The organism is Streptomyces sp. NPDC055966 (assembly GCF_042269865.1).
GTDB lineage: Bacteria > Actinomycetota > Actinomycetes > Streptomycetales > Streptomycetaceae > Streptomyces.
Window position 1 is genome coordinate 54762 of the sequence record NZ_JBHJYK010000019.1, and the last position, 53901, is coordinate 108662.

The following is a 53901-nucleotide window of genomic DNA, read 5'->3' on the forward strand; positions in this document are numbered from 1 at the left end:
CTGCGGAAGGCGGCCGCGCAGTGCCGGGGCTGTCCGCTGTACCAGGACGCGACCCAGACCGTGTTCGGCGAGGGCGACACGACGGCACGGGTCCTGCTCATCGGCGAGCAGCCCGGGGACCAGGAGGACCGTCAGGGCCGACCGTTCGTCGGCCCCGCGGGCAAGGTGCTGAGACGTGCCCTCGCGGACGCGGGCATCGATCCGGAGCGGGTGTACGTCACCAACGCGGTCAAACACTTCAAGTTCACGCGCTCCGAGGGCCGCAAACGCAGGATCCACAAGGCCCCGACACTCCGCGAGATGACCGCCTGCCGGCCCTGGCTCAGGGCCGAGCTGAGAGTCGTGGCACCGGAGGTGGTCGTCGCGCTCGGCGGCACGGCGGGCAAAGCCCTGCTCGGCTCGGGATTCCGGGTGACCGAGCAACGCGGCGCCCTGCTGCCCTGGCCCGGCCTCGCCGGGAGCGACGGCGAAGGCGATGGTACGGGCGACGCCGAGCAGGGGATCAGCGGGCTGGTGGCGACGATCCATCCGTCCGCCGTGCTGCGCGCCGACGACGTCGACCGCACGCGGATCTACGACGGCCTCGTCGACGATCTGCGCATCGTGGCCCGCCTCATGGCCGACGGCGACGAACCCGACCGGCGAGCCCAGGGCCGTACCAGGAGTTAGCCATGCCGGAGTTGCCCGACGTCGAGGGTTTCCGCCACGTGCTGGACGGCTGTGGCATTGGCCGGTGCGTCCGGTGTGTCGACGTGCGCGACACAGGTGTACTGCGCGGGGTCGGTGTGCGACGCCTGCGGCGGGAGGCGGAGGGGCGGCGGCTCGGCCGGCCGTGGCGGCACGGGAAGTTGCTGATCGTCCCGGTCGGGGACGGCCCGGCCCTCGTCTGGCACTTCGGCATGACCGGTGAACTGGTGTGCGCCCGTGCCGACGATCCGCCTGCCGCCCATGACCGGGTCGTCCTGGCCCTGGACGACGACCGGCAGGTCCGCTACCGCGACCAGCGCAAGCTCCAGGGCATTCGGCTCGCCCCGAACCAGCGGGCGCTGCGGCGGATGCTGGAACTCCTCGGCCCCGATGCCCTTGAGATGACCCGCGCCGACTTCCTGGACCTGCTCGCCGCGCGGCGGGGCGCCGTCAAAGGCGTGCTCATGGACCAGTCCCTCATCGCGGGGCTCGGCAACCTGCTCAGCGACGAGATCCTGTGGCGCGCCCGCGTGGCACCCCGGCGCCCTGCACGAGCGCTCGACTCCGCCGAGGCGCGCCGTGTGTTCACGGCGATGCGCGGCGTACTCGCCACCGCCACACGGGCCGGCCGCGTACCACGGCGTCGAACCTGGCTCACCGGCCACCGCGACGACGGCGAGCCGGAGTGCCCCCGCTGCGGACGACGGCTGCGCTCACACCGTGTCGCCGGCCGACGCAGCGTCTGGTGCGCACACTGCCAGCACTGATCGGGCCGTCGCACCAGCCGGAGGGCTCCTCGGGCACGGGACGGTCCGGATGGACCCCGGTGTGCCGTGGGTCGAGGCCGAGCCGCACGCGTCTCTCTCCCTTTTCGGCCGTCACCCGGCGGCTCACCCGGATCAGGGGTGCCGTCCTCGTAGTACCCGCCCCACACACGCCACCGGTCGGCCGGGTTCGACGCCGAAGTATCCGCCATCTCCGATCAGGATCCACTACGGCGCCGCGTTCGCCGTCGGCGAGGACCGCGTACTCCCGCAGCACCCATACGGCCGTAGGCCGACGGAAGGGCACGGTGTACCGACGGACGGGGCCGGGCGCTCGGCGTGTTCCCCCGTCCTCCGTGGATGGGACGGCCGCGCCGGGGAACTCGTCCTCCAGTGCGGACTCCGGCACGAAGTGAAGAGGCCGTCACGGAAGGCGGAGGAGAGGCGTCATGCCATCCGGATCGAGTGCCAAGAGGGAACGGCAGTACGAGCACATCAAGAAGAGCGCCGAGGACCGTGGTGAGTCGACGCGGCGGGCCAAGGAGATCGCCGCGCGTACGGTCAACAAGGAGCGGGCGAGGTCGGGCGAGTCGAAGACCGCGAGCAAGGTCTCGACCCGTGACCCGAAATCGGCGTCCCAGCGCGGCGGGCAGCGCTCGCACAGCGGTGCGGAAGGTCCCACGAAGGACCAGCTCTACGAGGAGGCGAGGAAGCGCCACATCCACGGTCGCTCCTCGATGACCAAGAGGCAGTTGGAGAACGCCCTCGGCCGTTGACGACTGATGTACGAGGAACGGCGAGATGCCCAGGTCCGTCCGACCGGGCTCCGTGACGGGGAGGTGGGAGCATGCCGTCCGGTTCCGTCGCGAGCCCCTCGGGCGGCGGCGATCCTTCGGGTCTGGAGGAATGGCTGCGTGGCATCGAGGTGCTCGCCAGCGCGGCCAAAGGCGTCGACACCCAGCAGGTCCCGGAGGTTCTGTGCCGGGCCTGTGTCCGTCTGCTGCCGGTCAGCGGTGCCTCGGTGTCGATCTCCGGTGGCCCCACGGCACGAGCCATGTGGTGTGCCAGCGACCGTGTGGCGGCCCGGCTGGCGGAGGCGCAGTACACCCTGGGTGAGGGGCCATGTCAGACTGCGCTCGGTGCGGTCGGCCCGGTGCTGGCCGTGGACCTCGCCGAAGAGCCGGGCAGCGGGCGGTGGCCCGTCTTCGCCCACGAGGCCGTCGGGCTGGGGGTCCGCGCGGTGTTCTCCCTGCCGCTGGGCACGGACGAGGCGGCGATCGGGACCCTCGACATGTACCGTGACCAGCCCGGAGGACTGTCGGCGAGCGAACTGGCCATCGCGCTGTGGGCGCGGGACGCGATCACGCTCGCCCTCATGAAGCTGCTTCCCCACCCCGGCTCCGAACAGGTGCCGGGAGACGAGGGAGCGCCATGGATGAGGGCTTCGCAGGCCGAGCACAGCGAGGTGTATCAGGCCATGGGCATCGTGATGGTGCAACTCGGTGCGGATCCCGAGGAGGCTCTCGACCGGATGCGGGCGCGCGCCTTCGCCCAGGGGCGTACGGTCACGGAGGTGGCTCGCGACGTGGTCGCCCGGAGGTCCGGCTTCCGGCCGGAGTGAAGGCCTGAACGTCGCCGGGCGAGGGTGCGTCGGAGACCGCCGCGCCGTGTCCGTGACACCGGGTGGAGCGTCTGACGTGCATCGTGCTCACGAAGGTCCGGATCCTTGGGACACGGGGCGTCGAGCCCGGCCCCTGCGGGTGCGGTGCCGTGACGGGCTGTCGGTGGTACGTGTCCGTGCCACGGCTGCCGTGAGTTGCCGTTGGACCTGGTCCGGCAGGGGTGCTCCCTGCACGGTGGTGACGACGTCCCTGGCCAGGCGGTGCAGCTTGATGTTGGTGTTCTGGGATGCCGCGACCAGTACGTCCCATGCCGCGTCGGGGTCCAGGCCGAAGGATGCCATGAGGATGCCGCGGGCCAGGTCGATCTCGGGGCGGGTGCGCATGGCGCGCCGGAGCTGGATGACCTCGGTCTGCAGGAGACCTTCGTCGGTGTCCTCGCAGGGCGCCCCGGGGTTCCGGGCGGGGGAGAAGAGGCCGTGGGTGTCGGTGTAGGAGAGCAGACGTTGAACGGCGGGACTGGCAGCGGTCACGGTGACCGTCTTGCCCGCCGCGATCGCGTCGCGGCGTACGGCCAGGAGCACGTTGAGTGCGGAGCAGTCCGCGAGGTCCAGTTCTTCGAGGTCCAGGTCCACGCCCTCTTCGGAACGTGCGAGGGCATCGTCCAGGGCGCGGCGGAGGCTCTGGCTGTTGTCGAGGCAGAACTCTCCGGTGACGGTGACGGTCACACGGATGTCGCTCGGCCCCGCGTGCGCCAGCAGGCTTCTGATCGTCGGCGGCCTGCGGCCGGCATCATCGTCGGCAGCTGTCGTGTCCCAGGCCGGTAGCGGCATGCTCGCCTCCTCCGGTTTGCCGGATGTCTCTCTTCAGGCTCACTCGGCCCCCGTGACCCGTCAAGCCCTGCACGAATCAAAGTTCGTGTTTTGGATAGCGCGAACAAGCGGTCGTAGCATGGTGACCATGACGGAAGTCCACGGAGTGCCCGAGCCGCACAACGGGTGGACGTTCCTGACCAACCATGCGCGCGTGCTGGCCAGCATCGCCGACAACCGCAACGCGCGCGTCCGCGACATCGCCGCGCGTTGCCGGCTCACGGAACGCGCCGTGCAGAAGATCATCGCGGACCTGGAGCAGGCCGGGTACCTCTCCCACACCCGCAACGGCCGGACCAATCAGTACAGCATCGACCCGGGCAAGGTCCTGCGCCATCCGGCCGAGGCCGGCCTGACGGTGGCATCCCTGCTGTCGATACTGCTCAGGGACGAGGCCGACCGCCAAGGCAGCGACGACAACATCAACGTCCGGCACGGGTCGTGAGCGGCCCGCCCCCGTTGCTCGTGATCCATTCGACAACGGCGTGATCCTTGAATCCGCTACTGCGATAGCACCGACTCCTGCGTTGACACATCGACACATCGACATGGGTGCCGGATCGAGCGGGATCCAGGAGTCGTTGCCGTGGCCGCCCCGGATCATGTGCTTGACCAGCGGAAGAGCCCGCCCGTAGACGCTTGTTGTACCCCGATCGATGGGGCGGGCGGGGGAACGGGTCGCTCAGCCGCTTGCGGGCGAAGCGCAGCCGTCGGGCCACGGAATGGTGGCCGAGCACGGCCTGGGGCGGTCTTTCCAGCCATCGCGTTCCTCCGCTCTCGTCGTCGATCTTCACGTGGAGTGCGGTCAGGAGGGTCTTCAAGTCGGGCGCCGCAAACGGATCTTGGGGACCCTCGCCGCGTCCACACACCCGAACTACCGGCCCATCGCTCGTAAGAGCTCAGCCGCGCATTGACCGAACGGAGCCAGACCGCCATGCCGGACACAACCTCCGCCAGTCCCGGTCCTCGTGAGATCTTGGCGCGCTACCAGCGGGCGATGCTGGACAAGTCCGCGGATGACCTGGCTGATCTGTATGCGGTCGACGCCGTCCACGAATTCCCGTTTTTCTTTCCCGGCATGCCGCCGCGTCACGAGGGACGCGAAGAGGTCCGCGCGGGCTACCGAGCGGCCTGGAGCGCAAGCCCGGCGCAACCGCAAGAGCTCCGCGATGTCGTCGTGCATGACAGCACTGACCCCGAGGTGATCACCGTCGAGCGAGTCGTCACCGGGACCGTGACCACAATTGGCCAGCCCTTCAGCCTCCCCGGCCTCCTCGCGATCCGAGTCCGCGATGGCCAGATCGTGCACGTCCGCGACTACATGGACGGGCTCGGCGTGGCCCACGCCATGAACCGACTGGCCGCCGTGGTTGCCAGCCTCAGTGACCGCCACTGAAGCCCTGGCTTCGGACTCATTCGTAGCAGGAAAAGCAGGCGAGTTGGGCGTATGCGCTGAGATGCCCGCTCGCGTACGCGAGGGAGAAAAACCCGCCTGGGCGGGGCACTGCGGCACTGCTTGCGTCGGCATGGCCATGGTCGGGGTCGTGGATAGGGAGCCACGCGGGTGCGGAAGGGCTGTGGTGGAGCAGGTCGGCCAGCGGCGCCGCGAGGACGGGGACGTCCCGCAGGAAGGTGTCAGTGGCCTGGCAGCCGCGCGCAGGGCGCTGATCCGGTTTTCGGCGATGGCAGGTCCGGTGCCGTCTACGGACACCAGCGTGTCCATGGTCGCGGCGCCGTGCCGGGCGTTCGCCCAGGTGGTCCGGTGGAAGGGGAGGGCGCCCCAGACCACGACCGGTGCGGCCAGGCTCAGCGACAGCCACTGCCAGTTGTCGAACTGCAGACCCGGCACCATCGCCATCAGGACCACGGGCACGGTGAGCACCAGCGACACGAACAGCCGCTGCCGCAGTGACAGCAGTTCGCCGTCGACCGGGGGAGCGACCTCGCCCGTGCCCTCGTCGGCCGCGACGGGTGCGGGCGGCTCCTCCGCAGTGGAGCCGGTCTTCTCCACCGTGGCGATCAGATCGGCGACGTCGACGCCTTCTCCGTAAGCGACCTTGGCCTTCTCGGTGGCGAAGTGGACGGTCGCGGTGACGCCGTCCATGCGGTGGAGCTTCTTCTCGATGCGGGCCGCGCAGGAGGCGCAGGTCCTGCCGCCGATCGAGAGCTCGACCTCGGAGGCGGGGGCAGGTGTCGTACTGGGGACTGGTCTTCCCGGGAGCCATGCTGGTCATAGGCGTATCTCGTGGAGGATGCCGGAGCGTGCGGCGTCTGTATCGGCGGAGCGGCACGTACCGGCGCGGGAGGGATTCGGGTATCGGGGCTCTGGTGGCCCCAGGGGGAGTGCCAGACGCGGCCGACGGACTCGTATCCGGCCTCGTCGACGGCGGCACGGACAGCCTCCTCGTCCAGGGGCGCTGCGCTTCTTCCTCCCGGGTGTGGATGCGCGCGACCTGGCTCGACGGGTGGCAGCAGGGCAGGTGCCGCGTGACACGCCAGGGGCGGCGGCGCAGGTCACCCTCCTCGAAGGTGTGCACCTGTGTTTTGGCTGCCCAGAACGCCGAAGCGGTGTGGGCGGCGGGTCCGGTGATGGTGTGAGGCGTTGCACACGTCTGCAGGTCGACGAGCGGTGCGTACCCCCTGGGGGTAATATTCGGACCTGGTGATCGATCCGCACGGCACAGGTGGAGTTCATGGTGGTACGGGCGGTACGCGGCGGCAGCGGTGCCGTCCGCTGGGCGTACGGGGTGTTGCTCACCCTGTGCGTCGCGCTGGCCGTGCTGGTGCACCACGACACGTCTGTGATGAGCGCCTCGCCGTCCATGCCCGGCTCCGTGCATGCCGCACACGCCATGTCTGACGATGCGGCACCGTCCGCCTCGGGCACCTCCCCGCACAACGCCGACGACAACGGCTGCGCCATGCCCGGGATGCAGCACTGCGGTGCAGCGGGCATCGGCTCGGTACACCTCGTGCTGCCCGGCCGGAGCACGACCGACGTGATCACGCCATCAGGCCCCGCCGGCGAAGGGCGCGCACCGGCCGCTGCGGTCGGCCGGGCCCCACCCGATCTGTCCGTCCTCTCGCAACTGCGCATCTAGGCCGCGCCGGACGGCGCGCGATGTGCCGTCCCTCCGCGACCACATCGGCAGTTACGACACAGAGGACGACAACCCATGAACAGCATCAACCGCCGCTCCGTTCTGCTCGCCGGACTGGGAGTCGCCGGCGTCGGCGCGCTGGCCGCATGCAGCGGCAGCGCCAGCGGCAGCTCCGGCTCCGCAGGTGGCAACGCCCTGGTGAGCCCGACCGCCTCGGCCGTCGCCGCCGCCGAGAAGCAGCGCAGGGGCACCGGACGGCAGCGGAAGCTCACCCTGACTGCGGCTCCCGCCATGATCGACCTGGGCGGCGGCGTCATGCCCAGGACCTGGGCCTTCGACGGCCGCACCCCGGGCAAGGAGGTCCGGCTCTCGGTCGGCGACACCCTGGTGGCAGAGCTGTCCAACCAACTCCCGAACAAGACCACCACCTCCATCCACTGGCACGGCATCGCCCTGCGCAACGACATGGACGGCGTGCCCCCGGCCACCCAGACGGCCGTCCGGGCGGGCTCCACCTTCACCTACAGGTTCATCACCGACGCCCCCGGCACGTACTTCTTCCACCCGCACGTGGGTGTCCAGCTCGACCGCGGCCTGTACGCCCCGCTGATCGTCGAGGACCCCAAGGAGCCCCTCGCCTACGACGACGAGTGGGTCGTACTCCTCGACGACTGGGTCGACGGCGTCACCGGGACCCCCGACGAGGTCTTCGCCGACCTCAAGCGGGGCATGGGTGACATGGGCGGCATGGACATGAGCGGAATGGACATGGGCAGCAGCCCGAGCCCCAGCAGTTCGAGCGACAGCATGGGGAACATGGGGGACATGGGCGGGATGAGCATGGGTGATTCCGCCTCCCCGTCGGCTTCGGCCTCCTCCGGTGGCATGTCGCAGAGGTTCATGCTCATGGGCGCCACCAGCAAGCTGCTCGGCGGCGACGCGGGTGACGTGAAGTACCCGCACCACCTGGTCAACGGCCGGGTGGCGGCCGACCCGGACGTCTACACGGGCAAGCCCGGCAAGAGGGTCCGGCTGCGGATCATCAACGCGGGCTCGGACACCGCCTACCGGGTGGCTCTCGGCGGGCACAAGCTGACCATCACGCACACCGACGGCTTCCGCGTCGAGCACCAGGAGGTGGACGCCCTCCTGGTCGGCATGGGCGAGCGCTACGACGTGCTGGTCACCCTCGGCGACGGCGTCTTCCCGCTCGTCGCCCTGGCCGAGGGCAAGAACGCGAACGGCCTCGCACTGGTGCGCACGGGCTCGGGGAGCATCCCGAAGGCGACCGTCCGCCCGAAGGAACTCGACGGCATGATCATGACGGCCTCCCAGTTGCGGGCTGCCGACGGCGTGCGGCTGAAGTCGGCGAAGACCGACATCACGCACCAGATCAAGCTGACCGGCACCATGATGAAGTACAACTGGGCCATCAACGGCACGCCGTTCGACATGAACCGTCCCGAGGCGCACCCCATCGTCATCGAGGAGGGTCAGCGCGTGCGGCTCGACTTCGTCAACACCACGGACATGTGGCACCCGATGCACCTGCACGGCCACACCTACCAGATCGGTGACTCCGGGCCGCGCAAGGACACCGCGATCGTGCTGCCCAAGAAGACGGTGTCGGTCTTCCTCGACGCCGACAACCCGGGCCAGTGGATGCTGCACTGCCACAACGCATACCACGGCGAGGCCGGGATGATGGCGAACGTGGCCTATCGCGCCTGACGTTCTGTGCGGCGGGTTCCGGGGCGGGCTCGTGCGGCGGCCTTGAGCCCGCCCCGGACGGGTCGGCCCCGACCCCGATCAGCCCGGCGTCGCGCCGTCGGCATGGGCCGCCCGGTCCGAGGTCGCATCGAGGGCGGCACCGCGTCGAAGGCACCCGCGGGTGCCGCCCTCTCGATCACCCGGGGATCAGCTGACGTTGACCGCCGACCAGGTCGCGGCCACCGCGTTGTACTCCGTGCTGCCGGAGTCGTAGAGGTCGGCTGCTGCCGAGAGGGTGTCCGAGCGGGCGTCCGAAGAGGCGGTGGTCGAGGTGAAGTACTCGGTCAGCGCTACGTCGGCGAGTCGTAGCTGATCCCGTTGATCGTCTTGCTGCCGCTGCCCTCGGACGGCAGGTAGAAGAAATGGTTCGCCACACCGGACGAGTAGTGCACGCCCAGGTTGGCGGCGTCGGAGGACCAGGAGTCGGCGGAGTCGCCGTCCTTGCTGGGCTTGTCCATGTAGCGCAGCGGGGTGCCGCCGCCGTAGGTCATGCAGAAGCAACTGTCGTTCCAGAACGCGTTCGCGTAGTAGTTGTCGTAGGGGACGCGAGAGTAGGAGTCGACGCCGTCGTTCTTGATGCCGCTGCGGCCGAAGGTGTTCATGTAGAAGTTCCAGGTCTCCGGTGCGCCGTAGGCCGCGTCGTCGGCGGACTGGCGGTGGAGGAACTGGAGGCCGGCGTAGGTGCGCCCGTAGCGGGTGTGGACGGTGCCTCGGTGTCCTTGACGACGTCCTTGACGATCAGCTTCTCCTTGCCGGGGTCTGTGCCGAGGCAGTGATGGTCAGGCTGGTGGCGAGGAGGGCTCCTGCTGCGACCGCGGTGGCGATGGCCGGAGTGGTGCGCTGGTGGCGCACGTAACGGGGAGTCACACAAGCTCCCAGGGGGGCGTTGACTCGACAAATCAACTGGGCTTGACCGCCGTCCCCCATCCGGCGAGTTGGGGTGTGGCTGCGCTCTCGCACGTCTCGGCCCCGCACCACTTCGTGTGCGTCTCCTCGCCTCAAGTCGGCACCTGTGCCACGCAGGTGGAGGGTGGGACGGATTCCCCTGCCCGCCCCACGGAACGGCACTTCGCTGACCAGCCGTCGGCTGCCGCCGACGTGACCGTTGCTGCCGAACGACTCTGGCTCCGTTCCTGTCTCGCCAGGCGGTGCCTATGCGAGGAGCACAGCAGCCAGTTCACGCCAGGCGCTACGCGCGAACGTGCCCCGCGAGTCGGTGGCGATCTGCACGGCGATGTGGTCGGCGCCGGCCTTGCGTCGTTCTGCGAGGCCGGCCGCGATGTCCTCCGGCCTTCCCCAGAGAAAGAGGGCGTCGACGAGGCGGTCGCTTCCTCCGTCGGCCAGGTCCTCCTCTGTGAACCCGGACCGCAGCCACGCGGACCGATAGTTGGCCAAGGGCATGTACGGGGCGAGCGCGTCCCGCGCGCGGGCGCGTGCCGCTGCCGGGTCGTCGTGCGGGATGACGGTCTGCTCCAAGGCGAGCAGTGGCCCCTGCCCCAGCAGTTCCCTGGTCCGGACCACGTGCTCGGTGTCGACCAGGTACGGGTGGACGCCGAGGGACCGACGGGCCGCCAGTCGGGTCATCCGGGGCCCGTGTGCCCCGACCAGCCGTGCGGTGGCCGGCAGCGCCATGGCTGTCGAATCGAGTCCGTCCAGGTAGTCGGCCATCGCGGTGTAGGGCCGCCGGTATGTGTCGACTATTTCGCCGTGGCTGACGCCCAGACCGACCACCAACCGGTCTCGATCACCTGCTGGAAGTGCGTGGTAGGCACAGGCCAGACGACGCGCGGGCTGGGCCCAGATGGAAACACAGGCGGTGGCCACGGTGACGTGACGCGTCGCGTTCAGCACCCCGGCCGCGCGGAGCAGGTCACCCCGCGGATTGCCGCCGGGCTCACCGCCGAGCCACAGGGCCCCGTACCCGAGTTCCTCGGCCTCCGCCGCGGCGTCGGAGGCCTCGCCGCGGTCGCCGTGGGTGAACGCCAAGCTCCAGATCCCGAACGTCCCCAGTTCCATAGGCTTCCTCCTGATATCGGGTGCCGCCCTTCTTATCCGGGCGGCCACCTCCACCGCCAGAGCGCCAACGGGGGAGGCGCGCTCGGACTCGTTCAAATGAGCCACGCAAAAACGCGGCCAGTGAGGAAGCGGACTCCCCGGCCGTGGGGCTCACATCCGCCTGGTTCCGGACAGCCATCGCCAGGGGTCTTCGCTCCGGCCGGACTGAAGGGTGCGCGCCGGTCGGACGAGCCTCGCGCATGACCCGTCGGACACGGTCCAGGAGTCTCGCGTCATGAGAGATCGCTGCCGGCGAAGGAGAGGCTGAAGCTCTCATTCGGTAGCGGGAAGTCCGGCACGATCGTGTCAGCCGACGCGACCACGGCCGCGCGGTCGGCGGCCAGGTCGCGGACGACGGACAGACAGGACGCGGCCCGTACGTGAAGGCGAACGGTGCAGCGTGCGTCCCCCCACCCGCGGCGGCGCAGCACGTACTCGGCGCGCGCGGTCCGCAGCAGGACAGTCACGCCCTGAGTGGCCGCGCCCATCGCCAGGCCGACCGTGCAGGCAGGCCAGAAAGTCACTGTCGGCAACGAAGACTCCGCCGCGCACACCGTCACCGCGACGCAGGGCAACGCGTTCGATGCCGAACGGATCGCAGGCGGTAGGCCCGGCAGCTTCACGGCGCCGTCGTGGAAGGGCGCCTTCGGCCGGGATTCGAGCGTGCCGCTGGACATCCCGCGACGGCGGCCCTTGAGCACTGCGGCCCGGAGGATGGCGACGACGTCGGTCCAGGCCGCAATGTCGAATGTCGCCCGCGGAGCCGGTGTCGTCGGCCAGGGCCTGCCGGAGGGGCGTCCGCCGACCGCGCGACCTTTGAGCTCGTCCTGTCGTGATTGCTCATCATGCCGGGCATCGCGGAGGCGTGCCCCTCGGCCAGGTCGGCCATGGCGATGGCCTGGCGATGGTGGGGGACCGGGGATCGGGGATCATCCCCGCCGCAGGCGGCCGGCAGAAGCGGCGTCACCGCTGCGGCAGCGGTCACCGTGATGGGACGGAGCAGGGGCGTGACACGCTCATGGCTCGGGAACTCCTGGAGGTGCCGAAGGGGCCTTGGGTGTGCCGGTACGTCGCCGGTGAACAGTGCAGCGGCACGCCACGCCGCAGGGACAGTCTTCAGACCGCGGGCGCCGGAGGTTCCCGGCGGCTCCCACGGCGCGCCAGGGGCTTCATGTTCCTCAGTCGTGTGGGGTGTAGGTTCCGGCGCCCCGCCCGGCCGCTACGCGGCTGCCCGAATATGACCCAGGGTGCCTGGTCCATTACGCTATGCATGTGATCGGGCTGTGGATCAGGGTGAGGGCCGGCGGGCGTTCGGGCCATGTCGGTCTGCTGCTCGGTCTCGTCGTGATCATCGTCGTCCACCTCTCGGGCACGGTGCACGGTGCTTCCTTCGAGGGGCCGCACCTGGACGCCGTCGAGGCTGTGGGCGCGCACCACGGCGCATCAGACGCCCCGACCCCGGAGCACGACCACAAGGCCGGCGGGCACATTGATCACGCCGCGGACCGGCCGCGCTCCGTCTCCGCCGACGACATCGTCCTCGAACCCGGCGCTGGCGGGCTCGCCCTGATCCCGGTCGGCGCAACAGGCCCCTTCGGCACAGGCGCCACCGCTCCAGGCGATCCGCCAGGCGGCAAGGGCTGCCCCGACGGCCGGTACACCCTCGCGCTCCACTGCATCTGGCGGCAATAGGCACCGCCCGCACGCTCCGACCCCGGCTCACGCGCCGGCCCGAGGCGTGCCCGCGTGCCCACCGAACCGTCAATCACCGCCCCTGCCTTCGCGCAGGGCGCGAAGGAGCCGTACGCCCATGCATCTCTCCCTGCTCGAACAACTGGAACCGCCCGAACCCCTCGGCGCCCACGCGCCGCTGCCCCTGATCGCCCGCCGGCCGGCCCAACTCGTCGGCAACACCCCGGTCCTGTGGATCGACCAGCCCTTCGCCCCGCCCGGCCGAGGCTTCTACGCCAAGCTGGAGGGCACCAACCCCGGCGGCATCAAGGACCGCCCCGGACTGCACATGGTCCGCGAGGCCCGGCGGCGCGGCGACCTCACCCCCGGCGCGCCGATCGTCGAGTCCTCCAGCGGCACCCTCGGCCTGGGGCTGGCCCTGGCCGGACTGACCTACGGCCACCCCGTCACCGTCGTCACCGACCCCGGCATGGAACCCGCCATGGTCCGCCTGCTCACCGCCCTCGGCGCGCACGTCGACCGGGTCGCCGCCCCGCATCCGGAGGGCGGCTGGCAGGAGTCCCGCCGCGAGCGCGTCGCCGAGCTGCTCGCCCGCACGCCGGGTGCGTACTGCCCGGACCAGTACCACAACCCCGACAACGTCGCGGCCTACCGCCCGCTGGCCGCCGAGCTGATCGCCCAACTGGGACGCATCGACGTCCTGGTGGCCGCCGTCGGCACCGGAGGCCACTCCGCCGGCACCGCGTCCGTCCTGCGCGAATCCTTCCCCGGCCTGATCCTCATCGGGGTGGACTCGGTCGGCTCGACGATCTTCGGCCAGCCCGCCGCGCCGCGGCTGATGCGCGGCCTGGGCTCCAGCATCCACCCCGAGAACGTCGACTACGACGCCTTCGCCGAGGTCCACTGGGTCGCCCCGGCCGAAGCGGTCTGGGCCTGCCGCCAACTGGCCCGCCGCCACTACGCCTCCGGCGGCTGGAGCGTCGGCGCGGTCGCCCTGGTCGCCGGGTGGGCCGCGCGGACGTATCCGCCGGGCACCCGGATCGCCGCGATCTTCCCGGACGGTCCGTACCGCTACCTGGAGACCGTCTACAACGACGCCTGGTGCCGCGAGCACCGGCTCTTCAGCGAGGAACAGCCGTGGGAGCCCGACGAGATCGCCGCCCAGGACGCCTGCGTGGTGACCGGCTGGACCCGGTGCAGCCAGGTCCGCGACCCGCTGGGGCGCGAGCGGGTGAAGGCGGTGGTCGTCCGATGAAGGGGTTGCGGGCCCAGGTGGCCTCCTTCGACCGCCCGGCACAGCTGTTGATGGTGAACCAGTTCGCCATCAACCTGGGCTTCTACATGCTGATGCCCTACCTCGCCGACCACCTCGCCCACGGTCTCGGCCTCGCCGCCTGGACAGTGGGACTGGTGCTCGGCATCCGCAATCTCTCCCAGCAGGGCATGTTCCTCGTCGGCGGCACCCTCGCCGACCGCTACGGCTGTAAGCCGCTGATCCTCACCGGGTGCGTCCTGCGGACGGTGGCCTTCGGGCTGCTCGCGGTGGCGGGGACTCTGCCGGCGCTGATCGTCGCGTCGGCACTGACCGGCCTGGCGGGCGCGCTGTTCAACCCGGCGGTCCGCGCCTACCTGGCCGCCGACGTGGGACAGGAACGACGCGTCGAGGCCTTCGCCGCCTTCAACGTCTTCTACCAGGCGGGCGTCCTCATCGGCCCGCTCGCCGGACTCGCCCTGCTGACCTGGGACTTCGGGGCGGTGTGTGCTGTCGCCGCACTGATCTTCGGCGCCCTGGCCGTTCTCCAGACCCGCGCTCTTCCGCCTCGCCCGCCGCAGGGACGCGGCACTGAGCCGGCCTGGCGCGCGGTGGCCGCCGACTGGCGGACCATCGCCGCCAACCGGCCGTTCCTCCTCTTCGCCGCCGCGATGGCCGGCTCGTACGTCCTGGCCTTCCAGGTCTACCTCGCCCTCCCGCTGCGTGCCCGTGAACTCTTCGGTGACCGCACCGGGGTCGTGACAGGTGCCGTCTTCGCCGTCTCGGCGCTCGCCGCGCTGTCGGGACAGCTGAAACTGACGGCGTGGGCGAAGAAGACGCTGTCCGGTCCGCGGGCCATCGCCTACGGGCTGGTGGTGATGGGGGCGGCGTTCCTGCCGCTGCTGCCGGGACCGTACGGCGGAGTCCTCGGCACGGCGTGCGGCGTCGTCGGCCTCACCTTGTGCGCGGCTCTGCTCGCCTGGGGCGGGGCGCTTCTCTACCCGTTCGAGATGGACACCGTCGTCCGGCTCTCCGGGGACCGGCTCGTGGCGACGCACTACGGCGCCTACAACACTGCTTCCGGCATCGCGATCTCGCTTGGCAACCTGGCCGTCGGGGCGCTCTTCGACACCGGCGTGCGCTGGCTGCCGTGGACCGTGCTGGCGGCCACCGGGTTCGTGTGTGCGGGGCTGGTTGCGCGGCTGCACCGTGCCGGGTACCTCGCGGTGCCCAGCCCGGTTCCGGTGCCGGGGTGACGCGGTAGGCGGTCAGGGGTGGGCCGCGTGCAGCGGGTCGGGCCGGTAGTGGTGGCTGTGCCGCCAGCCGGTTCCGACCCGTGTGGCACCGGCGAGGTGTGGGTGGTCGCCGTCGAGGCCGGCGTGGTCGTGCTCGACGACGACCACCGTCTCCCGCTGCGACTGCGACTGCGACTGTGCCGACGGCGATCTCCACAGCCGCAGGGCCAGCAGGGAGGCGGCCAGCGCGATCACGCCCAGCGCGACTACGGCGGACTCCAGTCCGGCCTCCGCCCCCACCCACCCTGCCAGCGGGTACGTCAGCAGCCAGCAACTGTGCGACAGCGAGAACTGCGCGGCGAAGGCCGCCGTACGCTCCTCGGCCGGCGCCGCGTTGCGGATCAGCCGCCCGGTGGGGGTCAGCACCATCGAGCAGGCGGCACCGAAGGCCGCCCACACCACCAGCAGCGCGGGCCAGCGCCAACTCCCGCCGTGCGCGGCCGTGATCGCGCCGAGCCCGGCGAAGACCACGCCGAGCAGCAGGGCGCCGCGCAGCATCACCGTCCGGTCGGAAACCTTCTCCAGCACGCGCGGCAGGAGGAGGGCCACGATCATCGAGCCGCCGCCGTACGCGCCGAGCGCGAGGGCCACCATTCCCGCCGACAGGCCCAGGAAGTCGCGGACGTAGACGACGGAGTTGACGGTCACCATCGCACTCGCGGCGGCGACCGCGAGATTCAGGGCGAGCAGGGCGCGCAGTTGCGGGAGGGTGAAGAAGAGGCGGCTGCCCGCGGTGGCCTTCGCATACGCGCCGTCCGCGCGCGGCGCGGACGTGGCCGACGTGGTCGAGGGCTTGGGCAGGACCGCCGAGACCACGAGCGCGGCCGAGGCGAGGAAGCCCAGCATGGTGCCGGTGAACAGCCAGTTGTAGGTGATTACGGACAGCAGGGCCGCCGCCAGCGCGGGGGAGAACAGGCTCTCCAGGTCGTAGGCGAGCCGTGACATCGACAGGGCCTGCGTGTAGTCACGCTCGTCCGGCAGGACGTCCGGGATGACGGCCTGGAAGGTCGGGGTGAAGGCGGCCGAGGCGGACTGGAGCAGGAAGACGAGGACGTAGACCTGCCAGACCTGGCCCACGAACGGCAGGAAGAGCGCGACCGCGGCTCTGGTCAGGTCGGCGGTGACCATGACCGCCCGGCGCGGGATCCGGTCGGCGACCGCGCCGATCGCCGGGGCGATCAGGACGTAGGCCACCATTTTGATCGCGAGCGCGGTGCCCAGCACCGAACCGGCGTCGGCCCCCGCGATGTCGTACGCGAGCAGTCCGAGGGCCACCGTGGCCAGGCCGGTGCCGACGAGGGCGATGACCTGGGCGGCGAAGAGGTGGCGGTAGGTGCGGTTGCGCAGGACGGCGAGCATGGGGCGGCTCCCGGGCGTGACGGGTCGACAGCACAACGGCATGCCGATCGGCTCGGCATCGAGTGTAGCTGTCATGTGCGCATCTGCGCACATGACAGCTGGATGTCACCGTTCCCTGCCCGTATCCGCTCCGTCGCCGGGTGGCTCTAGGCTGGCCTCATGCCCCAACGCGACGCTGTCCCAACTGCACCCTCGACGCATCTGCGTGCTCCGGACAGCGCCCGGCTGGCCGAGGCGACCGAGGTCTTCGCCCTGCTCTCGGACTCGACCCGGCTGCATCTGCTGTGGCTGCTCGCACAGGAGGAGGCGGACGTCGGTTCGCTCGCCGAGCGGTGTGACGCGTCCCGGACGGCGGTCAGCCAGCACCTGGCGAAGCTCCGGCTGGCCGGACTGGTGGAGACGCGGCGCGAGGGCCGGCACATCCACTACAGCCTCCGCGACGGACATCTGCGGCGCCTGGTCATGGAGGCACTCAGCCACGCGGACCACCGGGTCAGCGGGACGGCCCCGCACGACTGACCGGGCAGCCGTCCTGCCGGATCCACCCTTCGGTGGTGAAGGTCTGCCAGGCCCCGTCGCCTTCGAGGGCCGGGGTGTTGATCTGGTTCACACGGCGGCAGTTGAAGGCGGCGGTGTTGTCGGCCGCGAGGCTCGCCGTGTTGCCCCCGCCGTACCCCTCCAGGCTTCATCCGCCGGATGAGCGCTCCCGGTCAACGTGCGACTTGCGGCGGCCCGTCGACCGAGCCGGTCAGAGGCTCGGCACGGCCGCTTCTTCCCGCCTCGGCTCGGTGACGGCGCCGGCGGCGTCGCTCATGCCCAGGCGGAGGTGCTCAATGTGGTAGACGGCCTGGTCGAGGAGTTCCGCGACGTGGTTGTCGTAGAGGGAGTAGACCACGGAGCGGCCCTTGCGGGTGCCGACCACCAGGCCGAGGTTGCGCAGCAGGCGCAGCTGGTGCGAGCAGGCGGACTGCTCCATGCCGACCTCGGCGGCCAGTTCGGTCGCGGGCAGGGGGCCCTCGCGCAGGCGGGCGAGGATGAGCAGCCGTGAGGGGGTCGCCAGCGCCTGGAGGGTGGTGGCGACCTTGGCGGCGCTGGCGGCGTCCAGGCGCTGGCGCGGAACGCCTTCTGCTGACGGTGCGGCTCCATGACCCATGGGCCCATGGTAGCGGCACCTTCCATGAACACATGAATGTCTCTTCATTTGTTCCTGCTACGGTGGTGGAATCGGACAGCGCTCCGCCCCGCTACTGATGAAGGACCCCACGTCGATGTCATCCACGCTCACCCGCCCGGCGCCGCCCGGCGTCGCCCGTGACGCGGTGGCGCCCCGCCGCCGCACCCGGATCCTCGCCCTGCCCGAGGCCCGCTGGGCCGCAGCCGCGCTGGTGCTGTTCCTGCTCGCGCTGCCGCTGTACCTGGCCGGGGCGCCGGCCTGGGCGTCGGGCCCGCTGTTCGCCGCCGTCTATGTGACTGGCGGCTGGGAGCCGGGCTGGGCCGGACTCCAGGCACTGCGCGAGAAGACCCTGGACGTGGATCTGCTCATGGTCGTCGCCGCGCTCGGGGCGGCGGCGATCGGACAGGTCCTGGACGGCGCGCTGCTGATCGTCATCTTCGCCACCTCCGGCGCGCTGGAAGCCGTCGCCACCGCCCGTACCGCCGACTCCGTGCGCGGTCTGCTCGACCTGGCCCCCGCGACGGCCACCCGACTGACGGACGACGGCGGGGAGGAGACGGTGCCCACCGAGCAGCTGCGCGTGGGGGACACGGTCCTGGTGCGGCCCGGCGAGCGGATCGGCGCCGACGGCCGCGTACTGGACGGGGCCGGCGAAGTCGATCAGGCGACCATCACCGGCGAGCCGCTGCCGGTGGCGAAGGAGGCCGGGGACGAGGTGTTCGCCGGCACTCTGAACGGCACCGGGGCACTGCGGGTGAAGGTCGAGCGCGACCCTGCCGATTCGGTGATCGCCCGCATCGTGGCGATGGTCGAGGAAGCCTCCGAGACCAAGGCCCCCACCCAGCTGTTCATCGAGGAGGTCGAGCAGCGGTACTCGATCGGGATGGTCGCCGCCACCGTCGCGCTGTTCGTCCTGCCCCTGCTCTTCGGCGCGGCGTTGCAGTCGACGCTGCTGCGGGCGATGACGTTCATGATCGTCGCCTCGCCGTGCGCGGTGGTGCTGGCCACCATGCCGCCGCTGCTGTCCGCGATCGCCAACGCGGGCCGCCACGGCGTGCTGGTGAAGTCGGCCGTGGTCATGGAACGTCTCGGTCAAGTGGACGCGGTCGCCCTGGACAAGACCGGCACGCTGACCGAGGGCACCCCGCGGGTCACCGACATCCGCCCGCTGACCGGCTCCGGTCCGAGCGAGGACGAGCTGCTGCGGCTGGCGGCGGCGGCCGAGCACCCCAGCGAGCACCCGCTGGCCCGCGCGATCGTGGACGCCGCCCGCAGCCGCGAGCTGGACATTCCCGTGGTGGAGGACTTCGCCTCCGCGCCCGGTACGGGCGTCACCGCGACCGTCGCGGGCCGGAAGATCGCGGTCGGCAGCCCGGCCCGGCTCCTGGACGGCGGCACGCACCCGGCCGTCGCGGTCGCCGCCGGCCTGGAGGAGGGGGGCCGCACCGCCGTGCTGGTCACGGCCGACGGCACCCCGGTGGGTGTGCTGGGCATCGCCGACCGGCTGCGCGAGGAGGCCGCGGGCACCGTCGCCGCGCTGGGCGAGCTGACCGGCACCGCCCCGGTGCTCGTCACTGGTGACAACCCGCGTGCGGCGGCCCGGCTCGCCGCCGAGGCCGGCATCACCGACGTCCGCGCGGGACTGCTTCCGCAGGACAAGGTCACCGCTGTGCAGGAGATGGAGCAGGCGGGCCGGAAGGTCATGGTGGTTGGTGACGGCGTCAACGACGCCCCCGCGCTCGCCGCCGCGCACACCGGCATCGCGATGGGCCGGGCCGGATCCGACCTCGCCCTGGAGACCGCCGACGCGGTCGTCGTCCGCGACGAGCTGGCGACCATCCCCACCGTGATCGCGCTCTCCCGCCGGGCCCGCCGCCTGGTGGTGCAGAACCTGGTGATCGCCGGTGTGTTCATCACCGGCCTGGCCGTCTGGGACCTGGCCGGCACCCTGCCGCTGCCGCTCGGTGTCGCCGGGCACGAGGGCTCCACCGTCATCGTCGGCCTGAACGGCCTGCGCCTGCTGGCCGACGGAGCCTGGCGCCGCGCCCGCAACGGGACCGGCCGGTGAGCCGCCGTACGACCGGCCCCACCACGGCGGGCGCGGCCCGCTGCACGGTCACCGTGTGCCGGGGCTGCTGCTGCGGCACCGCGAAGATCCCCGGCCTGGACCACGCCGGTCAGCTCGCCCAGTTGCGACAGGCGCTCCCCGACAGCGCCCAGGTGAGAGTGACCGGCTGTCTTGACGCCTGCGAACACGGCAACGTCATCGTCGTCCAGCCCTCCGCCACAGGCCGGGCCGCCGGCGGTCGGCCGGTGTGGCTGGGCCTCGTCAACGACACCGACGCCGCCGACGACATCGCCGCATGGATCGCCGCCGGCGGCCCCGGCCTTGCCGACCCGCCCGGCGTGCTCGACCTGTACGAGTTCACCCCCTCCCGCCGCATCCGCCGAGCCGTCGAGGGCTGACCCGACCCGCCAGCGGCCCAGGTGACAAGAAGACACGGACGGGTATCAGCAGCCCGGCCAACGGCAGGACGATGAAGACCACTTGGTGGACGTGGTCCTTGCCCGGCGGCAGTCCTCCCACCAAGTGCGCGATCCAGAAGGCCGGACAGAACCACGTTCAGCAACGGGTACCCGGGCAGCGGCCTGGTCCGGCTGGAGTTCGAGTTCGGTCCAGCCAGGTTGTGGAACACCGCCTACGGCATGAAGCCTGCCGGCACGCGACCCGGCAGCGCGGCAGCCACTCCGGACCAGTCGGTACGGATTGCCGACCGCTGGCTGAGCGGCCGCCGAAGCGGACTGCGCGCCGCCGAGCCCGAGCTCACGACGGTGTCACGAGGCGGTGAGTCCGCCCGTGCAGGCCGCGCCCGGCTCGGGGGTCTGCGGGCCTTGGACGTACTTGGTGAGGAACTGGTCGACCCTCGGGTCGGCGGCCGTGTTGACGCTGAGCTGGTGGCCCCAGGCCGACAGCGTGATCGTCCCGGACTGAGTGCTGTCCGGGCTCATGAGCGTGTACGGGGTTTTGGTGATCCGGTCGGCGAGGGTCTTGACGTCCGCCTGCGTGGCCTTGCCGTTGTACGTCACCCAGACCGCACCGTGTTCGAGGGAGTGGACGGCGTTCTCGTTCGGGACGGCCTTCGTGTAGACGTTGCCGTTGCAGGTCATCCACACCGGGTTGTGGTTACCGCCGACGGGCGGGTTCATGGGGTAGGCGACCTTGCCCTGGACGTGGTTGCGGCCCAGCTTGCCGGCGTCCCAGGTCTTCTCGCCGGATATCGGCTTCGTGGCTGTGGCGGCCTGCTGCTCCTTCTTCTGGTTGGCGTTGCTGATGGCGTACGTGCCCCAGCCGATCAGCCCGGCGACGATGACCGTGCTGATCGTGACGGTGATGATGCGATTGCGGCGCTCGCGGGACTTCTCGGCGCGGCGCATAGCCTCGACGCGGGCCTTGCGGTCGGCAGCCTGCTTCTTGCTGTTCTTGCTCATGACTGTGTGTTCCTCGTCCCCGCCGCGTGGTGTCGTCGGGCGGTGGTGGGTGCAGGAGGGAGATGGACGGACGCCGGCGGCCGCATGCGTCAGCGGCCGGCACGGTGGCGTCGTCTATGTCCGTTGCACCTGGAGGACGTGGAGATCCGGGGCGCCGCGCGTGGGCGTGAGGCCGAGGGCGCAGGCGAGGGTGGCCGGGCCGGGGAGACTCGGGTTGCGCGGCAGGACCGCCGGTACCGGCTGCGCTGTCGCGGGGAGCACCGCGCGGGCGGCTTGAGTGTCCTGAGCGCAGCACATGTCACCGGTCGGGCAGTGGCCCGGGTGCGTCACGCGCAGCGCGTGGTGCTCGGCCGGGCCCTCCGGCGACGTCCGGACGGCGGACATCGCGGTCATGTGTGCGGGGGCATGGTCGCCGGCAGAACGCGCCACTGAGCCCAGGCACATCACCAGCGCCATGAGCAGCACGGCCAGGGCAGGGCACAGCGCCGCAGCCGGCGTGCTCCGCCACGCGCTGCGGGGCCTGCACTGGGGGCGACCGCTCATCGTGACGATGCTAAGCGGTTCCGTGAACACCCTTCCGGGCGGGTTCCGGCATTGCGTGCTGATGCCCGAGGGGAACCGTTCGTGACCGGGCCGCCCGCCGCACTTCTTCTTCGGCGATCAGGTACCGGGCCCACTCCAGCAGCTCCGGATCCCCTCCGCCGGCACGGGAGTTGGCGCCTGGGCAGCCATAGCGGACTGTCCACCGCTGTGCTGTCGTACGACGGTGACGATCTGCACGACGCGGGTGGGTAGGGCCGGGGCCGCTGGCCTGCGAGGTGGTGGTGGCCGAGGCAGTGGGCTCGCCGACAACGGAGCTGGAGCTGGAGCGGGTGGCCGGGTCGTCGGCCCGCACGGCGGCTGCCGGAGCGCCGATCATCCACTGCAACCTCCACAGAGCCCCACTCGCTGTCACGCTTCGGTAACCGTTCGCGCGGGCGGTGGTGATGGGGCTGCCATGTGGTCTCTATGAACAAGCTATGTGATGGTCAAAAACGCGCCGTCAAATCGTGACACAGCAAGGCATTTAAGGGCGTGAGGGTGGCTGGATAGCTACTGGTCGGTGCTCGGTGCATGTGTTTTCAGGCAAGGCTTACCTAAGTACGGTGAGCCTTGCTTTGTTGATGGCGGGTGTGTGCCGTGGGGGCGGCGTCGGCGGCCCGTCCGTGTCTTGCTTCGGAGGTCCCATGTCTCGTGTCGTCCTGCGGTCCGCGTGCCGGTCCGCCGTGCTGGCGACGGCAGTGTCGCTGTCGGTCCTGGCGCTGGCGGGGTGCAGCGGTTCGAACGATTCGGGAAGCTCGGCCACGTCGTCGTCGGGTGGTTCGCTGAAGGGGCAGACGATCACCGTCTACAGCGGTCAGCACGAGCAGACGGTCAGTGCGCTGGTGAAGGACTTCCAGGCGCGGACCGGCATCAGGGCCAACGTCCGCTCCGGTGACGAGGCCGAGTTGGCCAACCAGATCCTCACCGAGGGACCGGCATCCCCGGCGGACGTGTTCTTCGCGGAGAACCCGCCCGCGCTCACCACCCTGGAGAACAAGGGCCTGCTGGCGAAGGCGGACGCCGCCGGCCTGGCGGCGGTGCCGTCGGCCGACAGCTCGGCCCAGGGCGACTGGGTGGGCGTCTCCGCCCGCGAGGCCGCGTTCGTCTACGACACCAGCAAGGTCAAGGCTGCCCAAGTGCCCGTCGGAGTCAAGGACTTGGCGGGCCCCGCCTGGAAGGGGAAGCTCGGCATCGCGCCGAGCGAGACGGACTTCACTCCTATCGTCACCAGGATGATCAGGACAGCGGGCGAGGCCGGCGCGAAGAGCTGGCTGGAGGGGCTGAAGGCCAACAGCAAGGTCTACGGCAGCAACGAGGACCTGGTCGCCGCCGTGAACCGCGGCGAGGTCGAGGGCGGCGTCATCGACCACTACTACTGGTACCGGCTGCGCGACGAACTCGGCGCCACCCACGTCCACAGCGCACTGGGCTACTTCAAGCAGGGCGACCCCGGCGCGCTGGTCGACGTCTCCGGCGCGGCCGTCCTCTCCCACGGCAAGCACCAGGCCGCCGCCCAGGCGTTCCTCGCCTACTTGACCAGCAAGCCCGCCCAGCAGATCATCGCCACCTCCGAGAGCTACGAGTACCCGCTCGCCGCAGGGGTGAAGAACACCAAGGTGAGCCGGGCGCTGACGGCCTCCGGACCGGTCACCCGGGCCGCTGACCTCGGCGACGGCAAGGACGCCCTGGAACTCCTGCAGTCCGTCGGCCTGCTGTGAGGGCCCTTCGTACGATGCCGGGTCCGCTGCCGCTGGTGGCGGGCCTGGTCGCGCTGCTGGTCGCCTCACCGCTGGTGTTCGTCGGGCTCCAGGCCGCGCAGGCCGGCGGGGACACCGCGCACCGCCTGCTGGTCCGGCCCGTGGTGGGCACGCTGCTGTGGCACACCGTCGCCCTCACGACGGTCGTCACCGCAGGCGCGCTCGTGCTCGGCTTCGCCGCCGCCTACCTGGTGGAACGCACCGACCTGCCCGGACGCCGGGCGTGGAGCGTGGCGCTGGCGATGCCACTCGCCGTGCCGGAGTTCGTCCACGGTTACTCGTGGGTCTCGCTGTTCCCGCAGGTGCAGGGGTACTGGGGTGCGGTGCTGGTGATGACGTCCTCGCTGTATCCGCTGGTGTTCCTGCCGGTGGCCGCCACGCTGCGGCACGCCGACGCCTCCGCCGAGGAGGTTGCGCGCAGCCTGGGGCGCGGCCGGCTCGCGACCCTGTGGCGGGTCACACTGCCGCTCACCCGCCCCGCCCTGGCGGGCGGTGCGCTGCTCGTCTCCCTCTATCTCCTGGGCGAGTACGGGGCGTTCGCGATGCTGCGCTACACCACGTTCGCCACCGCGATCTACAACGAGTACCAGACCAGCTTCGACATGGCCTCGGCCAGCCTGCTCACGCTCGCCCTGGTCGGCCTCGCCCTCCTCCTGGTCGCTCTCGACGCGCGCGCCGCGCGGCGCGGCCGGGTGGTGCGCGAGGGCGCCACCGGACGGGACTGCGCCCCCGTGCCCCTGGGCCGGTGGAAGCCGGTCGCCACAGGCGCGTTGGCCGCGGTGGTGGGGGTGACGCTCGGCGTGCCGGTCTTCGCGCTCGTCCACTGGCTGCTGCGCGGCAGTTCCACCACCCTGCCGTCCGCCTCCATCGTCACCGAGACCGTGACGACGCTGGGGTACTCCCTGACGGCGGCTGCTGTCGCCACGGCCGCAGCGGTGCCGGTGGCGCTCTACTCCTGGCGCCGCCCCACCCGCCTGGCCCGTACCGTGGAGCGCGCCGCCTATCTGACCAGGGCACTGCCCGGCATCGCCGTCGCCCTGTCGGTGGTGTACTTCGCGATCCGCTACGCCCAACCCCTCTACCAGCAGCCGTCGTTGCTGGTAGCCGGGTATGTGGTGCTGTTCTTCCCGCTCGCCCTGACCTCCGTGCGGGCCTCCCTGGCCCATGTGCCGCACGGAGTGGAGGACGTCGCCCGCTCACTGGGGGTCCGCAGGATCCTCGTCCTGGGCAGGATCACCCTCCCGCTGATCCTGCCCGGACTCGGCGCGGCCTTCGCGATGGTCACCCTCACCGCGAGCACCGAACTCACCGCCACACTGCTGCTGCGCCCCACCGGCACCGAGACCCTCGCCACCCAGTTCTGGATCTACACCACCGGCCTCTCCTACGGGGCGGCGGCGCCGTACGCCGCGGTGATGGTCGCGCTGTCCGTGCCCGCAGTCCTGATCCTGACCCGCCGCACCTTCCGCACGCCCTCAACCGCCCCTGAGGAGAACTGAGATGACCGGCCAGCCGGGCCTCTTGATCGAAAGCCTGGAGGCGGCACACAGCCGCAGCCCGGTGCTCACGGGACTCGACCTCACCGTCGAGGACGGAGCCCTCGCCTGTGTCCTCGGCCCCTCCGGCTGCGGCAAGAGCACCTTGCTCCGCATCGTCGCCGGCTTCCATCCCGCGACCCGGGGCACGGTCGCCCTGCATGGCCGCGTCCTGGACGACGGCCGCACCAGGGTCCCCGCCGAGCGCCGACGCATCGGGTACGTGCCGCAGGACGGGGCGCTCTTCCCGCACCTGACCGTCGCCGCCAACATCGGCTTCGGCCTTCCCCGCGCGGGCCGCCGCGAGCGGGTGGGGGACATGCTCGACCTCGTCGGGCTGGACGGCCTCGCCGACCGCCACCCGCACCAGCTCTCCGGCGGCCAGCAGCAACGCGTCGCCCTCGCCCGCGCGCTCGCCCCCGCGCCCCAACTACTCCTGCTCGACGAACCGTTCGCCGCGCTGGATGCCGCACTGCGTACCGAACTGCGCACGGAGGTCGCCGCCACCCTACGGCGCGCGGGCGCCACCGCGATCCTGGTCACCCACGACGTGGACGAGGCACTCGCCTTCGCCGACACCATCGCCGTGATGCGCGACGGCCGCATCGTGCAGGCCGACACCCCGCACACCCTCTACCACCACCCGGCCGACGCGGACATCGCCCGAGCCCTGGGCGAGGCCAACCTGCTGCCCGCCAAACCCGCTGACGGGTACGCCACCACCGAGTTCGGCCCGCTGTCCCTCACCATCGACACCGAGCGGGGAGACGGTGTCGTCATGCTCCGCCCCCACCAACTCCGGATGACTTCCGAACCCGGCCCGCACACCGTCCGGGCCCGAGTCGCCGCCTGCCTGTTCCGGGGCCACGACCACCGCGTCGAACTCGCCCCGAACTCCGGCCGGGACCTGCCCGAACGCCTCGTCCTCTACACGGACGCCCTGCCACCGGCAGTCGGCAGCCAGGTCCACGTCTGTGCGCAAGGCCCCGCCCACCCCCTCCGTGTCGAAGAGCGATTGGCGTAGACGGTGCCCACGGGCTCGTGCCGGAGGTACCGCCTGGTGGAGGCGCACGGCTGCGGTGGGGCGGGACGTCGTTGACGTCTTTGGTACGGCAGACGCTTGAAGCTGCCGAGCCATGGCTTGTCGCGCCGACGCCAGCGTACGCGACGCGGCTGTGCAGGCTTCGCCTCAGGCTGTCGGGTCCCAGAGCCCGGCGGCCTTGCCGCGGGCGAGATGCTCGGCGTAGACGTCGACTTTCCAGGCGATGACGGATCGGCACTCCTCCAGCGCCTGGATCTGTGCGTCGACGCGCTGTCGATGGGCGTCGAGCAGCCGCAAGCGTTCTGCCTCGTTGCCCGGACCTTCCCGTACCAGTTCGGCGAAGTGCTTGAGGTCGGCGAGGGGCATACCGGATTCGCGGAGCTTGACGCAGACCAGCAGCCAGTCGACATCGAAGGATGTGTAGCGCCGCCTGCCGCCCGACGTACGCCGGACCGGCCCGACCAGCAGACCCTCGCGCTCGTAGAAGCGCAGGGCGTGCACGCTCAGTCCGGTTCGTTCGGCCACCTCGCCGATGCTCAGCGACTGCGAGGCGGCTTCGGTGGTCGTCATACCGCTCACTCCAGGACTTGATCTAGACCTTGCTCTAGATCGTAGCGTCGGGGTCATGACCATCACTGATCAGCAGCCGCTCGGCTCGCCTTTCTCCGCTGCCACCCCCGCCGAGGACATCATGGCCGGCCGCGACCTTTCCGGCATGACCGCTGTGGTGACCGGGGGCTACGCCGGGCTCGGCCTGGAGACCACCCGGGCTCTGACGGCCGCCGGAGCCCGGGTCATCGTTCCGGCCCGCCGCCCCCACATCGCCCGTGCCGCCCTTCAGGAGGAGAGGGACTGCGAGGTCATCCCCATGGACCTGGCCGACCTCGGCAGCGTCCGCTCGGCCGCCGCGCACATCAGCGGCTGCCTCGACCAACTCGACCTCCTGATGGCCGTCGCGGGCGTCATGGCCACCCCGGAGCAGCGCGTCGGGCCCGGCTGGGAAGGCCAGCTCACCGCCAACCACTTCGGGCACTTCACGCTCGCCTGCGAGCTCTACCCGCTCCTGGCCGCCGCAGGCGGCGCACGCGTCGTCGTCAACAGCTCCGCCGGACACACCCTGAGCGCCATCCGCCGGCACGACCCGCACTTCCGCACCGGCTACGACAAGTGGCTGGCCTACGGCCAGTCCAAGACCGCGAACGCGTTGTTCGCCGTGCACCTCGACACCCTCGGGCGGGGCGACGGCGTCCGCGCGTTCGCACTCCACCCAGGCAAGATCATCACTGGTCTCCAGCGCCAGATGTCTCTTCAGGAACAGATCGACCGCGGCTGGGTGGACGAGCACGGCAACGTGATCGGCGCCGACTTCAAGACCCCCTCCCAGGGCGCCGCCACCGGCCTGTGGGCCGCCACGTCCCTGCTCCTCGACAGCCGCGGCGGGCTCTATCTGGAGGACTGCGACGTCGCCCGCGTCTCCGCTCCCGACCAGCCCATGGACGGCGGCGGCGTCCGCGCGTACGCCGTCGACCCCGACGAGGCCGCCCGGCTCTGGGACCTGTCCGTCGCCGCGACCGGCGCCACCCCGATCCTCCGATGAACCCGCGCCCTGCATCGCCGCGCTGTCTTCCGCTGCGGCGCTCAGGGCGGTACGGGCCGCTGGGACGGGCGTCGCCTGGAACAGGGCGGTGCCCGCTGCCCGACTGGTTTCGTACGAGCCCGAGCTACACCCATCGCCTTCAGCCGAGTCCAGGGGCCTGGCGGCGCCCGACGTACCGTCGTCTGTGCGGCACGACCGACTGCATCGCCCCCCCCGGCGCCTCGCGGACACGGGCATCGGTAACACGCCGGGCTTCACCCGCATCCTGAAGCGGTGACTTCGTCATCCACCTCCACCGCGGCGTCACCGACCACGGCGCCTGCTGCTGCTCATGCGACTTCTCCGACACCATCGGAGGCCAAACTCAGCACCAGAAGACCAAGCCCTGCACACCTCGCCACAACGGAAAGGTCGAGCGGTGCCTGCGGTTCCTGGTGCGGTCTGGAACATCCACTACAACGGCCGGCCGCACAGTGGAGCGGGCGGCCGGGCACGCGATGAGGCGGACCGGCTGACCCGTTCCTGGCAGCGGGCCACCTGGCCGGGGTCGGTGACGAGGCGGCAGTGGCCGGTGGTCACGACGTTCCAGCTGGTGCGGCTGGCACGGTCGATGTCGTCGAGGACATGGTTGACCGGTCGGGCGGAGGGCAGCGCGTGCCGGGTGAAGATGATCCGCCCCATAGGCACGCTGCCGAGCAGACACGGAGCCTCGGTTCGGTGTCCGCGGGCCTTGGCGAAACGGCGGGCGGCCTCGTCCCTCACAGCACGGTCGACAGCGAGCGCGGAGTGGTGCCGATCGCGGTCCGCCCGGTGATGGAAAGACGGGACCGAGATGCCATCGAGGGCGTGTCCTTCGTGTACGGCGGTACCTGTTCGCCGCACCGGGCCTGAGGCCTGAGCCACTGTCAGGTCTGACGGCATCCATGGAAAGCGACTCGAACATGGTGTTCAAGGGCCGTTCGGCCCTTGTCGACCGCTGCACGTACTGACTTCACTGATCCCGCGGTCCCGCCTGTGGTGCCGCGTATCGCGAGGACGGAAGAGAGAACGCCGTACGGCGGGGGAGGCGGGCGCGGAGATGATCGCGGCGGTGGGGCACGGCGACCTGACGTCGGGCACGCTGGAGCTGACGGAGGCCGAACTGCGGGCGGCACTGGAGCGGTTCCCCGTACAGAGGGCAGGGCTGGTGCGGGCGGGGTCCGGTGTGCCGGTGGCGTTCGCGCGGGCGGTGCGGGCGGCGGGGCGGGAGCTGGTCGTGGTGATCCCCGCGCAGGGGATGGTGCCCGTGTTGCTGCCGGAGCGGGACCGGGTGGCGGTGGGGGAGCTGGTGTCGCTCGCCGGGCAGGTGCGTCTGGTGGCGTACGACCTGGCCGACCGGGACGCGTGCATGGGAGCGGACGAGCGGATGATCGCCGAATGCCGGCAGTTGCTGGCCGTGCGGGACGGCTCGCCCTCCAACGGCCGTGACGCCACCGCGCACCTGGTGGCCTACGCCCGGGCCCGCGGCATTCCGGTGGAGGTCGTGTGGCCGGAGGGGGCCGCTCGCGAGGCGATACCGGGCGGACCGGCGCGGGACGCCGGACGCCGTTCACGCGGCAGCAGCCACCTCTCGACCACCATGGGCCTGGCGCCCACTGCGACCACCGGCAAGGCGGATCAACCTCGATGACCGGCACCACCCCTACCGCACACCGTCTGACCAGGAAATACGGACGACGAGGAGAGCTCACACCGGACGGCGCCACCAACGCCTCGCGCGTCCTCGCCTGGCTGCTGATCGTATCCGGGGCGCTCGGCATCCTCGCCTCCTTCGTGATCACCCTCGACAAGTTCCAGCTCCTGAAGGACCCGCACTTCTCGCCCTCGTGCAACCTCAGCCCGGTGCTCTCCTGCACGAACGTCATGAAGAGCGCCCAGGCGTCCGTGTTCGGATTCCCCAACCCGATGCTCGGACTGCTCACTTACCCGGTGGTGGTCGCCGTCGGATTCGCGCTGCTCGCCGGCGCCCGTTTCCGGCGCTGGTTCTGGCTCGGGCTGAACGCGGGCACGTTGCTCGGTGCGGCTTTCTGCATGTGGCTGATGACGCAGGCGCTGTACGAGATCGGGGCGCTGTGTCTGTGGTGCTGCTTGGCGTGGGCGACCACGATCGCGATGTTCTGGTACACCACCGCGCACAACCTCCGGCACGGGATCATCCGCGCACCGCGCGCCGTGGTGGCCGGGGTGCTGGAGTTCCACTGGGTGGTGCCGGTCACCTGGTACCTGGCCATCGCGATGCTGATCGTCACCCGCTGGTGGAACTACTGGCAGACGCTGCTCTGAGCATGTCCGTCGCCGTTCGGCCGGTTTCAACGGGCAGTGCGAGCAGAGAAGTTCATGCGCTCGGCGCGCAGGCACACCACCCGGTCCTTCTCCTGCCGGGTGGCGATGCCGACCGGCAGCGGACTCGGGGGGGCGTCGGTCTCCTCGGTGTCCGGGGCGGCGGGCACGAGGCCGTACGTGAACGGATCTTGCACACGATCAGATATGCACCGCCGGGCGGCGCGACTCGCGGGCCAAGGCCCCAGTGCACCCGAAGAACCGTTCCCGCAGAGGCGTGCTTGATGATTCGAACGTGCCCCCATGCCGCTGGATGAATTCGGTTGCGGAGGACCGGTGAGCCCGGTGAGCTAAGCCCATGGACGGGGCCGCGGAGCAGGCGCAACAGTCGAGGGCCGAACGAGTCCATGTGGTCACGCCGCAGCCGGCTCCATGGCAGAGGGCGGCGGTGCTCGTAGCCCTCATGCTGGCCGCCTTGACCTTCAACACGGCGGAGAACCTGCCGATCGGCCTCCTGGAGCTCATCTCCGAAGGCCTGCGGGTGTCAGTGTCAGCAGTCGGTCTCCTGGTCACCGGTTACGGCGTGACGGTGGCCGTGGCGTCCGTGCCGCTCGCCCACGTCACGCGGGCCGTGCCCCGGCGTCATGTGCTCACCGGTCTGCTGGCCGCGCTCGTCGTGTCCAGTCTGGTCGCGGCTCTGGCCGCCTCCTACTGGCTTCTCCTCGTGGCACGGCTGCTGACCGCGCTCGCTCAGGCGCTGTTCTGGGCCGTGATGGGTCCCGTCGCGATGGGCCTGTTCGCGCCCGACATCCGCGGGCGTGTGGTCGGGGCGCTGTCCGTCGCCGGTTCGCTCGCCCTCGTTGTCGGTGTTCCCGCCGGGACCTGGCTGGGCCGGCAGAGCGACTGGCGGGTGCCCCTCGCCATGCCGGCGGCTCTGGGGCTCGTCTCACTCGTGACGATCGCCGTCCTGCTGCCGACCTCGCGTCCGGAGGAAGAGCCCGCCGCCTACGGAACCGGTCCCGACGTCCGTCGGTTCGGAACCGTACTGGCGGCCGGGGCCCTGTCCGCCACCGGGGCGTTCGCGGGATACACCTACGTCGTGAAGTTCCTGCACGACGTGAGCGGGTTCCCACCGAACACGGTCAGCGTCCTGTTCGTGACTTTCGGCCTTGCGCGTCTGGCCGGGGTGAGCATCACCGGGACACTGCTGGACCGCTTTCCGCGCGCCGCGCTGACCACCGCCGTAGCCACGCAAGCGGTGGGCATGCTCGGCCTGTACGCGGCCGGCACCGAACCCGTGGCGGCGGTGGTGTTCCTGGTACTGACGGGCGGCGCACTCGGGCCGGTGTTCATGACCACCCAGAACGAGATGCTGCACTGCGCACCGGGCCGCACGGACATCGCACTCGCAGCGAACTCCGGTGCATACAACGCGGGCATCGCGGCAGGCGCCGCGCTCGGGGGACTGGTCCTTCCGCTCGCTGACGTGCGGGGCACCCTCCTCGCGGGCGGCCTGGTGACCGTCGGCGCCTGCACGGTGCTACTCGGTGGGCGGCTGCTGCCCGGGAGCGTCGAGGAATGATGCGGGGCCCCAACGGCAGTGCACGCATGACCATGCCCTCGCCGCCGTCCACGCCGTCGAGACCGCCTGGCGCGTTGATCACCTGCATGGTCTGGTCCGGGGCCGGTTCGAGGATGGTGGCGAGTAGGGTGCGGCAGAAGATCATGTGCAGGTTCTCGTCGTTGGCGGCCTGCGCCAGCATCCAGTCGCAGACCAGGTCGCCGGAGGAGCGGGCGGGGTTGCGGTGGTAGATCCGGGTGGCCGGTTCCTGGAAGGCGTCGTAGGCCACCATGTGCGGCGGCGAGTGCCGGTTGTCGGAGACGAGGCCGCCGCCCATGTGGGCCATGCGCGCGCGTTCCGGCGCCACCGGGTCCACACCGTCCCGTGTCACCGAAGTGTGAGCATGCGCCCAAAGAAGCTGAGCGGGGCGAGTGATCGCTTCAACTTCGAGTAACCGTGATCTCATGGGCGTTGAGCACTTCGACGAGGCGCTCGGGCTCATCAGGTGTGATGACGGGCTTCACACGTCGGCCGAGGTCGACGATCAGCGCCACGCGCTTTCGTGGGCGGGAAGTGTCGAGGTTGAAGTAGTGGACGAAGTCCCCCGAACCCCAGAGGCGCCAGCTTCCCGTGCGGAGATCGAGCGGGATCCACCGCACCCCGCGGATTTGCGAGTAAGGGATCCGCTTGGCTGAGCCCCACGGGAAGTAGTAGCGGCGGATGATGAGCTCGCTGTCGGTGCAGGCCAGCAAACCGTCGTCGTACATGATGTGCAGCTTAGGCGGTCTCCACGACCTCCCCGATGACGAGGCGTCAGCCGGGCTGGAAGCCGCACTCGCGGCAGCGCGGGGTTGACGGTCTCGACGCCGTCGTAGAACTCACCGACGGCGTGGTCCCCTGTCGTACGCGATCGGGTCCGCGCCCGCCCCACCCTGCACGGCACGCTCGCCACCGCCGAAGGGCCCGGTCTGAGCCTTCGCCCCCCGTCCGGGCCGTCCTCGCCGAGAGCAGCCTCGCCCACGACATCACCCCGATGAGATGTCCCTCGCCGCCCCCGATCCGCTGGCCGTGCACGAGGCGGAGATGCTCACCCACCTCGACACTGCCCACGCCGACGCGCCCGCCCGCCCGACCCGGCTCGTCGAGCCCCGCCTGCCGATCGGCGTGGTCTGCGTGCGGCCTGCACGGCACCGGTACGGACTCGTCCTGCGCTCGAACACGCGGCGTGTGATACCACCACGAAGCGGATATCGGAATTGCTAAATTTCGCAATTGATTAGATGCTGTCTTCGCTGTGCTCGCAGGTAGCCGCGGGCACAGCTTCTGTCTGTCTCGCCCCCCGGTGGGGCTGTGCGAGGGAAGCTGAGGGGTCGTGTCGGTTCCGCTGTACCAGGCGAAGGCCGAGTTCTTCCGGATGCTGGGGCATCCCGTACGGATCCGGGTGCTGGAGCTGCTGCAGGAGGGGCCGATGCCGGTGCGGGAGCTGCTGGCCGCCATCGAGGTGGAGCCCTCCAGCCTGTCCCAGCAGCTGGCGGTGCTGCGCCGCTCCGGGATCGTGGCGTCCACCCGCGAGGGCTCGACCGTCGTCTACGAGCTGGCCGGCGGTGACGTCGCCGATCTGATGAAGGCCGCGCGGCGCATCCTGACCGAGATGCTCGCCGGGCGGAACGAGCTGCTGGCCGAGCTGCGGGAAGCCGAGGTCGCGGCCCGATGAGCACGACGTTCACGCGGGCTGTGCGCACCCGGATCACCTCGCTGCTGCCGTCCCGCGCCGATCTGGCGCAGATACGCCGTGATCCGCGCCGGGACCTGCTCGCCGGGCTCACCGTGGCCATCGTCGCGCTGCCCCTCGCCCTCGGCTTCGGGGTGTCGTCCGGGCTCGGCGCCGAGGCGGGCCTGGCGACCGCGGTGGTCGCGGGCGCACTGGCCGCAGTGTTCGGCGGGTCGAATCTCCAGGTCTCCGGGCCGACCGGCGCCATGACCGTCGTCCTCGTACCGATCGTCGCGCAGTACGGGCCCACCGCCGTGCTCACGGTGGGACTGATGGCCGGTGCCATGCTCGTGGTCCTCGCCGTGCTCAGAGCCGGGCGTTATATGCAGTACGTACCCGCGCCCGTGATCGAGGGCTTCACGCTGGGCATCGCCGGGGTGATCGGGCTCCAGCAGGTGCCGAACGCGCTCGGTGTGCCCAAGCCCAAGGGTGACAAGGTGCTCGTGGTCACCTGGCACGCGGTCGAGGAGTTCGTGAAGGCGCCGAACTGGACGGCTGTCGGGCTCGCGGTCGCGGTGGTCGTGTTCATGCTGGCCGGAGCGCGGTGGCGGCCGACCGTGCCGTTCTCCATCATCGCCGTGATCGCCGCCACCGTCGTGGTGCAGGCCGCCGGGCTGGACGCGAAGCCGATCGGCGACCTGCCCTCGGGGCTGCCCGCGCCCTCCCTGTCGTTCCTCGACCTCGGTTCGTTCGGCTCGTTGCTGGCTCCGGCCGTGGCGGTGGCCGCCCTGGCGGCGTTGGAGTCGCTGATGTCCGCGGCCGCCGCCGACGCGATGACCGTGGGACAGCGGCACGACCCGGACCGCGAGCTGCTCGGCCAAGGGCTGGCCAACATCGCCGCCCCGCTGTTCGGCGGCGTCCCGGCCACCGGCGCGATAGCACGCACGGCAGTCAACGTCCGCACCGGCGCCGGCTCCCGGCTGGCCGCCCTCGTCCACGCCGCCGTCCTCGCGGTGATCGTCTTCGCCGCGGCGCCCCTGGTATCGAAGATCCCGCTGGCCGCGCTGGCGGGCGTGCTGCTGGCAACCGCGATCCGCATGGTCGAGGTCGGCTCGCTGAAGGCCATGGCGAGGGCGACGCGGTCCGACGCCGTGATACTCGTCCTCACCGCGGCCGCCACCCTCGCCCTCGACCTCGTCTACGCCGTCATCATCGGTCTGGTCGTCGCCGGCGCCCTGGCGCTGCGGGCGGTGGCCAAGCAGGCCCGCTTCGACCAAGTGCCGCTCGACCACGGCGACCACAGTGCCGAGGAACACGCGCTGCTGGCCGAGCACATCGTGGCGTACCGGATCGACGGGCCGCTGTTCTTCGCCGCCGCGCACCGCTTCCTGCTGGAGCTGACCGAGGTCGCCGACGTACGGGTGGTCGTCCTGCGCCTGTCACGGGTCTCCACGATGGACGCCACCGGCGCTCTCGTTCTCAAGGACGCGGTGGAGAAGCTGGGCCGACGCGGCATCCTCGTCCTGGCCTCCGGGATACGGCCCGGTCAGCGGCGGGTTCTCGACTCTGTCGGCGCGCTCGGCCTGTTGCGGCACGAGGGCCGCGACTACGCCACCACGCCCGAGGCGATCGCCGCCGCCCGCGACCACCTGGAGATAGCCGGAGTCCTGCCCGCCGTCCCGGCCCGGAAGACGAGCCCGAAGAGCACACCCGCCAGCGAGGAACCCATCCGATGAGCCCACCCTCTCCTGTCCCACGCATGGTCGAGGTCTCCGGCGCGGAGGCGCTGTGGCTGCTGGAAGCCACGCAGCTGGGGCGCCTGGTGTTCGTCCAGCGTGAGACGGCCGTCGTACGGCCCGCCCGGCACGTGTGGGAGTACGGCCGGCTGATCGCCCGCACCCCCGTCCAGGCGGCCGCCGTGCCGCTGACCGCGACCTACCAGGCCGACGACATCCAGGCCGCGACCGGCACCGGCTGGACGGTGACCGCGACCGGGCCGGCCGAAGCGATCACCGACCCTGACGAGGCCGCCCATTACCGGCGCACGCTCGCGGGCTGGACGCACGGCCCCCACGACACGCTCGTGCGCATCCACCCGCAGACGGTCACCGGTTTCCGCCTCCTGAGGGGGGCGGGAACACGATGACCACGCAGCTGGAGGCGTTGCCGCACCGCCACGTGCTCACTCTGCCGACCGAGCCGGCTGCCGTCCGCGTCGCCCGGCAGACCGCCGAAGACGTGATGGTGGAGTGGGGCATCGGCCTGCGGCACCCCGCCGTGGACCCGGCGCTGCTGATCCTGAGCGAGCTGGTCACCAACAGCGTGCGGCACGCCGCCGTTCTGTCCCCGCAGCTCGCCGTGTTCTACGCCGCGGGCCGGGACTGCTTCGCCTTCGCCGTCCACGACCGTCACCCCTACCAGCCGCCGTTGTACGCGTCGGTCACCGGCACCGGTGCCGGGGGACTTGGCACCGTGATGGAACTCGTCCTCGGCCTGGGCGGCACCGCCATCGTGCGCCCGGACGCCGACGGCCAGGGCAAGAGCGTCTGGATCACCCTGCCCCTGTGACCCGGCCCCACCTTCGCTCAGCCGCACCCCAGCCCCGCAAACCCCCGGCAGCACAAGGAAGTTCCCCCGCATGACCATCGACTGGCGCTACACCATCGAGCAGGATCTCGGCATCCTCTCCGTCGCCGGATACCTCGGCCCCGAGGCGGTACGCCGCTTCTCCGGCGCGATCGGCTGGGTCGAGGCCCGCGGCAGCGGTCCGGTCGTCCTCGACCTGGCCGAGCTGCGCGGCTGGTCCGCCGAGGGCCAGCTGGCCATCACCGAGGCCGCCCGCCGCCTCGCCGGCTCCGGCCGGATCCTGGAGCTGGCCGCCATCCCGGCCGACGGCTCCCTGGTCCCGGGCGCCGACTGCCCGGACATCCCGGTCCACTGCGACCTGACCGCGGCCCTCGCCGCCCACGGCCGGGTCCCGTCGGGACCCGACGAGGCGCAGCAGGAGTGGCGCACCGACGGCTGGTCCGCGTCCGCCTGACCCTGCCTGTCCCCGCCTCATCTTTGCATCGACTCATCGAGAGAAAGACACTGGTCCCATGAGCGACACTCTTCCCCCTTGCCCCGAATGCTCCGGTACGTACACCTACGAGATGGGCGCACTCCTCGTCTGTCCCGAGTGCGGTCACGAGTGGTCGGCGTCCGACGACGCGTCCGGTGAAACCGGCGGGGACAAGGTGATCAAGGACTCGGTCGGCAACGTGCTGGCCGACGGCGACACCGTCACCGTGGTCAAGACTCTCAAGGTCAAGGGAAGTCCGACGGGTATCAAGGCGGGCACCAAGGTGCGCGGCATCCGGCTCATCGAGGACGGCGTGGACGGCCACGACATCGACTGCAAGATCGACGGGTTCGGTGCCATGCAGCTGAAGTCCAGCGTCGTCAAAAAGGTCTGAACCCGCGCGCCGGCAGGGCTGGGGGCACCGCCGGTCAGCCGCGGGTGATGTCCCGCACCTGGGGCACGCTGTGCGGAGCCGACTGTCCGTGACGGCCGCCGAAGGACAGCCTGAGCATGCGGCCCTCGCCGCAGCGCGGGCAGGTTCCGTCCGAGCCGACAGCGGTCGGTCGGCACTTCAGACGGCAGGCCGGGCACTTGAGCCATACAACGCCACTGCCGCGCAACGGTGTGATCTTCACACAAGCCTCCCTCGTCCGAGCTATGTAATTGCTAATGTTAGCAATTGCCTAGTCCGTCACCACTGAATATGGGCGACCCGGTTCCTCGGTGCGGGTTCGGTTGTGCCGGTGCCGCACGCGAGGATGGGTCGCATGTTCTTGACGAGTGGGTGGATGCGATGCCGAGTGCACCGGCTGGTGGGGCCGTGCCGTGCTGGACGGGGGGCGGCACGGTGAGTGCGCCGCTGTACCAGCTGAAGGCCGAGTTCTTCAAAACGCTCGGCCACCCGGTCCGCATCCGCGTCCTGGAGTTGCTGAGCGAGCGCGAGCACGCGGTCGCGGAGATGCTGCCCGAGGTGAAGGTCGAGCCCTCGCACCTGTCCCAGCAGCTGGCCGTGCTGCGCCGGGCGAACCTGGTGCGCACCCGCAAGGAGGGATCGAACGTGTACTACTCCCTCGCCAGCCCGGAGGTGGCGGAACTGATGCGGGTGGCACGCTCGATCCTGTCCGGCGTGCTTGCGGGACAGGCGGAACTGCTCGCCGACCTGCAAGCGGCCCAGCCGGAAGGGAAACCGCCGTCGTAGTGACGGCCCATCGGACGGTGATCGTCTCCCGGGAGTTGGACAGCCTCGCGGAACCGGGAGACGGTCGCCTCGCGGCCCCCAAGGTGACGCTCGCGGCCCAGCCGCCACTGGCTTGACCCGGGGCCAGGGTGTTGTCGGGGCGAGTTCGACACGGGTGGCGATGGTGCCGCGCAGCCCTCGACCAGGCCCCATGCCGGTGCCGGGGCCCGCCCTCTCCTCGGCATGTCCGTTCCATGCCAAGCTGGAGTGCCAGGGGTGGCAGGGGGAGCTGACCTGAAGGCAGGACGCCGCAGAGCAGTCGTCGCGAGCCGGACCCGATCGCAGGCGGGCCTGCGCACGTCGCGCCGCGTGTCAGGGACCGGCAACTCCCACCAGCCGGTAGCCACTGACGATTTCCGGCTGAATCCGCACCACGTGCCCCATCTCCGCGTCGACCCAGGGCATGAGCAGACTCTGGTACCGGGCCAGTGCCCCGGGATCCAGGATGCGGGTGGCCGTGCCGGTGATCACGACACTCCACCCGGTCCGTGTGGCCGCGTCGATCTCGTCGGCCTCGTACGCCACGACCTCGGACTGCAGCGCGCGCCCCAGCAGCGCGGAGCCGCCGTGCGTGCGGACGATGATGCCGCCCGCGTCCACGAGGTGGTTGACAGGCCGGATCGCGGGCAGCGCCTGATCGGTGAAGGCCGCCCGGCCCAACTGCACGGTGCCCAGAAGCTTCAGGGCCTCGTCGCGGCCCAACTCGACCATGCGGGCAGGTGAACCGGGTCCGGAGGGTTTCGGGGTCGTCACGTCCGGTCCCCGCCCGGTGTCATGCGGTCGGCTCCTTCGGGCCACAGGACCTCGACATCCATGCCGCTGCTGCGGGCGAAGGCCACAAGATGGGCCGTCGCGTCCCGGCCGTCGGACGGGGAGCCGTCCCAGACCGCCAACAGCCGGGCGCACGAGCGCAGCAGGCTCTCGTCCGCTCTCACACAGGCACTGCGGTCGGACGGGTCGTAGTCCAGCAGCCGCACCTGCTCAGAGAGCAACAGCAGTTCTCCGGCCGCTCTGCGATCCAACGACTCCAGCACATCGGGCACGCCGTTCCTGGAGGGCAGGACGGTCACCAGCGCAAGTCCCGCGGCGCGGGCAGCCCTTCCGAACGCCGCCGGCAGTCCTTGCCCGGCACGCACCAGCCCTCCCCTACCTGCCCGCGCGAACTCCGCCAGACGCCGGCGCAGCTCCTCCTCCAGCAACGCCAGCGTGGGCGCGGTGAGGTCGGGGTGTCCCACAACAGCGATCACCTCAGGCAGTCCTTTCTCCGCGCCTTCCACAGGCGGTGGGTTGCTGCCCCGAGGAGCGGTCATTCGAGAGAGACGGGGACATGGTGCGGCCGTCCGCCCCGACAGCCGATCTTCCTTGGCCGGATGGAGCCGGGCCATGGGCCGGCCGGGCCGATTTCAGGGCCGGTCGGCCCTTTTCGCGGGTGCGTGCGCCCTCGCATCGGGTCACTTGTGTGCGTGTCCGGCCAGGTTGAAGAGCAGCATCACCCATCCAGCGATGATGTGCGTGCCGAGAATGTAGAAGCCCGATGCCACTGACGTCCACGTGCCTACGACGGCATGCTGAACCGCACGAGGACGGCTTTGCCGTCATGGTCGACGGCGGGCTCCGCGCTGACGTCGCCGTCGTGGTCGGCGGCCAGCTCGGCCACCATCCGCAGCCCCGCGCCCATGCCCTCGTCGCTGAGATCCGGCAGCCTCGGCTCGGCGTCCGCGACGCTGACGACCAGCTGCCCGGCCGCGACCGTTATCCCCACGTCCATCACCGGCGAGCGAGGGGCGTGCCGCAGCACGTTGGCGACCAGCTCACTGGTGACCAACAGCACCGCGTCCGCGAATGCCGAGCCCGGTGCGACGCCGGCCGCAGGAAGATGCTCAGTCACCGCTTCCCTCGCTCGCCTCACCGCCTCGGGCCCCAACGTGAAGGAGGCGATGTGCCGTTGCACCACACGCGGCACATGCTCGATGGCCGCAGCCGGCCGCCTGCCGCGCCGCCACGGCACCCGGAACCCGCCGTTGCTGGTCAACGCGTCGCCTCCGCCACGCGCAGTTCGTCCAGCAGGTCCTGCCGACCGGTCAGCAGGGTGGCCAGGATCCGCCGCGCGGCGGCGAGCAGCTCGGCCACATCACCCCCGGCCAGCTCGTACACCACCGTCGAACCGGTACGCGTCGCGGTCACGATGCCCGAACGGCGCAGAACGGCCAGCTGCTGTGACAGGCTCGACGGCTCGACCTCGATCGCGGCGAGGAGCTCGCGCACCGGCCTCGGGCCGTCCTGCAGCAGTTCGAGCACGCGGATGCGCACCGGGTGGCCGAGCATTCGGAAGAGCTCGGCCTTCGCCTCATACAGCGGAACCGGCATCCTGATCATCCCTCCTCGGCCCCCGTCTCCTCGACGTCCACCCCGTGCTGTCGCGCCAGCCGCACCGCGTCGTCCAGCTCGTCTTTGGCCACCGCGACGTCGTACGCGTCCCCCGCACTCACGGCAGCCGCCAGAGCGGACCGCGCCGCGCGTACCCGCGCCAGCAGCGCCTCGGCGACTTCGTTCACTACGACCTCCGGACGGTGGATCATCTAGGAACCACGGCAACTAACCAATTGAAGAACTCTTCAATTCGATTGTAGAGGGAGGGAACACCGCGACGGACACTGCGGGGACCGGCCGTCGGCCACGGAAGGTCATCCAACGGCCAGGAGCTGCGCGCAGAGGCAGAACTCACCCGACTGAGAGGCGACCTTGAACAGCGAGTCGCGCTTGAGTAAAAGGACGCCATGCGGCCCTCCTCGACCAGTCGCCTGTTTCGGCCCCGGCGGCGGCATCGCGGACACCGCGGGGACACCCAGCGGCGGCGGCCAGTGGGGCGATCGGCTCACCGCACGAGAGTGTGACGACCAGTACGACCGCGACCGCGGCCGCGCCGACGAGGTTCACCGCCGCGTGGCCGAAGGCGCAAGGAGGAGGCTGGCCTCGCTGCCGTCGGCGCGGCGGTGGCGGGCGAGGGTCTTGAGGAAGCCGGGTCCGGCGGCGAACGAGGACGAGGCGGCGGAGAGCAGCAGCGCGAAGATCGCCCGGCCGAGGTGGCCACACCAGGTCAGGGCGGCGGCCGGTGCGTGAGTGCGAGCGCGAGGGGGATACGCGGCGGGGGTAGCGGGCGACCAGGTGGTGGCAGTTGACGATGACCAGCGCGATCAGCGCGACGACCAGAGCCACGGCGGGCGGCAGCCATGGGCTGGGCGCTGGGAAGCACAGGCATGAGGCTGTTTTCGTCGGCCGGGAACACGCGGGGGCCCACCGCCACCGCCGCCGCGCACACAGCTACATGGCTGTCCAACAGGCGTCGCAGCCCGGTCGCTCGGTCGCTCGGTCGCCCGGTGGCCCGGTGGCCCGGTGGCTCAGTAGCGCTGGGCCTTGGCGAGGCTGGGCGTCAGCCGGGACTCAGCGGATTGCCGGCTGAAGACGATCGGCTGGTCCTTCTTGCCGGGCTGGAGGTTCTCCGATCCCGTGAAGCGGGTCTCGACCACCTGTCCGGCCTGGTTCTTGAAGTCGATCTGGACGGCGTAGGACGCCTTGTGGCCGGTCTTGTTCGTGATGGTGACGAGGGCGGCGGCAACGCCTCCGGTCTGCGCCTTGGGCATCCCCGTCACGCCGACTTCGGACACCGCGTTGCCGCGCCCCTTCACGCCTTTGAGTTCCTTCTCGGCCGCCGCGGTCCGGCGAGCGGTCTCCGCCGACACCGACGCCTCGAACTCCGAGGCACGCGCGGACGCCGACGAAGCCGCGGCGGACGCAGAGGCCCGGGCGGAGGAGATGGCGGCAGACGCGGACGACGCCAGCGCGGACGGCATCGTCCCGGAGAACGACGCCGTGTTCGGCGAGGTCGGCGTTCCGGGAGTGGAGGAGCCGCCGGAGGAACCGCTGTTGCCGCACGACGTCAGCGCACCGGCTACTGCGGCACAGGCCAGCGCGATGGCGGCCCGGTGCAGGAGGCACCGTCCACGGGGTGGTACAACGCGATCATGGGAAGGCATGAGGTCTTCCTTCGGCCCGGGGTTGCTTGATCTCATCGTCGGCACCCGGCACGTGGCGCGCGACTCGGCCTGGACCTGATAGGTGACGCACTGGCGGTCGTACGAGCTCGAACAGTACGAAGCGGACGGTGCCGGCCTGGCATCTGGCCGCGCCTCCCCGCCGCCGTAAGACGCGGGGCATGGCTGTTCGCCCTGGGGCGCGGGCCGCGGTCGTGAGAGCCCGTACTACAGCCGTCGGGCCAGCAGGGCTGCGGCCAGGTCGGCGAGAGTGTCGGGACCCGGCGTCGCGTCGAGCTCGGCTCCTCGCTCGTCCGGTGCGAGGGGTTCGAGTGTGGCGAGCTGCGAATCGAGGAGCGAGCCCGGCATGAAGTGGCCGGTGCGCCGCCCGAGCCGGTTCACCAGCAGCCAGCGGTCGGCTGTCAGGTGCAGGAACAATGCTCCCGGGCAGGCTGCTCGCAGGATGTCCCGGTAGCGTCGCCTGAGTGCGGAACATGCGACCACCGCACCGGTGCCGGCCAGGTCACGCTCGTGCAGCCAGCGGCCGACGGACTCCAGCCAGGGGCGGCGGTCGGCGTCGTCGAGCGGTGTGCCGGCCGACATCTTGGCGATGTCGGCCGGGGAATGGAAGTCGTCGCCGTCCGCGAAGGGCATGCCCAGCCGCCGCGCCAGCAGACGGGCCACCGTGGTCTTGCCGATCCCTGCGGCGCCCGTCACCACGACGCACGGAGAACGGCGTTCAGTGGGGTTCATCATCCGGTAGCGCTTCTGGGTGCAGCAGGTCGCTGCGCCGTCGTTGTGCGCCCTCGTGCGGCCGGGGAGGCGGGCCGTCGGAGCCGGCCGGATACTCCTCCGGCGGGACGCGGGTGCTCTCCCATGCGTTCAGGACGGGCGCCGGGACCCGCCATGCCTCCTCGGCCTCGTGGCCACGGATGGACAGGCCGGATCGCCCTTCATGACGTCCAGCAGAAGCCGGCCGTAGGCGGGGAGGTGAGGCGGTTCCATCCGTGCGGTCAGCGAGAGCTGGGTGAGGGCCTGGGCGTGCGCGCCGATGCCCGTCACATCGAGGGTCATCCCTTCCGGCTCCAGTCCGAAGCGCAACACGTTGGGCAGGGCCTCTCCCTCGTGGCCGAAGGGCAGGTGGGGTCGAACAGGGCGTCGCCCCGGCCTGCTTCGGACCAGTCGATGAATGCCCGTGATCTCGTCGCCGTCGGTGAATGCGTGAGCGATCTGCAGGTCGCCGTGGGTGAACACCGAAGGCCGTGGCCGGAGCGCGGCCTCGGCGATCTGGCGGTTGCGGGTGACCAGGCGGGCGGGCAGGACGTTGTTGGTCACGAGCCACTCGCACTCGCTGTCGAGGTCGGCCGTGATCGCGTCGAGGCTCCGGCCGGCTCGGCCGGGCCAGGGCGGCAATGGTGCGTCGTGCAATTTCCGGATGGCGGCACGCGCCGCGGCCCATGCCGTCGGGGTGCGGTGGACGGTTCGCCGAGGCGGTCGAGCGCCGTCCCCGGGACTGCGGCGATGGCGAGCACGGGTGGTTTGAGTCACAGGACTTCGGGCGTCGGGACCGGTGCCAGGGCCGTGGCCTCGATCTCGATGTCGATGCGTGCCTGGTCAGGGTCCACTTTCAGGAACGTGTCGCCGACGCGCAGCGTCGCGCGCTCGGAATGGGCGACGACGACCTTGACCTCTTCCATGGCGACCAGTATCCCGGCGTGACCGTCGGCGTCGCCGGGTTTATCCCGTGCTATTGAGCGGTTGACCGCGTCCCACTACCCGCCGGCCCCGTGCCCGACACCGACCGCCGACCGGGCCAAGTCCACCATCCTTGTTAGGACCCTTCAGAGCGCTGAGATCGGAGAACAGCCGATACCGACACCGACCAGCATGGGCGTCATGCCCGTGCAGCCATCGGCGCTGGCAGGAACGGCAAGGATTCCGAGGAACGCGACGGCTCCGAGGACGGTAGCGGCAATACGGCGCATGAATTCTGTTCTTTCCAGTCAGGTGGACATGTCCTGATCTTGCTTCCCGTAGCCCCGCGCCGACATGCCATGTGCCACTCGTGTGGGCCTGCGATATCGACCCTTGCCCTCCTATTCGGAGGCCTCCCAGGTCGCGTCTGCTGGAGCGGTGTATCGGTGGTCAGGGAAAATACCGACCACGTGGGTGCGGCGGCGCATCTCCTTGTTCCATTTCTCCTGCGGGTTGTTCGATCAGACCTGACCTGCCGCCAGATCTCACGCGGGAATGCGGTGACGGTCAGCAGGGCGTGCTGAGCCGTGTCCAGGTGATCGGTCGGCGCAGCCCGCGGCGGTGGCGACATCGATGTCGAGCATCTGAGTCTGCGCGGACGCGTCGCCCTCGCTGTCTTGTCGAGCTTGTTCGGCTGACCGGATGCATAGGTCGATGAGAACACGTGGTCATGGCGTCGTGCCGCTGCTGGGCGACCCCGGCAGGGGCACGACATGGCCTGTCGGCGCCGCCGCACGCGTCGCGCACAGCTGCGGTTTGTGGGTACTGAGGGGCCGGTGCTCCATTGCGCAGGCGGACGTGCCGCTTCATCCCTTGCTCCAGTCGCTCAACGCGTGGGCGGTCTGCGCTGATCGTGGCTGTGGCCGAAAGCGCGTCGATAGGATGCGAGTACTGGAGCGTCTCCTGGTCCAGCAGGCCTGGACGAGACGACGGATTCCGTCCTGGGAATGGTTTTTCGAACAGCGCCGTGCATTGGCCGAGTGCCTGGCCCTCGCACCGGTCGGCCGTCTACTGGTGCTCGACGACGTGCAGTGGCGGACCCGTGGGCGATAAGGTTTCTCGAAATCCTGATCCGCTGGCCGGTGGGGGAGCGGCTTGCACTGGCCGGTCGCGCACAGGCCTCGGCAGAGCCCGGTGGCGCTGCGGGCGGCGTTGCCGGAGGGCATCGACGTAGGCTTCACCGAGCAGGTGCAGCTCGACCCGCGCACTGTTTCCCAGAGCCGAGTCTTGGTGGATGAGGACCTGGCTTACCCCGAGTTGACCCACCTGCACAGAGAGATTGACGGTCTTCCGCTCTAGACGATCAAGTCCGATGTGTTCGATCGCCTGCGACAGCCAACTGAAGGACAGGTGTACTGGGGCTCGAACTAAATCACGGGAACTTCCGGCACGAACACCGCGTTTCTCCGAATGCTTGCTATGTGGGGCGCCGCGCTTCCGGCGCTGGCCTGTCTCCTGTTCGTCTGCGGTGTGGCCGAGTTGATGATGCGGCGATTCGAGCGGCGCAGCGGCCTTCACCGCGGCCGCGGTCCTGAGCACCGCCCCTTGAACGGCACGGCCCGCACCATCCTCCCGCCCGACCGCGAGGCCGTTCACCGGCCGCGCGGGGGTGCGCAGCAACCCTGAGGAGCACCATGGCAAGGTCCTCTGCCCGGCAACTGTGCATGAAGATCGGCAGAGCAGGACAACGGCGGGGGTGTGGGGTGTATCGCGTGCGCCTGGGTGGTCGCTTTCGCCGCACTTCATTTCTACTGGGCGCTGGGCGGCAACTGGGGTCTGAGCGTCTCGGCGGGGCCCCTGGCCGAGGAACGGCGTGGTTCGTGGCGGTGGGCTTGTGGGGTGTAGGGGTGCTGTGCCTTGTCGGCGGGGTGCTGGGATGGCTTCTCGCCCGGCCGTGGCCCCACTGCCTGGCCGGACGGGTGGTCAAGGCTCTGGGCTGGTCTGTTTGCGCTGTATTGCTGGTGCCGCGGCATCGCGGTTGAGATGCTGTTGCTGACCGACATAGCAGGCCAGGAGGCAGACGTAAGCCCGGAGCAGCGGCTGGGGACGCTGGTGCTGTGGAATCCCTGGTTCCTGGTCGGCGGTCTCGTCTTCGGCCTGTCCGCTCGGGAGTTCGGAAGAGCGGACGGTTCGAGTAGCGGACGCAAATGGGGCGGCGTCGACGTGGGCGGCACCACCGCTCACCCCGCCTGGGTGGTCGTCCGGAGCCCCGCACCACGGTCGCCGTGAGGTTCCTCCGTGTCCCGGCGGATCTCACAGTACGAGTGGGGCCCGGACCAGAAGTGCGCCGGCTTCTGGCAGCTCGCGCTCCCCGGCACCCGCATCCCGGCATCCCCGCATCCACACGCTGCACTGGTCGCGCTGTCGCCGACCACGCCAGGCCGTGGACTGCCGCAGCCACTATCGTCGTCGTGGGTGCTCGTTCGAGGGGCGGGCGGAGGTAGTGCGCTCACCGCCTCGCCTCCAGGGCTCAGGCGCGGAAACCTTGGACCATCCGATCGTCGGCCGACTCACCCTCGACTCGTCCTTCCCCACCCTCCACCGAAGACCCCGACCAGCAGCTCATCACCCTGACCGCCGAGCCGGCACACCCAGCCACGACCATCTGCGGACCGCCAGTGCCGTCACCGCACAGGTTCGCCAGGTCGTTCGGAGCAATCATGCGGCGTGCGGTCGGTCCGGGTCTGGCAGCCGCTGGTGACGGGCATCGCGGATGGTGCTCGGCCAGACTGAGTCTTATGAACGCTGACGTGCAGACGTACATTGATGAGATCGCGTCCGAGCACCGCCCACTGTTCGACCGGGTGCATCGGCTGATTGTGGAGGCGTTCCCCGAGGCGAGCGTCGCGCTGTCGTACGGGTTGCCGACCTATCGGGTCGGCAACCGAAAACTGCATGTCGGGGCATGGCAGCACGGGGTCTCACTCTACGGGTGGGACAAGGATCGGGCAGCAGGCTTCACCTCCCGGCACCCGGGTCTCGTCAGTGGGAAGGGAACGATCCGGCTGCGCTCCGAAGAAGCGGCGGATGTCACTGACGATGAGCTGATCGGTCTCATCCGCGCTTCGCTGGAAGTCTGACATCCCGCAAGGCCGCGTGCGCCGGGCGCTTAGGCTGCGACTTTGAGGGGGCGTCCCCGCCCCAGCGGATGCCCTTCTCACTCCCCACGCGGGCGTGCTCGCGACGCTGGGCGGCCCGTTCGTCCAGGGCGAGTTAGGTGGTGTGAAGCGGAGCTCGACTTGTTCCTTGCCGCCCACCGACAGAGCTTGCTGCTCTCGCGGGCGGAGAGACTGTGGGCGGCGCGTTTTCCGGTTCTTGTGTCAGTGATCGTGGCAGGCAGAGCGGATGCTTGGCCGACTTGTTCTGGATGAGTAAATCGACGGCTTGCGATGTGTGCCGTCCACTTCGGGGAGGCGCATGTCCATGGGGACGACCAGCAGCTGCTACAGCTGCTCGGCCAGATCGAACAGCAGCGTGGGGCGTTCGTTGCCGTTCCTGGCCCGCTGATAAAGCCGGCGGGCGAGCGAACCACTGGTCCAACTCGAACTCGAACTAGACCTTGGTGTACCCGCACTCTCACGGATCTGCTGCTCCTGGTGGTCCCAGCGGATCACAGCTGTGTCGTACCCCGCGAACGCACGCGGCTCCGGCCCGAGTTGCTCGGCAACACCGGCGACGACCACGGCAGGGACCTCTCCAGGGTTGTTCAGCAAGGTACCCAGAGAGCGGAGATGGTGCCGAGCTCGACGGCTCAGAGCCGGTGGGCACCGACGGAGCGGTTCGGTGTCAGCCGACAGCCCGGAGACGTTCCAGTGGTTTGTTAACCCCTGCGGTGTGCGCGTACGGCGACAGCTCCGGATCAAGGCCGCGGGCCATCGTCGCGGACCTGGGCGCGTCGATCCGGCTGGCCACCCCGCGAAGGCAGGCCGGCCGCCGGAGCCGACCGCCCTGGTTGTCGTCCACCTGGTCTCCCGCTATTGAGGCGCGATCGTCTTGAGCCAGTCGTCGACGGTGACGACATCCGCCCACCGCGGGAACAGTCGCTCGATGAGGATCCGGTGCATCTCCGGGTCGGTGTCCAGGCAGGCGTCGGAGAGGACGGTGAGGCCGAAGTCCAGGTCGTTCGCCTGGCACAGGGTATGCAGCACCACAGCGCTGGTGGCGATGCCGGTGAGCACGAGATTGTCGATACCGCGTGCCCTCAGCACCACGTCGAGATCGCTGCCCGAGAACGCACTTGCCCGCCTCTTGGTGACCACCACGTCGCCCGGCAGGGGCGCCACCTCGGGGTGGATCTCGGTGCCTGGGGCGCCCTCGATGTAGAGGCGGGCCCGTGCGATGGCAGAGAGAGCCCTGTTGCGCGTGCCGACTTCCGGGAAGCCCGGACGTAACGCGATGACTACGTAGATCACGGGGATGTTCGACTCCCGGGCCCCGTCGATCGCCCTGCGCAGGCGTGGCAGGTATCCGGAGTCGTCGTCGGCGATGTCCACGATGGCTCGTTGGACGTCCATCACGAGAAGGGCGGTGCTCATGTTGTCTCCAGGAACGAAGTCAGTTCGACGTTGAAACGGGTTGGGTTCTTCTGTTCGGATCCTGCGCGGCCGGCAATTGGCGGTGGTACCCGTCGGGCGAGACGAGGCGGGCAGAGGCGCTCAGCCGACAGTTCGTGCGACGCGTAGTAAACGACGGCTCCCTGCATGGTATGAGGGGAGAGCCTCGCCGGTCCGGCAGACCGTCGATCGCCGCTCGTATGCATCGGACCTGATGGACGGTGCGGCCGTCAGTCGGCGAGTGCGGCGTTGACGAGTGCCTTGATGTACGGGAGGTCGTTGCCGGTCCCCGTCGGGTTGAGGGAGTACACCAGGCGGTGTCGGAGGTCGCGGGTGGCGAAGAATCCGTTGTCCCAGCCGGGGCGGGAACCGGTTTTGCCCCACGCGTACTCGCCGTTCGGGAGCTGGTAGCGCATGAGTCCGCCGATGCTGTAGCAGGCTGCCGGGCCGGAACAGTTCGTGTTGTCGGTGGCGTTGTTCGCGTGCGGCACCTCGAAGACCAGCTTCTGCTGGGCGGGCGGGAGCAGGCGGCCCCGGAACAGCGCGGTGGTGAAGCGGTCCAGGTCGGCGGCGGTGGAGATCATGCCTCCCTCGGCCCACGGGTAGGGGCTCTGCTCGGTCACGTCCTGCCCGTCGACGTACACCTCCGCGTGGGGCGAGGGGATCGTCGGGTCGTCGGCGGCGGGCAGGCTGGTGTGGCGCAGGTGCAGCGGCCGGATGATCCTGTGCTCCAGTTCGGCGGTGAAGGAGTGGCCGGTGACCTTCTCGACGATCAGGCCGAGGACGAAGGAATTGAGCCCGTTGTACTGCTGCTCGGAGCCAGGTGTGGGCGGCGTGCCGGTGGCTGCGGCGAACGAGTCGCGCAGGAAGTCCTCGGGTGTCACGGACTTCAGCTGCCATCCGGGTCCGTCGGCCGGTCCGGGAGTCGGTGCGGGTTTGGGCAGGCCGCTCGTGTGGTCGAGGAGATGGCGCACGGTGACGCGTTCGTACGCCTCGGGCAGCACCTCGGGGACATATCGCCGCGCCGGTGTGTCCAGGCCGATCCGGTGCTCGGCGACGAGTTGGAGAACCACCGTGTTGGTGAACGCTTTGGTGACACTGCCGATCCGGACGTACGCGTCAGCAGTCACCGGGCCGGCAGTGGCACCCGCGCCGTCCCGTCTGACCAGCGCGCCCGCAACGACACCGTCGGGCAGGTGGTCGAGGATGTCCTGGACGGTGGGGTTCGCGGACGCCGGGGCGCTGGAAGCGGGCGAGGCTGCCGCCGAGGGCAGGGCCGCACCGGCGGTGAGCGCGGTGGCCAGGGCGAGGGTGGTGACGGCGAGGCGGGTGCGCATCGAGGTTTCTCCGGAACGGCGCCTATGGGAGTTGCTGACAACGTCAACTCTGCTGCCAGTCAGGGACGTTGCCCATCAGTGATCACCCTGATCGCAACCCCGACCTCTCCCTGAGAGACGCGGCTTGGTACTGCCGCCACATTGGAAGTCCGCCGACATCTCGATCGCGCCGGACGTGCTCAGCCCGTGCTGGTCCAGCTGCTCGATGCGTCCGGCGTCGAGGTCCGGCTCACGTGCTGTCGTCGCCGTTGGCGAGGATGGTGTGGGCGGCTCCCAGGAGCCGTGCGCAGCGTCGGGTCATGGTCTCGGGTGACTGTTCGGGGTGGTTGATCCACCAGCGGACCAGGGCGGTGCACAGGCCGCGCCATGCGTGTTTGAGGGCGTCGGCGTCGAGCGGGTCGCTGGCTCCGGCGGTGTGCAGGAGGTCGGCGGTGCCGGTCGCGGCGAGGTCGTCGATGGCGTCGCGGAAGTAGGCCGCGCGACGGGCGGCGTCGCTGTCGGGTGGCAGCGAGGGGTCGTAGAGGACGAACCACGCCTCGCGCTGTCCGTCGAGTGCGGTGAACAGGGCGTTCAGTACGCGCAGGGGCGTGGGTGGTGCGCCGGTGTCGTGTTCGGCCATCGCGGCGCGGATGGCGCCCAGCAGTTGGTCGCCGACCGGGTTGAGGCAGGCGAGGTAGAGGTCCTGCTTGCTGCCGAAGTACTGGTGCAGGAGCGGTTTGGTGACGCCGACGCGGGTGGCGATGGCGGCCACCGTGGTGGCGTCGTAGCCGTGGTGGCCGAACTCCTCGGTGGCCGCGGCCAGGACCTGTCGTTCGCGCGCGGCCCTCGGTACGCCCTTGGTGCCGGCCCTGGAGGAGAGCGTTGTCATGCAACCAGATCTTACCTTAGGGTAATTTACCGACGGGTAAATTCCTTGGACCCCGCTGGAGCGCACGCATGTCTGCCACCGCGACCGACCCCCGTACCTCCCGCGCCCGCTCCTGGTGGGGCTGGGGCTACGCCGACGCCCACCCCGACGACGCCGAATGCGCCGCGCTGGGGGCCATGCTGCCGGGCACCCTGGCCCGCCCGCTGCCGATCCCCCGCATCGCGGACCTGCCCATCGGCCGTCCCGCCGCGACGCCCCCGCCCTCCCTGGCGCACCTGGTCACCGCCGACCCGCAGGCGCGCGCCGCCCACGCCATGGGCAAGGCCTACCGCGACGTCATCCGGGCCCTGCGCGGCCGGCCCGGCCGGATCCCCGACCTCGTCGCTCACCCGACCGGCGACCAGGACGTGGCCGACCTGCTCGACTGGGCCGGCGAGCACGGCGTGGCCGTCATCCCCTTCGGAGGCGGCTCCTCGGTCGTCGGCGGCGTCGAGTACCGAGGCGACACCCACCGCGCCGTACTGTCACTCGACCTGACCTCGATGGACCGCGTCCTGGAGATCGACACCACCAGCCGCTCAGCCCGCATCCAGGCCGGAACCCTCGGCCCCGTACTGGAAGACCAACTGCGGCCCCACGGCCTGACCCTGCGCCACTTCCCGCAGAGCTTCGAGTTCTCCACCCTCGGCGGCTGGATCGCCACCCGGGCCGGCGGCCACTACGCCACCGGCCACACCCACATCGACGACTTCGTCCAGTCCCTGCGCGTGGTCACGCCCGCGGGAGCCGGCACGTCCTGGCGCCTGCCCGCATCCGGCGCCGGACCGTCGCCCGACCGGTTCTTCATCGGATCCGAAGGCACGCTCGGCGTCATCACCGAGGCGTGGATGCGCCTGCGGGAACGCCCGCGCCACAAAGCCTCCGCGTCCGTGGCCTTCACCGACTTCCACCGCGCGCTGGACGCCGTGCGGGCCATCGCCCAGTCCGACCTCGCCCCGGCCAACTGCCGCCTGCTCGACCCCGGCGAGGCGCTGCTGTCCGGTGCCTCCCACGACGGCTCCGCCGTCCTGGTCCTGGGCTTCGAGTCCGCGACCTCTCCCGTCGACGACCGCCTCGCGGCCGCCGTGGACCTGGCCCGCACCCACGGTGGCCGGGGCGAGACGGCTGCGGCGGACGGCGACGCCCCGGCCGACGCGGCCGTGGGCGCGTGGCGTTCGGCGTTCCTGCGCATGCCCTACCTGCGCGACGGACTGGCCCGCATGGGCGCCGTCGTCGAGACCTTCGAGACCGCCGCCACCTGGGACACGATCCCCGTCCTGATCGACGCCGTCCGCACCGAGGTCGGCGCCGCCGCCTCGAAGGCCACCGGACACCCCGCCACCATCAACTGCCGCCTCACCCACGTCTACCCGGACGGCGCCGCCCCCTACTTCACCGTGGCCGTCGCCGGCCGGCCCGGTGGCGAGGTCGAGATCTGGGACGACATCAAGGCCATCGCGGCCGACGTCCTGCACCGCCACCACGCCACCATCACCCACCACCACGCCGTCGGCCGCGACCACCGCCCCGGCTACGACCTCCAGCGCCCGGAGCCCTTCGCGCTGGCGCTGCGTGCCGCCAAGGACGCCCTGGACCCCCACCGCATCCTCAACCCCGGCGTCCTGCTCGACTGAAAGAGCGGCGGTGATCGGGCGAGGGGGGCAGCAACTGCTGCAACGACCTTCCCACGCAGGTCCTCCGGCGGCGAAACACGGGTGAACCACGGCATCTCCACTTGGCCGACCGGACGGCCGCAGCACCGATTCGCCGGTGACCCGGCCGGGTAACTCACCGCCCTGTTGGTCGTGCTGCTGCCGGTCCTGGCCGGTCCGCTCCTCGTCGGTGCGCGGATACGTGGCCTACCGGCGGCCCGTGGTCAGCCAACCGCTCACGGCCACTCTGGCCGGTGCCGCGGTCCTGGTCGCCGTGAGAGGAGGGACTTTCTTGCGCCACCCTCTTGCGTGGTGTCATGTACGGGTCCAGACTCCGGCTTGCAAACACGCGTGCACCTTGCGCGAACGTCCTTCACCCCCACCACCGGGCGTCCCCGGCTGCTTGAAGGGATGTTCAGTGCCACGCTTCACACTTGACCAAAGACGCCGCTGCGCCGCTGTCACCGGGAGTGCGGCCGCGATCAGCGTAGCGACCTGGAGCGGCGAGACGGATCGAGCGAAGCCGATGGTGCCGGCCGGGAGCGCGGTGAAGGGGATCAGCCACCGGACATGAGAGCGCCGCTTGCGGCGCGTCCTCCACGCGGATCGGGGCCGCTGTCGCGGCTGCGCGTCGCGGACCGGGAGTGACGCGCAGCCGCCGGCCGGTGCCACGAAGGCCGCGCGGAAGGTCCTGGCACCACCCGCGCCACGTCGCGCTCTCACCGGATTCGGCTCTGTCGTGCGGCAGCGGTCGCACCGGGAATCACACCGTCCTGCATCACCAGCATCTGGCACACCCGTTCACACAGTTATGAGGAGCAGTATGTCCAGATCCAGACCGGCAAGAGGAAGAAGACCCCTGCTGATCGGCGTCATGGCCGCGACCATGACGTTCGCCACCCCGGCCTTCGCCACTCCCTCGTTCGCAGCCGCCGCTGCCGCGGCGCCCCACACCGCTGCCCCCGCCCTTGCCCAGGTAAGCAGCGATCCGTACACCGACTCGCAGGCCCAGCACGCCACCGAGGTGGAGCCGGACACCTACAGCTTCGGCAGCACCGTCGTCGCCGCCTTCCAGGTCGGGCGCGTCTCGGGCGGCGGGGCGTCCAACATCGGATGGGCGACCTCCACCGACAGCGGACAGACGTGGACGCACGGCTTCCTGCCCAGCTCCACCACGAACACCGGCGGCCCGTACTCCGCCGCCAGCGACGCCTCCGTGGCCTACGACGCCAAGGACGGAGTGTGGATGGTCTCGTGGCTGGGCATCGGCTCCGGAAACAACGTCGATGTGGAGCTGAGCCGTTCCACGGACGGCGGCCACAACTGGAGCGCCCCGGTCACCGTCTCCACCGGCACCTTCGACGACAAGAACTGGACGGTCTGCGACAACCACTCCGCCAGCCCGTACTACGGCCACTGCTACACCGAGTACGACGACGCCAACGCCGGCGACGCCGAGCACATGAAGACCTCGACCGACGGCGGTGCGACCTGGGGCGCGCAGCAGAGCCCCGCCGACAGCCCGAGCGGACTCGGCGGGCAGCCGGTCGTGCAGCCCAACGGAACCGTCGTCGTACCGTTCTCCTCCGCCACCGAGGACAGTGAACGCGCCTTCATCTCCACCAACGGCGGCAGCAGTTGGGGCTCCAGCGTGCAGATCGCCACCGTGTCGCACCACCCGGTGGCCGGCCTGGAGGACGCCGCCGCCGACATGTCGCGGCTGGACACGCTGCGCGAGGGACCGCTGCCGTCCGCCGAGATCGACGCCTCCGGCCGGGTCTACGCGGTCTGGTCCGACTGCCGCTTCCGCACCAGCTGCACCAGCAACGACATCATCATGTCGACCTCGACGAACGGCACCTCGTGGAGCTCGCCGGCCCGCGTGCCGATCGACGCGGCCAACAGCTCCGCCGACCATTTCGTGCCCGGTATCGGTGTGGACCCCAGCAGTTCCGGCACCAGCGCCCGCATCGCGCTGACGTACTACTACTACCCGGACGCCTCCTGCACGGACACCACCTGCCAGCTCGACGCCGGCTACGTCTCCTCCGCCGACGGTGGCGCCACCTGGACGACACCGACCCAGCTCGCCGGCCCCATGACGCTGGCCTGGCTGCCGAACACCACGCAGGGCA

The 53901-nt window shown here is 70.5% G+C and carries 58 protein-coding genes and 5 pseudogenes (2 of these 63 running past the window's edge); 34 read left to right on the forward strand and 29 right to left on the reverse strand.

Annotated elements, in window-relative coordinates; translation table 11 throughout:
* From ACFC8N_RS33800 to ACFC8N_RS33815, 4 genes are all read left to right on the forward strand, one after another.
* Nucleotides 1-669: the 3' portion of a UdgX family uracil-DNA binding protein gene (locus ACFC8N_RS33800; protein ID WP_362817128.1), read on the forward strand. The gene continues 84 nt to the left of window position 1, outside the view; only the last 669 of its 753 coding nucleotides appear in the window; its start codon lies beyond the left edge, outside the window; it ends in the stop codon at nt 667-669.
* Nucleotides 670-671: 2 nt separating this feature from the next.
* Nucleotides 672-1454, forward strand: coding sequence for an Fpg/Nei family DNA glycosylase (locus ACFC8N_RS33805; protein WP_376292457.1), 783 nt, complete (start codon nt 672-674; stop codon nt 1452-1454).
* Nucleotides 1455-1900: 446 nt separating this feature from the next.
* Complete coding sequence (locus tag ACFC8N_RS33810) at nt 1901-2227, forward strand: plasmid stabilization protein (RefSeq protein ID WP_356038354.1); 327 nt, start codon at nt 1901-1903, stop codon at nt 2225-2227.
* 71 nt (nt 2228-2298) lie between these two features.
* Nucleotides 2299-3072, forward strand: a complete 774-nt coding sequence (locus tag ACFC8N_RS33815; RefSeq protein ID WP_356038357.1) for a GAF and ANTAR domain-containing protein — start codon at nt 2299-2301, stop codon at nt 3070-3072.
* A gap of 87 nt (nt 3073-3159) precedes the next feature.
* Here ACFC8N_RS33815 and ACFC8N_RS33820 read toward each other — a convergent pair whose 3' ends face one another.
* Nucleotides 3160-3903: an ANTAR domain-containing protein gene (locus ACFC8N_RS33820; RefSeq protein ID WP_356038360.1), complete on the reverse strand. Its 744-nt coding sequence runs from the start codon at nt 3901-3903 to the stop codon at nt 3160-3162.
* Between the two features lie 127 nt (nt 3904-4030).
* On the opposite strand from ACFC8N_RS33820, the gene ACFC8N_RS33825 reads away from it, so the two are divergent.
* Together ACFC8N_RS33825 and ACFC8N_RS33830 are read left to right on the forward strand one after the other, a co-directional pair.
* Nucleotides 4031-4387: a helix-turn-helix domain-containing protein gene (locus tag ACFC8N_RS33825; protein WP_356038363.1), complete on the forward strand. Its 357-nt coding sequence runs from the start codon at nt 4031-4033 to the stop codon at nt 4385-4387.
* 552 nt (nt 4388-4939) lie between these two features.
* Nucleotides 4940-5338 (forward strand): nuclear transport factor 2 family protein, encoded by a 399-nt coding sequence (locus ACFC8N_RS33830; RefSeq protein WP_376292462.1) that lies wholly within the window; start codon nt 4940-4942, stop codon nt 5336-5338.
* A gap of 306 nt (nt 5339-5644) precedes the next feature.
* Here ACFC8N_RS33830 and ACFC8N_RS33835 read toward each other — a convergent pair.
* Nucleotides 5645-6103: pseudogene (locus ACFC8N_RS33835) on the reverse strand (cation transporter); the annotation flags it as partial.
* A gap of 532 nt (nt 6104-6635) precedes the next feature.
* Here ACFC8N_RS33835 and ACFC8N_RS33840 point away from each other — a divergent pair.
* Both ACFC8N_RS33840 and ACFC8N_RS33845 read left to right on the forward strand, forming a co-directional pair.
* Nucleotides 6636-7043 carry a DUF6153 family protein gene (locus ACFC8N_RS33840; RefSeq protein WP_356038369.1) on the forward strand — a complete coding sequence of 136 codons (408 nt, stop codon included), beginning with the start codon at nt 6636-6638 and terminating at the stop codon, nt 7041-7043.
* Nucleotides 7044-7118: 75 nt separating this feature from the next.
* The gene (locus ACFC8N_RS33845; RefSeq protein WP_376292465.1) at nt 7119-8774 is read left to right on the forward strand and encodes a multicopper oxidase family protein; all 1656 of its coding nucleotides are present in this window, start codon (nt 7119-7121) and stop codon (nt 8772-8774) included.
* A 186-nt stretch (nt 8775-8960) separates the two neighbouring features.
* Here the strand turns inward: ACFC8N_RS33845 and ACFC8N_RS33850 are convergent.
* The 3 genes and pseudogenes from ACFC8N_RS33850 to ACFC8N_RS33860 form a co-directional block, all read right to left on the reverse strand.
* Nucleotides 8961-9472: pseudogene (locus tag ACFC8N_RS33850) on the reverse strand (M4 family metallopeptidase); the annotation flags it as partial.
* A 493-nt stretch (nt 9473-9965) separates the two neighbouring features.
* Nucleotides 9966-10829, reverse strand: a complete 864-nt coding sequence (locus ACFC8N_RS33855) for a TIGR03620 family F420-dependent LLM class oxidoreductase (protein ID WP_376292467.1) — start codon at nt 10827-10829, stop codon at nt 9966-9968.
* A 272-nt stretch (nt 10830-11101) separates the two neighbouring features.
* A complete protein-coding gene (locus tag ACFC8N_RS33860; RefSeq protein ID WP_376292470.1) occupies nt 11102-11545 on the reverse strand; it encodes a hypothetical protein in 444 nt (147 codons plus the stop codon).
* A gap of 595 nt (nt 11546-12140) precedes the next feature.
* Between ACFC8N_RS33860 and ACFC8N_RS33865 the strand changes: the two genes are divergently transcribed.
* From ACFC8N_RS33865 to ACFC8N_RS33875, 3 genes are all read left to right on the forward strand, one after another.
* Nucleotides 12141-12560, forward strand: a complete 420-nt coding sequence (locus tag ACFC8N_RS33865) for a hypothetical protein (protein ID WP_356038383.1) — start codon at nt 12141-12143, stop codon at nt 12558-12560.
* Nucleotides 12561-12678: 118 nt separating this feature from the next.
* Nucleotides 12679-13815 (forward strand): PLP-dependent cysteine synthase family protein, encoded by a 1137-nt coding sequence (locus ACFC8N_RS33870; RefSeq protein WP_356038386.1) that lies wholly within the window; start codon nt 12679-12681, stop codon nt 13813-13815.
* Nucleotides 13812-15068, forward strand: a complete 1257-nt coding sequence (locus ACFC8N_RS33875) for an MDR family MFS transporter (RefSeq protein ID WP_376292473.1) — start codon at nt 13812-13814, stop codon at nt 15066-15068. Before ACFC8N_RS33870 ends, ACFC8N_RS33875 begins: the two co-directional genes overlap by 4 nt.
* Before the next feature lie 12 nt (nt 15069-15080).
* Here ACFC8N_RS33875 and ACFC8N_RS33880 read toward each other — a convergent pair whose 3' ends face one another.
* Entirely contained in the window at nt 15081-16466 is a 1386-nt protein-coding gene (locus tag ACFC8N_RS33880; RefSeq protein WP_376292476.1) for an MFS transporter, read from the reverse strand.
* Nucleotides 16467-16625: 159 nt separating this feature from the next.
* Between ACFC8N_RS33880 and ACFC8N_RS33885 the strand changes: the two genes are divergently transcribed.
* A complete protein-coding gene (locus ACFC8N_RS33885; protein ID WP_356038394.1) occupies nt 16626-16985 on the forward strand; it encodes a metalloregulator ArsR/SmtB family transcription factor in 360 nt (119 codons plus the stop codon).
* A 229-nt stretch (nt 16986-17214) separates the two neighbouring features.
* Here ACFC8N_RS33885 and ACFC8N_RS33890 read toward each other — a convergent pair whose 3' ends face one another.
* On the reverse strand, nt 17215-17619 hold the full coding sequence (locus ACFC8N_RS33890) for an ArsR/SmtB family transcription factor (RefSeq protein WP_376292478.1): 405 nt from the start codon (nt 17617-17619) through the stop codon (nt 17215-17217).
* Between the two features lie 115 nt (nt 17620-17734).
* Between ACFC8N_RS33890 and ACFC8N_RS33895 the strand changes: the two genes are divergently transcribed.
* Together ACFC8N_RS33895 and ACFC8N_RS33900 are read left to right on the forward strand one after the other, a co-directional pair.
* A complete protein-coding gene (locus ACFC8N_RS33895) occupies nt 17735-19708 on the forward strand; it encodes a heavy metal translocating P-type ATPase (protein ID WP_376292481.1) in 1974 nt (657 codons plus the stop codon).
* Nucleotides 19675-20106, forward strand: a complete 432-nt coding sequence (locus ACFC8N_RS33900; RefSeq protein ID WP_376292772.1) for a (2Fe-2S) ferredoxin domain-containing protein — start codon at nt 19675-19677, stop codon at nt 20104-20106. The genes ACFC8N_RS33895 and ACFC8N_RS33900 overlap by 34 nt, the downstream gene beginning before the upstream one ends.
* Before the next feature lie 369 nt (nt 20107-20475).
* On the opposite strand, the gene ACFC8N_RS33905 is transcribed toward ACFC8N_RS33900, so the two are convergent.
* Nucleotides 20476-21129 carry a DUF3105 domain-containing protein gene (locus ACFC8N_RS33905; protein WP_376292483.1) on the reverse strand — a complete coding sequence of 218 codons (654 nt, stop codon included), beginning with the start codon at nt 21127-21129 and terminating at the stop codon, nt 20476-20478.
* A 114-nt stretch (nt 21130-21243) separates the two neighbouring features.
* Nucleotides 21244-21672 carry a hypothetical protein gene (locus tag ACFC8N_RS33910; RefSeq protein WP_362817154.1) on the reverse strand — a complete coding sequence of 143 codons (429 nt, stop codon included), beginning with the start codon at nt 21670-21672 and terminating at the stop codon, nt 21244-21246.
* Nucleotides 21673-22355: 683 nt separating this feature from the next.
* On the opposite strand from ACFC8N_RS33910, the gene ACFC8N_RS33915 reads away from it, so the two are divergent.
* The 3 genes from ACFC8N_RS33915 to ACFC8N_RS33925 are packed head-to-tail and all read left to right on the forward strand — an operon-like array spanning nt 22356 to nt 26027.
* Nucleotides 22356-23429, forward strand: coding sequence for an extracellular solute-binding protein (locus ACFC8N_RS33915; protein WP_356039487.1), 1074 nt, complete (start codon nt 22356-22358; stop codon nt 23427-23429).
* A 14-nt stretch (nt 23430-23443) separates the two neighbouring features.
* Entirely contained in the window at nt 23444-24967 is a 1524-nt protein-coding gene (locus tag ACFC8N_RS33920; protein WP_356039485.1) for an iron ABC transporter permease, read from the forward strand.
* Nucleotide 24968: 1 nt separating this feature from the next.
* Entirely contained in the window at nt 24969-26027 is a 1059-nt protein-coding gene (locus ACFC8N_RS33925) for an ABC transporter ATP-binding protein (RefSeq protein WP_376292487.1), read from the forward strand.
* A gap of 165 nt (nt 26028-26192) precedes the next feature.
* On the opposite strand, the gene ACFC8N_RS33930 is transcribed toward ACFC8N_RS33925, so the two are convergent.
* A complete protein-coding gene (locus ACFC8N_RS33930; RefSeq protein ID WP_356039479.1) occupies nt 26193-26615 on the reverse strand; it encodes a MerR family transcriptional regulator in 423 nt (140 codons plus the stop codon).
* A 55-nt stretch (nt 26616-26670) separates the two neighbouring features.
* On the opposite strand from ACFC8N_RS33930, the gene ACFC8N_RS33935 reads away from it, so the two are divergent.
* Nucleotides 26671-27642 (forward strand): SDR family NAD(P)-dependent oxidoreductase, encoded by a 972-nt coding sequence (locus ACFC8N_RS33935; protein ID WP_356039476.1) that lies wholly within the window; start codon nt 26671-26673, stop codon nt 27640-27642.
* A gap of 453 nt (nt 27643-28095) precedes the next feature.
* Here the strand turns inward: ACFC8N_RS33935 and ACFC8N_RS33940 are convergent, their stop codons facing one another.
* The gene (locus ACFC8N_RS33940; protein WP_376292489.1) at nt 28096-28323 is read right to left on the reverse strand and encodes a hypothetical protein; all 228 of its coding nucleotides are present in this window, start codon (nt 28321-28323) and stop codon (nt 28096-28098) included.
* Nucleotides 28324-28720: 397 nt separating this feature from the next.
* Between ACFC8N_RS33940 and ACFC8N_RS33945 the strand changes: the two genes are divergently transcribed.
* On the forward strand, nt 28721-29311 hold the full coding sequence (locus ACFC8N_RS33945) for a hypothetical protein (RefSeq protein WP_376292491.1): 591 nt from the start codon (nt 28721-28723) through the stop codon (nt 29309-29311).
* Nucleotides 29308-29964 carry a vitamin K epoxide reductase family protein gene (locus tag ACFC8N_RS33950; RefSeq protein WP_362817163.1) on the forward strand — a complete coding sequence of 219 codons (657 nt, stop codon included), beginning with the start codon at nt 29308-29310 and terminating at the stop codon, nt 29962-29964. Before ACFC8N_RS33945 ends, ACFC8N_RS33950 begins: the two co-directional genes overlap by 4 nt.
* A 26-nt stretch (nt 29965-29990) precedes the next feature.
* Here the strand turns inward: ACFC8N_RS33950 and ACFC8N_RS33955 are convergent, their stop codons facing one another.
* A complete protein-coding gene (locus tag ACFC8N_RS33955) occupies nt 29991-30158 on the reverse strand; it encodes a hypothetical protein (RefSeq protein WP_376292494.1) in 168 nt (55 codons plus the stop codon).
* Between the two features lie 266 nt (nt 30159-30424).
* Here ACFC8N_RS33955 and ACFC8N_RS33960 point away from each other — a divergent pair, with 266 nt between their 5' ends.
* On the forward strand, nt 30425-31543 hold the full coding sequence (locus tag ACFC8N_RS33960; protein ID WP_376292774.1) for an MFS transporter: 1119 nt from the start codon (nt 30425-30427) through the stop codon (nt 31541-31543).
* 88 nt (nt 31544-31631) lie between these two features.
* Here ACFC8N_RS33960 and ACFC8N_RS33965 read toward each other — a convergent pair.
* Nucleotides 31632-32024, reverse strand: a pseudogene (locus tag ACFC8N_RS33965) (acyl-ACP desaturase); the annotation flags it as partial.
* Nucleotides 31963-32289, reverse strand: coding sequence for a hypothetical protein (locus ACFC8N_RS33970; protein ID WP_356039465.1), 327 nt, complete (start codon nt 32287-32289; stop codon nt 31963-31965). The pseudogene ACFC8N_RS33965 and the gene ACFC8N_RS33970, both read right to left, overlap by 62 nt.
* Nucleotides 32290-32560: 271 nt before the next feature.
* Here ACFC8N_RS33970 and ACFC8N_RS33975 point away from each other — a divergent pair, with 271 nt between their 5' ends.
* From ACFC8N_RS33975 to ACFC8N_RS34010, 8 genes are all read left to right on the forward strand, one after another.
* Nucleotides 32561-32785 (forward strand): hypothetical protein, encoded by a 225-nt coding sequence (locus tag ACFC8N_RS33975; RefSeq protein WP_376292496.1) that lies wholly within the window; start codon nt 32561-32563, stop codon nt 32783-32785.
* A 109-nt stretch (nt 32786-32894) separates the two neighbouring features.
* Entirely contained in the window at nt 32895-33236 is a 342-nt protein-coding gene (locus ACFC8N_RS33980; RefSeq protein WP_376292499.1) for an ArsR/SmtB family transcription factor, read from the forward strand.
* Nucleotides 33233-34969, forward strand: coding sequence for a SulP family inorganic anion transporter (locus ACFC8N_RS33985; protein ID WP_376292501.1), 1737 nt, complete (start codon nt 33233-33235; stop codon nt 34967-34969). Before ACFC8N_RS33980 ends, ACFC8N_RS33985 begins: the two co-directional genes overlap by 4 nt.
* A complete protein-coding gene (locus ACFC8N_RS33990; RefSeq protein ID WP_376292503.1) occupies nt 34966-35379 on the forward strand; it encodes a pyridoxamine 5'-phosphate oxidase family protein in 414 nt (137 codons plus the stop codon). Before ACFC8N_RS33985 ends, ACFC8N_RS33990 begins: the two co-directional genes overlap by 4 nt.
* On the forward strand, nt 35376-35801 hold the full coding sequence (locus ACFC8N_RS33995; RefSeq protein ID WP_356039455.1) for an ATP-binding protein: 426 nt from the start codon (nt 35376-35378) through the stop codon (nt 35799-35801). The genes ACFC8N_RS33990 and ACFC8N_RS33995 overlap by 4 nt, the downstream gene beginning before the upstream one ends.
* Nucleotides 35802-35871: 70 nt before the next feature.
* Complete coding sequence (locus ACFC8N_RS34000; RefSeq protein ID WP_356039453.1) at nt 35872-36273, forward strand: anti-sigma factor antagonist; 402 nt, start codon at nt 35872-35874, stop codon at nt 36271-36273.
* Nucleotides 36274-36331: 58 nt separating this feature from the next.
* Nucleotides 36332-36688, forward strand: a complete 357-nt coding sequence (locus ACFC8N_RS34005) for a zinc ribbon domain-containing protein YjdM (RefSeq protein ID WP_356039451.1) — start codon at nt 36332-36334, stop codon at nt 36686-36688.
* 453 nt (nt 36689-37141) lie between these two features.
* On the forward strand, nt 37142-37492 hold the full coding sequence (locus ACFC8N_RS34010; protein WP_376292506.1) for an ArsR/SmtB family transcription factor: 351 nt from the start codon (nt 37142-37144) through the stop codon (nt 37490-37492).
* 351 nt (nt 37493-37843) lie between these two features.
* On the opposite strand, the gene ACFC8N_RS34015 is transcribed toward ACFC8N_RS34010, so the two are convergent.
* The 7 genes from ACFC8N_RS34015 to ACFC8N_RS34045 form a co-directional block, all read right to left on the reverse strand.
* Entirely contained in the window at nt 37844-38242 is a 399-nt protein-coding gene (locus ACFC8N_RS34015; protein ID WP_376292508.1) for a pyridoxamine 5'-phosphate oxidase family protein, read from the reverse strand.
* Nucleotides 38243-38280: 38 nt separating this feature from the next.
* Nucleotides 38281-38778, reverse strand: a complete 498-nt coding sequence (locus ACFC8N_RS34020) for a hypothetical protein (protein WP_376292511.1) — start codon at nt 38776-38778, stop codon at nt 38281-38283.
* A 204-nt stretch (nt 38779-38982) separates the two neighbouring features.
* Entirely contained in the window at nt 38983-39072 is a 90-nt protein-coding gene (locus ACFC8N_RS34025; protein WP_362817180.1) for a DUF6126 family protein, read from the reverse strand.
* 14 nt (nt 39073-39086) lie between these two features.
* Nucleotides 39087-39539 carry an ATP-binding protein gene (locus ACFC8N_RS34030; RefSeq protein WP_376292776.1) on the reverse strand — a complete coding sequence of 151 codons (453 nt, stop codon included), beginning with the start codon at nt 39537-39539 and terminating at the stop codon, nt 39087-39089.
* A 20-nt stretch (nt 39540-39559) separates the two neighbouring features.
* Nucleotides 39560-39898 carry an ArsR/SmtB family transcription factor gene (locus ACFC8N_RS34035; protein WP_376292513.1) on the reverse strand — a complete coding sequence of 113 codons (339 nt, stop codon included), beginning with the start codon at nt 39896-39898 and terminating at the stop codon, nt 39560-39562.
* Nucleotides 39899-39903: 5 nt separating this feature from the next.
* A complete protein-coding gene (locus ACFC8N_RS34040; protein ID WP_356037587.1) occupies nt 39904-40110 on the reverse strand; it encodes a hypothetical protein in 207 nt (68 codons plus the stop codon).
* Between the two features lie 819 nt (nt 40111-40929).
* A complete protein-coding gene (locus ACFC8N_RS34045; RefSeq protein ID WP_376292515.1) occupies nt 40930-41172 on the reverse strand; it encodes a hypothetical protein in 243 nt (80 codons plus the stop codon).
* Between ACFC8N_RS34045 and ACFC8N_RS34050 the strand changes: the two genes are divergently transcribed.
* A complete protein-coding gene (locus ACFC8N_RS34050; protein ID WP_376292518.1) occupies nt 41165-41644 on the forward strand; it encodes a hypothetical protein in 480 nt (159 codons plus the stop codon). The two genes, ACFC8N_RS34045 and ACFC8N_RS34050, sit on opposite strands and share 8 nt — an antisense overlap.
* Nucleotides 41645-41790: 146 nt before the next feature.
* Here ACFC8N_RS34050 and ACFC8N_RS34055 read toward each other — a convergent pair whose 3' ends face one another.
* From ACFC8N_RS34055 to ACFC8N_RS34070, 4 genes and pseudogenes are all read right to left on the reverse strand, one after another.
* Nucleotides 41791-42318: a gluconokinase gene (locus ACFC8N_RS34055; RefSeq protein WP_376292520.1), complete on the reverse strand. Its 528-nt coding sequence runs from the start codon at nt 42316-42318 to the stop codon at nt 41791-41793.
* 126 nt (nt 42319-42444) lie between these two features.
* Nucleotides 42445-42636 (reverse strand): hypothetical protein, encoded by a 192-nt coding sequence (locus ACFC8N_RS34060; protein ID WP_356037592.1) that lies wholly within the window; start codon nt 42634-42636, stop codon nt 42445-42447.
* 71 nt (nt 42637-42707) lie between these two features.
* Nucleotides 42708-43259: pseudogene (locus ACFC8N_RS34065) on the reverse strand (phosphotransferase family protein); the annotation flags it as partial.
* A 447-nt stretch (nt 43260-43706) separates the two neighbouring features.
* Nucleotides 43707-43858, reverse strand: a pseudogene (locus ACFC8N_RS34070) (transposase); the annotation flags it as partial.
* A 1442-nt stretch (nt 43859-45300) separates the two neighbouring features.
* Here ACFC8N_RS34070 and ACFC8N_RS34075 point away from each other — a divergent pair.
* Nucleotides 45301-45546 carry a hypothetical protein gene (locus ACFC8N_RS34075; RefSeq protein ID WP_356037598.1) on the forward strand — a complete coding sequence of 82 codons (246 nt, stop codon included), beginning with the start codon at nt 45301-45303 and terminating at the stop codon, nt 45544-45546.
* A 509-nt stretch (nt 45547-46055) separates the two neighbouring features.
* Nucleotides 46056-46397: a DUF1801 domain-containing protein gene (locus ACFC8N_RS34080; RefSeq protein WP_356037600.1), complete on the forward strand. Its 342-nt coding sequence runs from the start codon at nt 46056-46058 to the stop codon at nt 46395-46397.
* Between the two features lie 363 nt (nt 46398-46760).
* Here the strand turns inward: ACFC8N_RS34080 and ACFC8N_RS34085 are convergent, their stop codons facing one another.
* The 4 genes from ACFC8N_RS34085 to ACFC8N_RS34100 all read right to left on the reverse strand — a co-directional run bounded on the left by ACFC8N_RS34085 (nt 46761) and on the right by ACFC8N_RS34100 (nt 50075).
* Entirely contained in the window at nt 46761-47180 is a 420-nt protein-coding gene (locus ACFC8N_RS34085; RefSeq protein WP_376292523.1) for a DUF4158 domain-containing protein, read from the reverse strand.
* A 111-nt stretch (nt 47181-47291) separates the two neighbouring features.
* Nucleotides 47292-47852, reverse strand: a complete 561-nt coding sequence (locus tag ACFC8N_RS34090; RefSeq protein ID WP_376292525.1) for a cysteine hydrolase family protein — start codon at nt 47850-47852, stop codon at nt 47292-47294.
* A 248-nt stretch (nt 47853-48100) separates the two neighbouring features.
* On the reverse strand, nt 48101-49207 hold the full coding sequence (locus tag ACFC8N_RS34095; RefSeq protein WP_376292527.1) for a serine hydrolase domain-containing protein: 1107 nt from the start codon (nt 49205-49207) through the stop codon (nt 48101-48103).
* A gap of 229 nt (nt 49208-49436) precedes the next feature.
* Entirely contained in the window at nt 49437-50075 is a 639-nt protein-coding gene (locus ACFC8N_RS34100; protein ID WP_376292529.1) for a TetR/AcrR family transcriptional regulator, read from the reverse strand.
* A gap of 68 nt (nt 50076-50143) precedes the next feature.
* Here ACFC8N_RS34100 and ACFC8N_RS34105 point away from each other — a divergent pair, with 68 nt between their 5' ends.
* Nucleotides 50144-51748, forward strand: a complete 1605-nt coding sequence (locus ACFC8N_RS34105; protein WP_376292532.1) for an FAD-binding oxidoreductase — start codon at nt 50144-50146, stop codon at nt 51746-51748.
* An 841-nt stretch (nt 51749-52589) separates the two neighbouring features.
* On the forward strand, nt 52590-53901 hold the 5' portion of the coding sequence (locus ACFC8N_RS34110) for a putative Ig domain-containing protein (protein WP_376292534.1). The gene runs 896 nt beyond the window's last position; 1312 of the gene's 2208 nt are visible here — the first part of the coding sequence; its start codon is at nt 52590-52592; the stop codon falls past the right edge of the window.

What these genes read in the sequence shown, in the direction of transcription:
- ACFC8N_RS33805 (WP_376292457.1), top strand. Translation starts at nt 672, where the DNA reads ATGCCGGAGTTGCCCGACGTCGAGGGTTTCCGCCACGTGCTGGACGGC.
- ACFC8N_RS33810 (WP_356038354.1), top strand. Translation starts at nt 1,901, where the DNA reads ATGCCATCCGGATCGAGTGCCAAGAGGGAACGGCAGTACGAGCACATC.
- ACFC8N_RS33815 (WP_356038357.1), top strand. Translation starts at nt 2,299, where the DNA reads ATGCCGTCCGGTTCCGTCGCGAGCCCCTCGGGCGGCGGCGATCCTTCG.
- ACFC8N_RS33820 (WP_356038360.1), bottom strand. Translation starts at nt 3,903, where the DNA reads ATGCCGCTACCGGCCTGGGACACGACAGCTGCCGACGATGATGCCGGC.
- ACFC8N_RS33825 (WP_356038363.1), top strand. Translation starts at nt 4,031, where the DNA reads ATGACGGAAGTCCACGGAGTGCCCGAGCCGCACAACGGGTGGACGTTC.
- ACFC8N_RS33830 (WP_376292462.1), top strand. Translation starts at nt 4,940, where the DNA reads ATGCTGGACAAGTCCGCGGATGACCTGGCTGATCTGTATGCGGTCGAC.
- ACFC8N_RS33840 (WP_356038369.1), top strand. Translation starts at nt 6,636, where the DNA reads ATGGTGGTACGGGCGGTACGCGGCGGCAGCGGTGCCGTCCGCTGGGCG.
- ACFC8N_RS33845 (WP_376292465.1), top strand. Translation starts at nt 7,119, where the DNA reads ATGAACAGCATCAACCGCCGCTCCGTTCTGCTCGCCGGACTGGGAGTC.
- ACFC8N_RS33855 (WP_376292467.1), bottom strand. Translation starts at nt 10,829, where the DNA reads ATGGAACTGGGGACGTTCGGGATCTGGAGCTTGGCGTTCACCCACGGC.
- ACFC8N_RS33860 (WP_376292470.1), bottom strand. Translation starts at nt 11,545, where the DNA reads ATGTCCAGCGGCACGCTCGAATCCCGGCCGAAGGCGCCCTTCCACGAC.
- ACFC8N_RS33870 (WP_356038386.1), top strand. Translation starts at nt 12,679, where the DNA reads ATGCATCTCTCCCTGCTCGAACAACTGGAACCGCCCGAACCCCTCGGC.
- ACFC8N_RS33875 (WP_376292473.1), top strand. Translation starts at nt 13,812, where the DNA reads ATGAAGGGGTTGCGGGCCCAGGTGGCCTCCTTCGACCGCCCGGCACAG.
- ACFC8N_RS33880 (WP_376292476.1), bottom strand. Translation starts at nt 16,466, where the DNA reads ATGCTCGCCGTCCTGCGCAACCGCACCTACCGCCACCTCTTCGCCGCC.
- ACFC8N_RS33885 (WP_356038394.1), top strand. Translation starts at nt 16,626, where the DNA reads ATGCCCCAACGCGACGCTGTCCCAACTGCACCCTCGACGCATCTGCGT.
- ACFC8N_RS33890 (WP_376292478.1), bottom strand. Translation starts at nt 17,619, where the DNA reads ATGGGTCATGGAGCCGCACCGTCAGCAGAAGGCGTTCCGCGCCAGCGC.
- ACFC8N_RS33895 (WP_376292481.1), top strand. Translation starts at nt 17,735, where the DNA reads ATGTCATCCACGCTCACCCGCCCGGCGCCGCCCGGCGTCGCCCGTGAC.
- ACFC8N_RS33905 (WP_376292483.1), bottom strand. Translation starts at nt 21,129, where the DNA reads ATGAGCAAGAACAGCAAGAAGCAGGCTGCCGACCGCAAGGCCCGCGTC.
- ACFC8N_RS33910 (WP_362817154.1), bottom strand. Translation starts at nt 21,672, where the DNA reads ATGAGCGGTCGCCCCCAGTGCAGGCCCCGCAGCGCGTGGCGGAGCACG.
- ACFC8N_RS33915 (WP_356039487.1), top strand. Translation starts at nt 22,356, where the DNA reads ATGTCTCGTGTCGTCCTGCGGTCCGCGTGCCGGTCCGCCGTGCTGGCG.
- ACFC8N_RS33920 (WP_356039485.1), top strand. Translation starts at nt 23,444, where the DNA reads ATGCCGGGTCCGCTGCCGCTGGTGGCGGGCCTGGTCGCGCTGCTGGTC.
- ACFC8N_RS33925 (WP_376292487.1), top strand. Translation starts at nt 24,969, where the DNA reads ATGACCGGCCAGCCGGGCCTCTTGATCGAAAGCCTGGAGGCGGCACAC.
- ACFC8N_RS33930 (WP_356039479.1), bottom strand. Translation starts at nt 26,615, where the DNA reads ATGACGACCACCGAAGCCGCCTCGCAGTCGCTGAGCATCGGCGAGGTG.
- ACFC8N_RS33935 (WP_356039476.1), top strand. Translation starts at nt 26,671, where the DNA reads ATGACCATCACTGATCAGCAGCCGCTCGGCTCGCCTTTCTCCGCTGCC.
- ACFC8N_RS33940 (WP_376292489.1), bottom strand. Translation starts at nt 28,323, where the DNA reads ATGGGGCGGATCATCTTCACCCGGCACGCGCTGCCCTCCGCCCGACCG.
- ACFC8N_RS33945 (WP_376292491.1), top strand. Translation starts at nt 28,721, where the DNA reads ATGATCGCGGCGGTGGGGCACGGCGACCTGACGTCGGGCACGCTGGAG.
- ACFC8N_RS33950 (WP_362817163.1), top strand. Translation starts at nt 29,308, where the DNA reads ATGACCGGCACCACCCCTACCGCACACCGTCTGACCAGGAAATACGGA.
- ACFC8N_RS33960 (WP_376292774.1), top strand. Translation starts at nt 30,425, where the DNA reads ATGCTGGCCGCCTTGACCTTCAACACGGCGGAGAACCTGCCGATCGGC.
- ACFC8N_RS33970 (WP_356039465.1), bottom strand. Translation starts at nt 32,289, where the DNA reads ATGTACGACGACGGTTTGCTGGCCTGCACCGACAGCGAGCTCATCATC.
- ACFC8N_RS33975 (WP_376292496.1), top strand. Translation starts at nt 32,561, where the DNA reads ATGTCCCTCGCCGCCCCCGATCCGCTGGCCGTGCACGAGGCGGAGATG.
- ACFC8N_RS33985 (WP_376292501.1), top strand. Translation starts at nt 33,233, where the DNA reads ATGAGCACGACGTTCACGCGGGCTGTGCGCACCCGGATCACCTCGCTG.
- ACFC8N_RS33990 (WP_376292503.1), top strand. Translation starts at nt 34,966, where the DNA reads ATGAGCCCACCCTCTCCTGTCCCACGCATGGTCGAGGTCTCCGGCGCG.
- ACFC8N_RS33995 (WP_356039455.1), top strand. Translation starts at nt 35,376, where the DNA reads ATGACCACGCAGCTGGAGGCGTTGCCGCACCGCCACGTGCTCACTCTG.
- ACFC8N_RS34000 (WP_356039453.1), top strand. Translation starts at nt 35,872, where the DNA reads ATGACCATCGACTGGCGCTACACCATCGAGCAGGATCTCGGCATCCTC.
- ACFC8N_RS34005 (WP_356039451.1), top strand. Translation starts at nt 36,332, where the DNA reads ATGAGCGACACTCTTCCCCCTTGCCCCGAATGCTCCGGTACGTACACC.
- ACFC8N_RS34015 (WP_376292508.1), bottom strand. Translation starts at nt 38,242, where the DNA reads ATGGTCGAGTTGGGCCGCGACGAGGCCCTGAAGCTTCTGGGCACCGTG.
- ACFC8N_RS34035 (WP_376292513.1), bottom strand. Translation starts at nt 39,898, where the DNA reads ATGCCGGTTCCGCTGTATGAGGCGAAGGCCGAGCTCTTCCGAATGCTC.
- ACFC8N_RS34040 (WP_356037587.1), bottom strand. Translation starts at nt 40,110, where the DNA reads ATGATCCACCGTCCGGAGGTCGTAGTGAACGAAGTCGCCGAGGCGCTG.
- ACFC8N_RS34045 (WP_376292515.1), bottom strand. Translation starts at nt 41,172, where the DNA reads ATGCCCAAGGCGCAGACCGGAGGCGTTGCCGCCGCCCTCGTCACCATC.
- ACFC8N_RS34055 (WP_376292520.1), bottom strand. Translation starts at nt 42,318, where the DNA reads ATGATGAACCCCACTGAACGCCGTTCTCCGTGCGTCGTGGTGACGGGC.
- ACFC8N_RS34060 (WP_356037592.1), bottom strand. Translation starts at nt 42,636, where the DNA reads ATGACCCTCGATGTGACGGGCATCGGCGCGCACGCCCAGGCCCTCACC.
- ACFC8N_RS34075 (WP_356037598.1), top strand. Translation starts at nt 45,301, where the DNA reads ATGCTGTTGCTGACCGACATAGCAGGCCAGGAGGCAGACGTAAGCCCG.
- ACFC8N_RS34080 (WP_356037600.1), top strand. Translation starts at nt 46,056, where the DNA reads ATGAACGCTGACGTGCAGACGTACATTGATGAGATCGCGTCCGAGCAC.
- ACFC8N_RS34090 (WP_376292525.1), bottom strand. Translation starts at nt 47,852, where the DNA reads ATGAGCACCGCCCTTCTCGTGATGGACGTCCAACGAGCCATCGTGGAC.
- ACFC8N_RS34095 (WP_376292527.1), bottom strand. Translation starts at nt 49,207, where the DNA reads ATGCGCACCCGCCTCGCCGTCACCACCCTCGCCCTGGCCACCGCGCTC.
- ACFC8N_RS34100 (WP_376292529.1), bottom strand. Translation starts at nt 50,075, where the DNA reads ATGACAACGCTCTCCTCCAGGGCCGGCACCAAGGGCGTACCGAGGGCC.
- ACFC8N_RS34105 (WP_376292532.1), top strand. Translation starts at nt 50,144, where the DNA reads ATGTCTGCCACCGCGACCGACCCCCGTACCTCCCGCGCCCGCTCCTGG.